Source organism: Streptomyces thermoviolaceus, from assembly GCF_045209695.1.
GTDB classification, from domain to species: Bacteria; Actinomycetota; Actinomycetes; order Streptomycetales; family Streptomycetaceae; genus Streptomyces; species Streptomyces thermoviolaceus.
Map to the genome: position 1 here is coordinate 2,206,308 of NZ_CP109280.1, position 56,832 is coordinate 2,263,139.

A 56,832-nucleotide genomic window follows, 5' to 3' on the forward strand; every position below is an offset into this window, starting at 1 on the left:
GGCGCCGATGCAGCCGCCGATGATCCCGAAGATCACACCGGTCCACGGGCCCCACTGGTAGCCGGCCCAGGCACCGAACCAGGTGCCCAGGATCATCATGCCTTCCAGGCCGATGTTGACCACACCGGCCCGCTCGGCCCACAGGCCGCCCAGGCCCGCCAGGCCGATGGGGACGGCCAGCCGGAGCGCGGTGGACACCTGCCCGGTGGAGGTGATCTCGTTCGCGCCGGTGATCAGGCGGACGACCGAGGTCAGGACCAGGACGCCCGCGATGATCAGCAGGAGCACCGGCAGGGAGAACCGGCGGCCGTTCCGGGCGGACGGCTTCGCCTGCGGCTTGGCGATGGTCGAGGTGGTCATCGGGCCGCCACCTCCTTCTTCTCGGAGTTGTTCTGGGCGGCGACCGCGGCGGCGAGTTCGGCGCCGACCCGCTTCTGCTGGCGGCGCAGGCCCCACTGCCGGACGGCCTCGTAGGAGATGACGACCGCGAAGACGATCAGGCCCTGCATGATGGTGGCGATCTCCTTCTCGTACGCCACCGGGGTGGCGTAGTCGAGCGCGGGAGAGGCCTTGTCGAGGAAGGCGATCAGCAGTGCGGCGAAGGCGATGCCGACCGGGTTGTTGCGGCCGAGCAGCGCGATGGTGATGCCGGTGAAGCCGAGACCGGTGGGGAAGCTCAGGCTGTAGGTGTGGGAGTCGCCGAGCAGCAGCGGCAGGCCGGACAGGCCCGCGACCGCGCCGGAGATCAGCATCGCGGTGAGCACCATCTTCTTGGCGTCGACACCGGAGGCCGCGGCGGCGGTCTCGGACTCGCCGGTGGCACGCAGGTCGAAGCCGAAGCGGGTGCGGTTGAGGACGATCCAGTAGACGATGCCCATGGCCACGGCGAGGAACACCAGGCCGTAGATCTCGCCGACGTCCGCGCCCAGGTCGATGCCGGGGAACCAGCCGGACTCGTGCATGGGGCCGGTCGTCATGTTGTTGCCGACCTGCACGCCCCACACGTCCTTGAGGGTCAGGTAGCCGATGAGGGCGGTGGCGATGGAGTTGAGCATGATCGTGGCGACGACCTCGCTCACGCCCCGGGTGACCTTCAGGACCCCCGCGATGCCGGACCAGAAGGCGCCGGTGAGCATGCCGACCAGCAGCAGCACGGGGATCTGCAGGAAGGACGGCAGGGCGAGGTGGGCGCCGACCGCGGCGGTGATCACCGCGGCGAGCCGGTACTGGCCGTCGACGCCGATGTTGAACAGGTTCATCCGGAAGCCGATGGCCACCGCCAGCGCCGCCAGGTAGTACATCGACGCCTGGTTGATGATCAGCACCTGGACGTCGGAATAGCCGGCCTGCTGGAGCATCAGCGTGTACGGCTCGATCGGGCTCTTGCCCGAGGCGATCAGCACGACCGAGGTCAGCACGATCGCCGCGACGAGGGCGATGACCGGGCCGGCCACCGCCAGGAGCACCCGCTCCTTGTCGAACTTCTTCATCGGGCCTCGCCCTCCGGGCCGGCGGTGTCGTCGGTGTCTGCGTGTTCCAGGTGGCCGGAGGCGGCACCCGTCATGGCCGAGCCCAGCTCCTCGGGGGTGATGGTGGCCGGGTCGGCGTCCGCGACCAGCCGGCCGTTGTAGATCACCCGCAGGGTGTCGGACAGGCCGATCAGCTCGTCGAGGTCGGCGGAGATCAGCAGCACGGCCAGGCCCTCGCGGCGGGCGGCGCGGATCTGGTCCCAGATCTGCGCCTGCGCGCCGACGTCCACACCGCGGGTGGGGTGGGCGGCGATGAGGAACTTCGGGTTGTGGCTCATCTCCCGGCCGACGATCAGCTTCTGCTGGTTGCCGCCGGACAGGGAGGCGGCGGTGACGTCGATGCCGGGGGTGCGGACGTCGTACTCCTCGACGATCCGGCGGGTGTCGGCCTGGGCGGCCTTGGGGTCGAGCCAGAAGCCCTTGGCGTTGGGGCGTTCGGTGACGTGCCCGAGGATGCGGTTCTCCCACAGCGGTGCTTCCAGCAGCAAACCGTGGCGGTGGCGGTCCTCGGGGATGTAGCCGACGCCGCTCTCGCGACGCTTGCGGGTGGGCCAGGCGGTGATCTCCTCGCCCTCCAGTGTGATGGTGCCGGAGTCGGCGGGCTTGAGGCCGATGAGCGCCTCGATCAGCTCCGTCTGGCCGTTGCCCTCGACGCCCGCGAGGCCCAGGACCTCGCCGGCGCGGATGGTGAAGCTGATGTCGTCCAGGACGGCACGGCCGCCCTCCGCCTCCAGCCGCAGCTTGTCGACGGTGAGCACGGGCCGGTCGGTGACGGTGGACTCGGCGGTCTCCGGGGTGGGCAGCTCGCTGCCGACCATCAGCTCGGCGAGCTGGCGCGGGGTGGTCTCGGAGGGCACGGCGGTGCCGACCGTGGTGCCGCGGCGTATGACGGTGATGTCGTCGGCGACCGCGAGGACCTCGCCGAGCTTGTGCGAGATGAAGATGACGGACAGGCCCTCGGACTTCAGCTCGCGCAGGTTGGCGAAGAGCGCGTCCACCTCCTGCGGGACGAGCACGGCGGTGGGCTCGTCGAGGATCAGGGTGCGGGCACCGCGGTAGAGGACCTTGAGGATCTCCACGCGCTGACGGTCGGCGACACCGAGGGTCTCCACCAGGGCGTCGGGGCGCACCCCGAGGCCGTACCGGCCGGAGATCTCCTCGATCTTCCTGCGGGCGGCGCCGCCGATGCCGTGCAGCTTCTCGCTGCCCAGCACGACGTTCTCCAGCACGGTCAGGTTGTCGGCCAGCATGAAGTGCTGGTGGACCATGCCGATGCCGCGCGCGATGGCGTCGGCGGGGCTGTTGAAGGCGACCTGCTCGCCGTCGATCGTGATGGTGCCCTCGTCCGGCTTCTGCATGCCGTAGAGGATCTTCATCAGGGTCGACTTGCCGGCGCCGTTCTCGCCGACGAGGGCATGGACGGTGCCCTTGCGGACCGTCAGATGGATGTCGTGGTTCGCCACGACACCGGGGAAACGTTTGGTGATGCCCGCGAGCTCCACCGCGGCGGTCGAGGAAGCGGTGGGCGGAGGGCTGCTGGACGCGTCGATGGCGCACTCTCCTTGAGAAAGGGGCCCGCAGCTCTACGCGCATAGCGCCCCTGCTGTACACACTGCCCGGGCCCCGGCCGGTGCTGTGTCACCGGCCGTCCGGTCCGAGCATTCTGCCGTGAACGGGGTGCGGGCCGCTGTGGTCACCCGCACCCCGTTTCCCGGCCGGGACGCTGCCCGGCAGCGTCCTTGGCGACCGTGTCTGCGACAGGCCGGGCCCGTCTCAGGAGGTCTTGACGGTGATGGTGCCGTTCTTGATGGCTTCCTCGGCCTTCTTCACCGCGTCCTGGATCTCGGCGTTGTTCTTGAAGACCGGGTTGGAGTCGGACAGGCTCACGCCGCCGGTGGCCAGGCTGGCCCGCACCTCACCGGTCTGCGGCGTGCCGTCCTTGACCGACTTGGCCAGGTTGTACACCGCGCCCGCGACGTCCTTCATCGCCGAGGTGAGGATGGCGTCCTTGTACTTGGCCAGCGCGGCCTGCTTGTACTGGTCGGAGTCGACACCGATGGCCCAGATCTTGTGCGTGGACGCCGCCTTGATGACGCCCTGGCCGGACAGGCCGGCCGCGGCGTAGATGACGTCGGCGCCGGCGTCGATCTGGCCGTTGGCCGCGTTCTCGCCCTTGTCGGGGCTGGAGAAGCCGCCCTCGGAGGCGGTCTCGGTCAGGTACTGCGACTTGACCGTGACGCCCTTCTTGGTGTCCTGGACACCCTGCTTGAAGCCGGCCTCGAACTTGTGGATGAGCGGTACGTCGACACCGCCGATGAAGCCGACCACGTTCGACTTGGTCGCCTTGGCCGCGGCCACACCGGCCAGGTAGGAGGCCTGCTCCTCGTGGAAGACCAGGTCGGCGACGTTGTTCGCCTTGACGGTCTCGTCGTCGACGATGCCGAAGGTGGTCTTCGGGTACTTGGCGGCGACCTCCTTGACGGCCGGCGCGTAGGCGAAGCCGACGCCGATCACCGGGTTGTACCCCTGCTTGGCGAGGGTCTCCAGACGCTGGACCTTGTCGGCGTCCGACTCCCCGTCCTGCGGCTCGACGGCGGTGGACTTGTAACCGAACTCCTTGTCGGCCTTCTCCATGCCGGCGGTGGCGGCGTCGTTGAAGGACTGGTCGCCCTTGCCGCCGACGTCGTAGGCGAGGGCCAGACCGAGGTTCTTGCCTCCGCCGGCGGACTCGCTGGACGAGCTGCCACAGGCGGAGACGGTGACGGCGAGGGCTGCGGTTGCCACACCTGCAACCGCGATACGGGACACCCGGCGCATGGAACGAGACTCCTTCGTGCAAGCGCCCGGACCAGGCGCTGGTTCCGCCGCAGCGTAACGCGCGTAGAACAGTCGGAAAACCCCTTCTGTCCCCTCCGTTATCGAGCTGTGGCCGCACCGTGCGCGACTCGCACGGACAGCGCCGGATCTCTTGCGGAGGGCGAGGTGTTGCCCGGCACGCAGCTGTGCCGAGAACCCCCGTGCGGCGAGGCGAGCCGAATCCTACTGGAGGCGGCGGACGACGGTGGCCGTTCCGGTACGGTCCGCTCGCCGCGGGCACGAGGCGCAGACGGCGACGCCGCCGGTCCGGCGAACGGCCCCGGTGCCGGGGCCGTTCTGGAAGCGCCGCAGTACCGCACGGACCGCGTCGCCGCACATCTGCGGTACCGCGCCGGATGCGGCGGGGTGCTCAGTGCGCCGGGTGCAGCAGGGCCGCCGCGGTGAACAGCTCCACGCCGACCCGGATCGCGGACTCGTCCGCGTCGAAGTCGCCCTGGTGCAGGTCGCGCAGGGTCCGCTCGCCGGGGGTGCGCACGCCCAGCCGGGCCATGGCGCCGGGCACGTGCTCCAGGTACCAGGAGAAGTCCTCGCCGCCGAGGCTCTGTTCGGTGCTCTCCACCGACTCCGGGCCGCGCCGGGCGGTCATGGCCTTGCGCAGCAGTTCGGTGACCTCCGGCCGGTTGACCACCGGCGGCACCCCGCGCACGTAGTTGATCTCCGACTTGGCCTTGTGCAGGTTGGCCACCTCGTCGATCGCGGCGACCACGATGTCGGGGGCCTGCCGCCAGGCGTCGATGTCCAGGCAGCGCACGGTGCCGGACAGTTCGGCGTGCTGGGGGATGACGTTCGGGGCGTGCCCGGACTCGATGCGTCCCCAGGTCACGGCGAGCCCGGCGCGGGTGTCGACCCGGCGGCCGACCAGTGCGGGCACATCGGTGACGACCCGCGCGGCCGCAGTGACCAGGTCGGTCGTCAGGTGCGGACGGGCGCTGTGCCCGCCGGGGCCGTCGAGGGTGACCTCCAGCCGGTCGCAGGCGGAGGTGATCGCGCCCTGCCGCAGCCCGATCATCCCGGCGTCCACGCGCGGGTCGCAGTGCACGGCGAGGATGCGGCTGACGCCCTCCAGCACACCCGCCTTGATCGCCTCGGTCGCCCCGCCGGGAAGCACCTCTTCGGCGGGCTGGAAGATCAGCCGGACGGGCCGCGGCAGCAGACCCTGCCGGTCCAGGTCGGCCAGGACCAGGCCGGCGCCGAGCACCACGGTGGTGTGCACGTCGTGGCCGCAGGCGTGGGCGCGGTCGGGCACGGTGGAGCGGTACGGGCACTCGGTCTTGGTGTCCGGGATGGGCAGCGCGTCGATGTCGGCGCGCAGCGCGAGGATGCCGGGGGTCACGGCGCCGGGGATCAGGTCGTCCGCGCCGGGCCCGGCGGGCCGACCGATGTCGTCGGTGTCCGCGGCGTCAGCGCCGATGTCGCAGACGAGGCCCGTCCCGGCCGGAAGCACCCGGGGAGCGAGGCCGGCCTTCTCCAGCCGCTCCTTGATCGCGGCGGTGGTGCGGAACTCCTGGTTGCCGAGCTCCGGATGCATGTGCAGGTCGCGGCGGAACGCGACGAGTTCGGCGAACAGCGCCTCGGGCAGGGTGCCGGGCAGCGTGGCTTCCGCGGGGACTTCGACCTCGGACTCTGGGGACATCAGGTGCTTCACCCTCTGGAGGGTATGCCGCCGGAACGGTCAACTGTCCCACGATCAACAAAAATTCAGCCCGTCAGGGGAAAGAAAAACCGGCCGCCGGCGCATGGACGTGGTCCGGGACGGGTACACATCGGCAACCGTCCCGCACTGCTTTCTTCACGGATACCACGCCCGGCGGGGGCCACGCCCCTCATGTCCGAGCTGTGGACACCACCACACGTACGTCTGACCAGCGAGTACCCCACAGGTGCCGAGGTCAGCCGGGCTGCGCCGTCCGGGCGAGGCGGTGCACCGCCCGTGCCGTGTCCGTCACCCCGGCCAGGAAGCGCCGGGCGGCCGGGGAGGCACCGGCGGTCAGCCAGGCGGGGTCGATGTCGCAGACGGCGACCCGGACACCGGTGCCGGCCAGGGCGAGCGGCAGGGTGTGCACGACCGTCGAGGGGAAGCTGAGCACCGTACGGCCGACCGGGCCGCGCCGGGCGATCAGTTCCAGCGGCAGGTCGGGCCGGACCACCTCCAGGCCGGTGGTGACCGCGACCCGGTGCAGCTTGTCCGCGCTCTCCCGGCGGTGGGCGAAGTAGCGGCGCGCCCCGTGCGCGGCGGCCAGGGCGCGGACCGCGCCGAGGTAGCGGTCCCGGTCGACCACGCCCGTCTCCACCAGGGAGGTGCCCACGAGGTCGGCGCCCGCGAGGACGCGGGGCGGGCCGAAGCGGGCGCGGGTCCAGGCGAGGCCGTTGCCGGTCACCGTCACCCCCTCGGGCACCTCGTCCAGCGGCATCGCGGAGAAGATCTCCACCCGGCGTTCCCGGGCACCGGTGCGGCCGGCGCCCGGGGTGAGCCGGCGGCGGGCGAGGGCCGAGACGGGAGCGAGCAGCGCCTCGCGCGGGCCGGGCCGGCCGCCCTTGCGGTGCCAGCGCACCAGCCGTTCCCCGCGGCTGAGCTGAGCGGCGAACTCCAGGGTGGCGGTGCCGTCGTCCACGACCACGAGGTCGGGCGCCCGGGTGAGGGCGAGCAGCAGGTGCACGTACCGGGAGAACGGATCGCCCACCACCACGCGCCGGGCCCGGCGCAGCCACCCGGCCAGGGCGCCCACGGTGCGCACCGGTGCCCCGGCGCCGCCGCGGGCCTCCTCCCAGCGGACCTCGTGTCCGTCCCGGCGGGCGAGCTCGGCCATGCGCCGCAGCTGGCCGCGGGTCATCGGGTCGGACGGGGACAGCACGACGACGGTGAGCGGCCCGTCCTGCAGCGGCCCCCGGGCGTGGACCCACTCCAGGACGTTGAGCAGCTGCACCGGGCTCTCGACGAAGGCGAGGGTGCGGGGGGTCATGACGGCGGCACCGCGGTCCGGGCTCACACCGCGACCGGCGCGCCGGCGACCGGCTCACCGGCCGCCGCGGCGCGCTCGGCCTCGGCGACGACACCGGCGACCCGGCGCAGCTTCTTCATCGGCGCCAGCTCGGAGTCGTAGACCCGCTTGACGCCGTCGCCGAGCGCGGTCTCGATGGTGCGGATGTCGCGGACCAGGCGGGCCAGGCCCTGCGGCTCGACGGAGGCCGCCTGGTCGGAGCCCCACATGGCGCGGTCGAGGGTGATGTGGCGTTCGACGAACACGGCACCGAGGGCGACGGCGGCGAGCGTGGTCTGCAGGCCGGTCTCGTGGCCGGAGTAGCCGATCGGGACGTTCGGGTACTCGTGCCGCAGGGTGTCGATCACCCGCAGGTTCAGTTCCTCCGCCTTGGCCGGGTAGGTGGAGGTGGCGTGGCACAGGACGATGTTCTCCGAGCCGAGGACCTCGACCGCGTGCCGGATCTGCTGCGGGGTGGACATGCCGGTGGACAGCACGACGGTGCGGCCGGTGGCGCGCAGGGTGCGCAGCAGCTCGTCGTCGGTGAGGGAGGCGGAGGCCACCTTGTGGGCGGGCACGTCGAACTTCTCCAGGAAGGCGACGGACTCGGTGTCCCACGGGGAGGCGAACCAGTCGATGCCCTTGTGCCGGCAGTAGGCGTCGATCTGCCGGTACTCGTCCTCGCCGAACTCCACCCGGTGCCGGTAGTCGAGGTACGTCATCCGGCCCCAGGGGGTGTCGCGTCGGACGTCCCACTGGTCGCGCGGGGTGCAGATCTCAGGGGTGCGCTTCTGGAACTTCACGGCGTCGCATCCGGCCTCGGCGGCCACGTCGATCAGCTTCAGAGCGGTGTCCAGGTCGCCGTTGTGGTTGATGCCGATCTCGGCGGTGATGTAGACGGGGCGACCGGGGCCGACCTCGCGGGTGCCGAGGGTGCGGATGCGGGGGTGGGTGGTCGTGACGGTCATGACGGCAGATGTCCTCACGTGAACAGGCAAGGAAGAGATGGGGGTCGGGTCAGAAGGAAGAGATGGGGGTCGGGTCAGGCGGGAGGATCAGGCGGGGAGGGCGTCGAGCCAGGGGCCGAGCAGCCAGCCGGCGATCTCCCGGACCGCGCCGGCGCCGCCGGGGCGGGTGGTGACCGCGCGGGCCGCGCCGCGCACCGCCTCGTGGGCGTCGGCGACCGCCACGGGCCAGCCGACGAGGGCGAAGCACGGCAGGTCGTTGACGTCGTTGCCGGCGTAGAGCACCCGCTCGGGCGCGACGCCCTGCTCCTCGCACCACTGCTTCAGCGCCTGGTCCTTGCGGTCCACGCCGTGCAGCACGGGGATGCGCAGTTTGCGCGCGCGGGCGGCGACGACCGGGTTCTGCTCCGTGGACAGGATCAGCAGCTTCAGGCCGGCGCGGCGCAGCGCGGCGACGCCCAGTCCGTCGCCGCGGTGGACGGCGACGAACTCGTGCCCCTCGGCGTCGATCAGCACCCGGTCGTCGGTCTGGGTGCCGTCGAAGTCGAGGACGACGGCGTCGACGTCGCCGGGGCCGGGCAGGGCGCCGGGCCGGCCGGCGTCGAGGAGGGGCGCCAGGGCGCGGGCGCGGGCCAGGTCGTGCGGGTCGTCGATCTCCAGCACCCGGGCCGGGTCGGTGCGCACCAGCTCGGTGCGGCCGAAGAAGCGGTGCCGGTGGCTGCGCAGGCCGTCGGCGTCCATGGCGTAGGCGGCGCCGGTCTCCAGCAGGTCCTCGGGGCGGTCCTGGCGGCGCGGGCGGTGGGTCTTGGCGTGGTTGACGCCGGTGCCGCCCGTCCGGGCGTCCGTCTCCCGCCACACGAAGCCGTGGAAGGGTGCGACGGTCAGGGCGGTGTCGGCGCCGTCGACGGCGACCGCGCGGGCCACCGCGTCGATGTCCTCGGGCAGCAGGAACGGGCTGGTGCACTGCACCAGCAGCACCACGTCGGCCCGGGTGCGGTGCCGCTCCTCGTGGTCGTCCAGGGCGTGCAGCACGGCCGCCTCGGACGTTGCGGTGTCGTCGGCCAGTGCGGCGGGCCGCAGCACCACCTCGGCGCCGGCCCGGCGGGCCGCGGCGGCGATGGCGGCGTCGTCGGTGGAGACCACCACGTCGGTCACCAGCCGGGCGGCCCGGCAGGCGCGCACGGCGCGCGCCACCAGCGGGACGCCGCCGACGGGGGCGAGGTTCTTGGCGGGCACGCCCTTGGAGCCGCCGCGGGCGGGTATCACCGCGAGCACGCGGCGGTCGCGGGCGCCGCGGCCCGCCGGGGTGTCGGTCATGGGTTCTGCTCCTCGGGCAGGGGTCTCGGTGCGGCTCACAGCTCCCCCAGCCGCCGCACGACGGGGGCGATGCGCTGGACGCCGTGCCGGTAGGCGCCGCGGGCCGCACGGCGCACGAGCTGCCGGGCCGGTCCGGGGGCGCGGTCGGCGGGCGGGGTGCCGGGCAGCAGGGCGCCGTCGGGGGCGAGGTGGTGGCGGGCGAGGATGCCGGGCAGATAGCCGGGGGCGGTGGCGAGGCTGTACCAGGGGGCGAGCGGCGGCAGCCCGCCGGGCGTGTCCAGCAGGGAGTCGACGCGGGCGCGGGCCGCCGCGAAGGCGGTGTCGCCGGAGCCGTCGGCGGCGACGCCCTGCCGGGCCGTCCACCGAGGGTCGGGCTCGGGCAGATGGCCGGCGTCGAGCTGGTCCCAGGAGGCCAGGCAGCCGGAGCCGGTGAAGTAGTGGTTGCCGAGCGCCTCGCGCACCCCGAGGTCGGTGAGGATCGCGGTGGGGATGTGGCGGTGCAGGGCCTCCAGGGCGGCGGTGGAGCTGACCGTGACCAGCAGGTCGGTGCCGTCCAGGACCTCGCCCATGGGTCCGTGCACCAGGTGCAGGTTGGGCGGCAGGTCGGTGGCGCGGGCGAGCTTCTGGTAGGGCAGCTCCTCCAGGTGCGTGGTGTGCTCGCCGACCCGGGAGCGCAGCTTGAGCAGCACCTGCCGGTCGGGGTGCAGCCGGGCGTGCCGGATCAGCCGGTCGAGGAGGTAGGCGCGGTCCGTGCGGGTGTCCGGCACGGACGGCTGGGCCGCGAAGACCACGGTGTACGGCCTGTTCCCGCCGCGCGCGGCCCAAGCCCCGCGGTAGGGGGTGCCGCCGAGGAAGGGCAGGGCCGCCTCGGTGACCGCGGACGCGTCCGCGCCCACGCCCTCGTACACGGCACGGAACCGTTCCGCGTCGTGGCGGGAGTTGGCGAGCACCAGGTCCGCCCCGTGGCGCAGCAGCAGTCCGTCGGCGAGCTTCTCGTACACCACGCCGACGTAGCCGGTGACGACGACGGGCCGCCGGGTGCGCGCCGGCCACACCTGCCGCAGGCCGTGCAGGACCGCCTGCACGCCGCCGCCGACGAGGGCGAGGACGAGGAGGTCGTACGGTTCGTCCCCCGCGGTGGTGGTGTCCATGACACGCAGGAACTCCACGGTGCTGACCTCGCGCAGCGCATCGGCGCGGACGCCGACCTCGGTGAGCTGGCGGGGGGTGGGGGTGGCGCGGCCCCGCAGCAGGTAGCCGTCGAGCCGGAGTCCGTCCCCAGCGAGGCGCCGCGCGGTCAGCGCGCCCCATTTCCACCGGGTGTCGGAGTCCGCGAGTACGGCCACGCGCCGGGTTTTGTTCGCACTAGCTGGCACGCCGACGACCGTAGGAAGGCATTTCCAGCTTCCGCCCAACCGGAACGCAACAGCCGGTGAACAGCACACCGCCGGAAACGGAACCGGCCCCGGGACGCAGGGCGGGGCAGCCCGGTTCACGGCATCGCCACGCGCCGTTCACCGCCGGTCGAGGTGCGGGTAAGGAGGCGGGCGGGGTCGGCGCCCTAACGTCACGCGCGTGGTCAAGCTCTCCGTGATCGTGCCGTTCTACGACGTGCAGCACTACGCGCCCGACACCCTGCGCAGCCTGCGGGCGAACGCGCGCGACGACATCGAATTCGTCCTCGTCGACGACTGTTCGCACGACGCGACGCCGGACCTTCTCGCACAGGCGGCGAAGGAGCTGCCGAACGCGGTGTACGTCCGGCACGAACGCAACGGCGGCCTGGCGACCGCCCGCAACACCGGGATCGACCGGGCCCGCGGCACGTATCTGACGTTCCTGGACGGCGACGACTGGCTGGCGCCCGGCCACTACCCGCGGCTGCTGGCCGCCGCCGAGGAGCTGGGCTGCGACTTCCTGCGCACCGACCATGTGCAGTGCACCGGGCGCACCCGCACGATCCACCGGGTCCCGCACGGCCGGCGCGGTGTGGTGCTCAGCCCCCGGGAGGCGATCCTGCCCGCGGACCGCTCCACCTCGGTGGACTACCCGTACGTCTGGGCGGGCATCTACCACCGCCGGCTGGTCGAGCGCGGCCTGCTGCACTTCACCGACGGGCTGCGCACCGCCGAGGACCGGCCGTGGATCTGGCGCCTGCACCGCGAGGCGGAGTCCTTCGCGGTGGTGGGTCTGCTCGGGGTGCACTACCGGCGCGGCGTGGCCTCCTCTCTCACCCAGATCGGTGATGTGCGCCAGCTGGACTTCCTGCGCGCCTTCGACCAGGTGATCGCCGAGACCGCGCAGGACGCGGAGGCCGAACGGCTGCTGCCGAAGGCGGTGCGCAGCTACTGCGCGATCATCGCGCACCATCTGGGCCGCATCGACCGGTACGAGCCGGCCGTGGCCCGCCGGCTGAAGTCGCTGAGCGCGGCGGCCCTGCGCCGGCTGCCGCAGCGGGTGCTGGACGAGGCGCTGGACGCCATGGACGTGCAGCGGGCCACGCGGCTGCGCCGGCTGCGCCGCCGTCCCCTCGTCGCGGAGGCCGCCGCATGACCACGCAGCTCTTCCTCGCCTCCACGCTGTACGGCACGGCCACGCTCGCCGCCGCCCTGGACTCCGGGTGCTTCTCCCCGGCCGGGCGCCGGATCCTGGTGGTGACCAACAACGCGGCGGTCCCGGAGACCACGCCGTCGCTGGACCGGCAGGCCGGCTTCGAACGGCTGCGGGACCGCTTCGACGAGGTGGTGTCCTGGAACGAGGCCATCGCCCCCTTCCACCCGGGCGGCTGGTCCCCGCGCCGCGACGACGTCCCGCTGTGGGAGCGGTATCTGCGGCTGCTGTGGCGCCTGGGGGACGACGACGTCGAGCTGGCCGTGGAGTCGATCCAGGTCGACCCCGCGCTCGGGTTCTGCCGGATCTTCCCCGACGCCCCGGTCACCGTCTACGCCGACGGGCTGATGAGCTACGGCCCGACCCGCACCCGGATCGACCCGCTGGTCGGCACCCGCATCGGCCGGCTGCTCCACCTGGACCTGGTGCCCGGGCTGCGGCCGGTGCTGCTCACCGAGTTCGGCGTCCCGGCCCGTACCGTGCCCGCGGACGCCTTCGTGAAGGTGCTCGGCGAGCTGGCCGGCGCGGCCACGGCGGTGCCCGAGGTGCCGGACGGTCCGGCGCTGCTGCTCGGCCAGTATCTGTCCGCGCTGGACATCTTCTCCCCCGAGGAGGAGGAAGAGCTGCACCTGCGGATGGTGCGGGGCGCGGTCGCGCTCGGGCACAGGACCGTCGTCTTCGCCCCGCACCCCTCGGCACCGCCCCGCTGGTCCCGGGCGCTGGAGCAGGAGGGCGAGCGGCTCGGCGTCACCGTGACGGTGCTCGGCGCCCCCGTCCTCGCCGAGGTGCTCTACCAGCGGCTGCGCCCGGCCCTGGTGGCAGGCTGCTTCTCCACCGGGCTGCTGACCGCCTCGCGGCTGTTCGGGCTGCCGGTCGCGCGCACCGGCACGGATCTGCTGCTGCGGCGCCTGGCACCGTACGAGAACAGCAACCGGGTCCCGGTGACGATCGTCGACGCGCTGCTGCCCGACCTGGCCGACCGGGAGGCGGTGCGGGAGCAGCGGCGCGGGACGGACGCCGAGGAGCTGGGCGAGCTGGTGCGCGCGGTGGCGTACGCGATGCAGCCGAAGATCCTGGCGGCGCTGCGTCCGCAGGCCGAGCGGTATCTCGCCGCGCACCGGGACGCCCGTACCCTGCGCTATTTCAGGCGGCGCCGGCTCACCTCGCTGGCTCTGCCCGGTGGGGTGCCGCCGCAGCTGGCGTTCGTCCCGCGCACCGCGGCCGTGCGGCGGGTGGCACGGCGGGCCCGGGCGCTGCGCCGGGGCAGGGGCCGCTGACCAGCCGGGGGCGGGCGCCGGGCCGGGTCGGGGCCGCTGACGGCACCGGTGGCGACTTCGGGCCGCGGACTCCCCGGCGGGCCCGCGGTGTTCACGTGGTGCGGGACCGTGCCTGTCGGGCCCGCGATGTTCAGGTGATCCCGGACGGTGCTCGCCGCGTCCGCCGGTTCACCTGATCCCGTACCGCGCCTCGATGCCGGCGATCACCAGCGCCAGCCCTTCCTCGAACTGCTGGTCGAAGTCGTCGAAGAGCAGCCGGCCGGCCGCCGCGGCGAGCGGATGGTCCGCCATGCGCCGGGCGCGTTCCTCGATGCCGTACCCCTCCCGGCGCTCGCCCGGCAGGGGGCGCACGCCCTGCTCCTCGGTGACGAAGCCGAGCGTGTACAGGGTCGCCGCACGGCCGGCGGCGACCGCCTGGTCGAGAGTGAACCCCGCGGCGGTGAGCAGGCGGAGGGTGTCCTCCAGCCCGGCGGCATGGTCGGTGCCGGTGAGCCGCGAGCCGCTGTACACCTTGGCGCCGTCGCGGTAGCCGAGCAGGGCGGAGCGCAGTCCGCGGCTGGTCTTCAGCAGGCGCTCCTGCCAGGTGTCGTCGGCATCCAGGCCGAGGCCCGCGACCATGCGCCGGTGCATCAGCGTGGCCATCTCGTCGAGCAGCGCCTGCTTGTCCTCGAAGTGCCAGTACAGCGCGGGTGCCTTCACCTCGAGTTCGCGGGCGATGGCGCGCAGCGTCAGGCCGTCCAGGCCGACCTCGTTCAGCAGCCGCAGTGCGGTCTCGGCGACCCGGGTGCGGTCCAGGGGCGGGCGTCGTTCGGTGCTCACCCTTGACACCTTAACAGCGTTAAGGGCACGCTTGCGGCCCGGGACTTAACAGCGTTAAGGGGGAGTGGGAGATGACGGACGTCCTGATCGTGGGGGCGGGGCCGACCGGGCTGACGCTGGGCATCGACCTGGCCCGGCGGGACGTGGACGCGCTGGTCGTCGAGCGGGCTGACGGGTTGCTCCCGGGCTCGCGCGGCAAGGGGCTCCAGCCGCGCACCCTGGAGGTCTTCGACGACCTCGGTGTGCTCGGCGCGATCCGCGCGCACGGCGGCCCCTACCCGGTACGGATGGTGTGGAAGAACGGCGAACGGATCGGCGAGCAGCCGATGTTCGACGCGCTGGAGCCGGACGAGGGGGTGCCGTACCGGGAGCCGTGGATGGTGCCGCAGTGGCGGACGCAGCAGATCCTGCGCGACCGGCTGGAGGAACTGGGCGGCCGGGTGGCGTTCGGACGCGAGGCGACGGGCCTGGACCAGGACGCGCAGGGTGTGACGGTGCATTTCGCCGACGGCGGCACCGTCCGCGCGCGGTACGTGGTCGCCGCGGACGGCGGACGCTCGACGGTACGGCGCGCACTGGGGGTGGAGATGGCCGGGGAGACGGTCGACCCGAACCCGTTCCTGGTGGCGGACGTCGGGGTGCGGGGCCTGGACCGGGACCACTGGCACGCCTTCCTCGCCGACGACGGCACGGGGCTGATGCTGTGCCCGCTGGCCGGCACGGACGACTTCCAGCTGGCGGCGCGGCTGCCGCAGGGCGAGGACCCGGAGCCGACGCTGGAGGGTGTACGGACGCTGGTCGCCGCCCGCACACCCCTCGACGCCTCGGCGGTGACCCGGCTGGGCTGGGCCTCCGCCTACCGGCCGCGGGCGGCCCTGGCCGACCGTTTCCGGGTGGGCCGGGTCCTCCTCGCGGGCGACGCCGCGCACATCCACTCCCCGGCCGGCGGACAGGGCCTGAACACCAGCGTCCAGGACGCCTACAACCTGGGCTGGAAGCTGGCCGCGGTGCTCCGGGACGGCGCGGACGAGGCGCTGCTGGACAGCTACGAGGAGGAGCGGCGCGCCAACGCCGCCGAGATGCTGGGCCTGACCACCAAGGTGCACCGGGGCGAGGTGCGGCGCGGCAAGGCGACGGTGCAGCTGGATCTCGGCTACCGCGGATCCTCGCTGAGCATGGAGACGCGCCGGGACCCGTCCGGAGTGCAAGCCGGCGACCGCGCCCCGGACGGAAGGGTGGACGGCGTCCGTCTCTTCGACGTCTTCCGCGGGCCGCACTTCACGCTGCTCGGCGGCCGGTCCCCGGTGGCCGGGGTGCGGTCCCTTCCCGCGGCTCCCGCGTCGTACGGCCCGGGGGTGTTCCTGATCCGCCCGGACGGGTACGTCGGCTGGGCGGGCGAGCGGGCGACGGCGGACGGGCTCGCGGCCTGTCTGGCGCGGTTCGGGCTGCGCTGACCGGCGCCCTGCACCGCCGGGGGCGGGTCGCTGCTCCGCACCGACGGGTGCGGACCGCCGTCCTGCACCGCCGGGTGCGGGCCGACGCCCGTCACCGTCCGCCGCCGGCCCGCGGGACGATCCGGCGGCGGGCGCTCGCCTTCCGGCTCAGACCCGGCTCAGAACACGTCGCTGGGCGTGTAGGTGCCCCACACCTCGCGCAGCGCGTTGCACACCTCGCCCACCGTGGCCCGGGCCCTGAGCGCCTCCTTCATCGGGTACAGGACGTTGTCCTGGCCCTCGGCCGCCTTCTTCAGTGCGGCGAGGGCCGTGTCCACCGCGCCCTGGTCGCGCTCGGCGCGCAGCTTCGCCAGCCGCTCGGCCTGCTGCACCTCGATCGCGGGGTCGACGCGCAGCGGCTCGTACGGCTCCTCCTCGTCCAGCTGGAAGCGGTTGACGCCGACCACCACCCGCTCGCCGGAGTCGGTCTCCTGGGCGATGCGGTAGGCGTTGCGCTCGATCTCGTCCTTCTGGAAGCCTCGCTCGATGGCCGCGACGGCGCCGCCGAGGTCCTCGACCTTCTGCATCAGCTCCAGCGCGGCCGCCTCCACCTCGTCGGTCATCTTCTCGATGACGTAGGAGCCGGCGAAGGGGTCCACGGTCGCGGTCACATCGGTCTCGTAGGCGAGGACCTGCTGGGTGCGCAGCGCCAGGCGGGCGCTCTTGTCGGTGGGCAGCGCGATCGCCTCGTCGAAGGCGTTGGTGTGCAGCGACTGGGTGCCGCCGAGCACCGCGGCCAGGCCCTGCACCGCCACCCGGACGAGGTTCACCTCCGGCTGCTGCGCGGTCAGCTGCACCCCGGCCGTCTGCGTGTGGAACCGCAGCATCATCGACTTGGGGTTCTTCGCGCCGAACTCCTCCTTCATCACCCGCGCCCAGATCCGGCGGGCGGCACGGAACTTGGCGACCTCCTCCAGGATGGTCGTGCGGGCCACGAAGAAGAAGGACAGGCGCGGGGCGAAGTCGTCCACGTCCATGCCGGCCGCGACCGCGGTGCGCACGTACTCGATGCCGTCGGCCAGGGTGAAGGCGATCTCCTGCGCGGGCGAGGCACCGGCCTCCGCCATGTGGTAGCCGGAGATCGAGATGGTGTTCCACTTGGGGATCTCGGCCCGGCAGTACTTGAAGATGTCCGCGATCAGCCGCAGCGACGGCTTGGGCGGGAAGATGTAGGTGCCGCGGGCGATGTACTCCTTGAGCACGTCGTTCTGGATCGTGCCGGTGAGCTTCTCCGCCGGGACGCCCTGCTCCTCCGCCACCAGCTGGTACAGCAGCAGCAACAGCGCGGCCGGGGCGTTGATCGTCATCGACGTGGACACCTTGTCCAGCGGGATGCCGTCGAACAGCACCCGCATGTCGTCGATCGAGTCGATCGCCACACCCACCTTGCCGACCTCGCCGTGCGCGATCGGGGCATCGGAGTCGTGGCCCATCTGGGTGGGAAGATCGAAGGCGACCGACAGGCCCATGGTGCCCGCCTCGATCAGCTGCTTGTAGCGGGCGTTGGACTCCGTGGCCGTGCCGAATCCCGCGTACTGGCGCATGGTCCAGGGGCGGCCGGTGTACATCGTCGGGTACACGCCCCGGGTGAACGGGTACGCCCCCGGCTCCCCCAGTTTCTCCGCCGGGTCCCATCCCTGGAGATGCTGCGGTCCGTAGACCGGCTCGATCGGCAGCCCGGACTCCGACTCGCGCGCCATGGTGTGTGCCTCCGCCTCGTTGATTGCTCGCCGACTGCTCGCCGGTGCGGCCGCCCTGGCACGGACTGTAGTGGCGGCCGTGCGGTCCGTGGAGTGCCCCACGCTGGGACCTTGCTCACAACAGCGGCCCCGTCCGTGCCCCGGACGGACCACATGCTCGTACCGCCCGCTGTCGCTTCCCACTGTGCCTCCTGGTTCACCGGCGGTCACGTGTGGGGAGACATGGCATGGACCACGCACCACGGGACGACTGCATCACGTTTCGACAGGCGAAGGCGGCGTGACGCGGCTCGGCGCCCGGGGACGGGCGCGCGCGGCACGGCACCGGGGAGACGGTTGGACGGAGCGCATGCGTAGCGGAGTCATGAGACGAACGAGTGCCGCCGTTGCGGCGGCCGTGGCACTGACGGCGGTCTACGGCTGCACGGTGCGGACGCCGGGCACGGACACCGGCGCGGACACCGACGGCCGCCCCCGCTCACCGGTGCACATCGAGATCCCGGCCACCCGGTCGCCCGACGGTCGCTCCCCCGCCGGACCGACCGGGCACACCACCGCACCGTCGAAGCGCCCGGCGGCCACGTCCTCCGCCCCGGCCACCTCGCCGGAACCCGCACCGCCCGCGCCGACCCTCTACCGGCGCGGCGACAGCGGAGTCGCCATCCGTGAACTCCAGGCCCGGTTGCGGCAGATCGGCTGGCTGCACGAAGGCCCGACCGGCACCTACGACGCCACGACCGAGCAGGCCGTCGCCGGTTTCCAGGGCAAGCGGGGGCTGCCGCGCACCGGACGCACCGACACCGTCACCTGGCAGCGGCTGCTGTCCATGACCCACCGGCCCGGGAAGTGGGAGCTGTATCTGATGGGCGGTCAGCCGGCCGGCGCGCCCGATGCGCGGTGCCTGACCGGACGGGTGCTGTGCATCGACAAGACCACCCGGACCCTGCGCTGGATGATCGACGGCCGGACGGTCTCGACGATGGCGGTGCGCTTCGGCACGGAGGCGGCACCGACCCGCGAGGGCGTGTTCCAGGTCTTCTGGAAGTCACGCGACCATGTCTCCACGCTCTACGACACGCCCATGCCGTACGCCATGTTCTTCAGCGGCGGCCAGGCCGTGCACTACTCCGCCGACTTCGCGGCCCGCGGCTACGCGGGCGGGTCGCACGGCTGTGTGAACGTCCGCGACAAGGCGGCGATCGCGCAGCTCTTCGATCAGGTCAAGGTCGGCGACAAGGTCGTCGTCCACTGGTGAAGCCCCGGCGAGGACGGGTGGACGACGGGCTGCCGACCGGCGGACACGAGGGCGAGGCGCGGGCGGGACCGGGGGAACATGTCCCGCCCGCGCCGGGCACGGGCTGCGGGTACGGGGGGAACCCAGGCGCCGTGCCGAGGCCGATGACCAGTCGGCCACTGAGTACTGCGCCCGGAGAGCCGGAAACGTTACGCCCCCGCGCGAGACGTCCCGGGGCGCCGCGGACGCATCGGCCCGGCGCGAGCGGACCGAGGGCAGGCCGGTCAGACGTTCATCGAGGCGCGGACGTCCTCGCCGGCGCTCTCGTCGCTCCCGTGACCGTGACCGTTCCCCCAGTGTGCGTACCGGGTGCCGCCCTGGGTGCCGTGGTCGTCGCCCGGGTCAGGGCCGTGGTGCCCCTGTCCGGGCCGGCCGTGCTCCCCCTCCCCGTCCCCGTCCTTGTCCTCGTCCTTGTCGTTCCGTCCGGTGCCGTTCTGCCCGTTCGGGTGGCCGCTGCCGGGGGCGAGACCGGGGCTGCCGTCCCCGCCGGGACCCTCCTGGCGGTCGGGACCGTCCTGACCGTCGCCCCGGCCGTCGTGGTCGTCCCGGCCGCCCGCACCGTTCTGGTCCTCGGGGTGGCTGCGGATCTGGCCGGTGAGGAGGGTTGGATGCGGCCGCCCCTCGATGGCCTTGCCGCCGTGCGCGCCCTTCTCGCCCGCGCCGTCCTCTCCCCACGGGCCGGGGGCGCCGACCGCGCCCCGGCCGGCCCTGTCGTCCGCGGTGTCCTCGTCGCCCCGGCCGGGTTCGCCGGGACGGTGGGAGGGCCCGGGCTCGGCGGCCCGGCCGTCGTGCTCCCCGCTCCGGGGCCCGGCGGTGGACTCGCCGCGCAGCGCGTCGCGGCCGACGGCGTCGGAGGAACCGGGCGCGGCTTCCTCGGTCGCCGGCAGCTCGCGCGCGATGTCCGGCGAAGCGGCAGCGGGCCCCTGCGGGGCGGGCCAGTCCGACACGGAGGCGGCGGGCGAGGGCCGGGCGTCGCCGAACGGGGTGGGCAGCACGGTGGTGGTCACCGCCGCCGCGCCGATCGCGCTCGCGGCCAGCGCGGCGGACAGTGCCAGCCGCACCGGGCGGCGCCGGACCGGGTGCCTCGGCCGGCCGCCCCGCTCGTGCGCCCGCGCGCCCGGTCGTCCGCCCAGCCGGAGCAGGCCCGCGTCGGCCGGCGGCAGCCCGGAACGCCGGGCGGGCAGGCCCCCGCCCAGGCCGGCTTCGGCGGTGCCCGCGGACCGCGCGGCGTCGGCGGCCTCCGCCCGGGCCTTGCGGAAGGCCGCCAGCGCGGCCGCCTCGCCGGGCAGTTCCTCGTCGGCGGGCGGCTCGGGGCACAGGCCGGCGGTCAGGGAGTCCAGCGCCCGGGCGAGCCGTTCGGCGCGGGCGGTGACGGCGGTGTCGGCGGTGCCCGGCGGCTCGCCGCGCAGCAGGCGCTCCGCCGTGTCGCGGTCCAGCCATCGGTACTGCTCGTCGGCCATCACATGTCCCTCTGCGTCCCGGAGCGCGGATGCGTCACAGCGGCGGACGTCACCGGAGGCCTCTTCGGTTGCCGCGGTGCCGGCAGCGCGTCGAGCCCGTCGGCGTACGCCGGATCGTCGGCGAGGAGTCGCGCGAGCCGTTTCAGACCGCGGTGCGCGGCGGTGCGGACGGCACCCGGCCGTTTGCCGAGCGTCTCGGCCGCGGTCTTCGCGTCCAGGCCCATCACCACGCGCAGCACGACGGCCTCGGCCTGGTCCTGGGGCAGGCGGGCGATCAGGGACAGGGTGTGGCCGGTGGTGAGGGACTCGATGGCCTCGCTCGCGGTGTCGGACTCGGCGGGCCGGCCGGTCAGTTCCGTCTCGTCGCCGCCGGTCACGGGGCGCCGGCCGCGCATGCGGATGTGGTCCAGGGCGCGGTTGCGGGCGATGCGCGCGGCCCAGCCGCGGAACCGGTCGGCGTCACCGCTGAACCGCCCCAGATCGCGCGCTATCTGCAGCCATGCCTCCGAGGCCACGTCCTCGGCGTCCGGGTCGCCGACCAGGGTGCGGACGTATCCCAGCAGTCGCGGATGCACGCTGCGGTACACGGTCCGGAACGCGGCCTCGTCCCCGTCCTGCGCCGCCCGTACCGCGGCGGTCAGCTCCGCGTCGTCCCCCTGCACCCGTGGTCCTCAGTAGATCGAGCACGATCGTCACCGGCGGCATCGCCGTCGCCGGATGCGGTGATCATGCATGGTCGCGCTTGACGCGAAAGGCACGTTACGACCTGAAACCGTCCGCCGTCCATGGCTGTACAACTTGCAACCAAAACGTTTCGGTGGTCGGCCGGGAACCGGGTGTGACACACCACGCATGCCCGGCGCTGTATCAAGTACGGGCCGCCGCGCGGCCCGCAGCACGCAACGGCCGGGGCCTCTCCTGTGGGGGGTGGCGGCCCCGGCCGTTGCCCTGCCGCCACGGGTCTCCCTCCCCCTGCCCGGCCATGCGGCCCGTGACGTGACGTGACGTGACGCCTGCCGACCACCCCCGTCCCGGCGACGCCCCGTCCGTGCGCCGGTAACGGCACGCTTCCTGCCTCGGTACTGCGCGTCGCGTGCGTCTGTACCGCACTGCGCGTCGCGTGCGTCTGTACTGCGCGACGTCGTGCGTCCGGTCTGCGAGCCGCGTGCGTCAGTGGTGCGGGACGCGCCGGCCCGCCAGTGCGTCCAGGCACAGCAGGCGCAGCGACCCGGTCCCGGTGAAGCAGCGCCGGGCCTCGTCGATCGGGTCCCACAGCAGTCCGTCCGGGGTGCGGATCCAGTGGTCGCCGCCGGAGGCCCACCACTCCGCACCGGACGCCCGGACGATCACCTCGCCGGCGTAGGCGCCGAAGCCCCGCAGCACACGGTCCACGGCGGCCTGCGGGGTGCCCTCGCGCCGGAGGTCCTCGATCATCCGGTCGACCCGCCACAGGCTCTGTGCCGAGTAGTCCAGGCGCAGCCGGGCGCCCTCGCGCATCGTCGCCACGACGTCCGCGGCCCACCGCACCGGCCGCGCCGCGGCATGCGGCCTGGTCCGCTGTCCCGTCATCGCTTCCTGTGTCGTCATGTCCGGGACAGCGACGTCCGGGGCCGCGGTGTCACGCCGGATCGGGCGGGTTTCCGCGACCCGCGCAACACCGGCGCAGCTTGCCCTCAGGACGCACACAACCTGCGCATACCGCGGCCCCGGTCCCGGGGCGGCGGGCCCGGGACCGGGGCCGGGGGCGGCGGTCCGCTCAGCCGAGCTTGTCGGCCAGCGCCGTGAAGTCCGTCCAGGACAGCGGGGGCTTGTCCGGGTCCCACAGCTTCTGGACGGTGGCCCGCAGCGGCATGCGGATGCCGGCGGCCACCTGCTGCTCGGTCTGCGCCCGGGGCAGGTCGCTCCAGACGGCGAAGCTGCCGCCGAGGATCTGGCTGTCGTAGCGGGCGGGAACGGCCTCGGTGCCGCGCAGCACCCGCGGGGTCCACTGCTCGTAGATGCGCTGCCCGGTCGGGTAGACGAAGGTCTGCGGCTGCCCGAGGACGTAGTAGAAGAACTCGTCGTTGTAGTTGAGCACCTTGCGGCCCTCGGCCAGGTACGCGTCCGGCTGCCGGGCGCCGATCTCCTTGCCGGTCCAGTAGGCGACCTCGATGTCCTCGTCCGGCCGCACGGAGGTGTCGCGGTAGAAGCCGTCGTTCCAGGCGCGGGGGGTACGCCCGTGGTCGCGGACGGTGGCGGCGCGGGCGTTCAGCCAGCCGGTGGCGAGGTCGGCGACGGTGCCGGAGGGCCCGTAGGCCTTCCGGGCGGCGGCCGCCAGCTGCGGGTAGGAGGCGGCGGGGTCGCGCACGGTCAGCGCCTGGTACTCGTCGCCGCCGAGGTGCCAGTAGGGGCCGGGGAAGAGGTCCGCGTATTCGCCGAGGAGATCGTCGACGATCTTCGCGGCCGCGGGCTGGGAGATGTCGAGGGCGCCCCGGGACGCCACGCCCTGCGCGTTGCGCAGCTGCAGATCGGGGTGGGCGGCGATGACCGCGCCCAGGTGGCCGGGCGAGTCGATCTCCGGCACGACGGTGATGTGCCGGGACGCGGCCAGGTCGACGATCCGTTTGACCTGGGCCTTGGTGAGGTGGTCCTGGGAGACGATCTCCGGGTGGGTGTCGGACTCGATGCGGAAGGCCTGGTCGTCGGAGAAGTGCAGGCCCAGCTCGTTGTACTTCAGGTCGCCCAGTTCGCGTATCCGGTCCTCGATCCAGCCGGCCGAGTACGGCTTGCGGGCGATGTCCAGCATGAAGCCGCGGCGCGGCTTGGCCGGCGCGTCGTTCACCACGCCCTCGGGGGCGGCGCCGGCGCCGCGCACCTCCTGCTTCAGGGTGCGGGTGCCGTAGAAGACGCCGGTGTCCGCGGGCCCGCTGATGGTGACCCGGCCGTCGCGGACGGTCATGGTGTACGACTCGGGGTTGCCCTTCTGGCCGCCGCCCAGCGTCAGGTGGACGTCCCCGGTGCGCACGTCGTCCGTGCGGCCGCCGTAGGACAGGCCCAGCTCTTCGGCGATCAGCTTGCCCTCGTCGGCCAGCGAGTCGTCGGAGACGACCACCCGTTCACCCTTGGCCGGCCGCCATCCCGGGCCGCGGGCGGCGGTGAAGTCCCGCACCGCGGGGATGGTGCGCGGGGCCTGGGAGAGCGGATAGGTCGTGGAGGGACTAGCCGGAGAAGCGGGCTGCGGTGCGCTGCGGTCCGTGCCCGGCGTGTCGCCGTCGCCACCGTAGGCCCACAGCCCCAGTCCGGTGCCGAGGCCGACCGTGGCGGCGAACACTCCGCCGACCAGGAGGTACCTGTGCCGCGGCCTGCTGCGCGCCGGAGCCCGGCGGTGCCTGTGCTGACTCACTCTGCCAACGTACGGCCTGTCCGGACAGCATGCGTCCACTGCACGTCCTCAAACTCTTCCGTACGGGTGAAATCTGCTCACCGACCGGACAGTTCCCGATCACGACCGATAGCGTGACGGTCACCCTCACGTTCCCCTGCCGTCGCACGGGACGCCGCCGTCGCGGCGCCCGCGATCCCGTACCGCCGAGGACCCACACTGCCCGCGCTGAATCCGCAGTGCCTGGAGCACTTCAACACCGCACCCGCCCCGCAGGCCCGCCGCACCCTGCTGACCTGCCTGCGCAGCCCCCACTGGGCCGGGCGGCTCGCGGCCCACCGTCCCTACCCTGACCTGCCCGCACTGCTGGCCGCGGCCGACGAGGCCACGTACGACCTGGACGAGCACGACCTCGCCCGCGCCCTGGCGGCCGAGCCGCCGCCGGCCCTGCCCGAGGGGGCGTACACGGCCGCCTCCACCGCGCTGAACGCGGCGTACGCCGCCTACGCGGACAAGTTCGGGCACCCCTTCGTCCTCTGCCTCGACGACGTCCCGCCCGGCGAGGTCCTGGACCGGCTCCTGGCCGCGGTCCGGTCACGATTGACGAACGATCCCGTGGAGGAGCGCACGGTCGCGGCGGAGGAGCTGCGCCGTCTGGCGCGCGGACGCCTCACCCACGCCCTGCAGGGGCGCGACCAGCCACGACGTGCCCGGATGCGCCCGGCGCCGCGGCGTGCGCGACCGGCATCCGCCCCCGCTGACCCGTCCGTGCACGTTTGAGTGCCTTCTCGATCACACCGGCAGGCCCCCCGCAATGCTCACGGCAACCCCTCGCTACCATGCTGGGGGCCGGTGGACCGTACCCGGCCGGGCCCGACCGACAACAAGCCGGCGCGGCCCTATACGTCCCCGCTCCCGGAGGGTTCTTCAGTGCCGGCTGGAACGCTGTACCGCGGCCGGGAAGGAATGTGGTCGTGGGTGGCTCACCGAGTCACCGGCGTGCTCATCTTCTTCTTCCTGTTCGTTCACGTGCTGGACACCGCGCTCGTCCGCGTGTCTCCCGAGGCCTACGACACCGTCGTGGCCACGTACAAGACGCCGATCGTCGCCTGCCTGGAGTACGGCCTCGTCGCCGCCATCCTGTTCCACGCACTCAACGGTCTGCGGGTCATCGCCGTCGACTTCTGGGCCAAGGGTGCCCGCTATCAGAAGCCGATGCTGTGGACCGTGGTCGTCGTCTGGATCGTGCTCATGCTGGGGGCGATCTACCCCGTCCTGGGCCACGCCGCTCGAGTCGTCTTCGGGAGCTGACGCGTATGTCCACCACTGAAACCTCTTCCGGTGTGAGCCCCGTCGAGGGCGCCGCCGTCTACACCGTCGACAACCCGGCGCCGGTCATCCAGCCCCCGCGCCAGCGCACCAAGAAGACCCCGAAGTCGACCCGGGGCAACTTCGAGATGTACGGCTGGCTGTTCATGCGGCTGTCCGGCGTCGTGCTGGTCGTCCTCGTCATCGGCCACCTGCTGATCCAGCTCGTGCTGGACGGTGGCGTCTCCAAGATCGGCTTCGCCTTCGTCGCCGGGCGCTGGGCCTCCCCGTGGTGGCAGGTCTGGGATCTGCTCATGCTGTGGCTGGCGATGCTGCACGGCTGCAACGGCCTGCGCACGGTCATCAACGACTACGCCGAGCGCGCGGGTACGCGGCTGTGGCTGAAGGCACTGCTCTACACCGCCACGGTGTGGACGATTCTGCTGGGCACGCTGGTGATCTTCACCTTCGACCCGAACATCCGCTAGGCCACGGGACCGAGGTAATCCCTGATGAAGATCCACAAGTACGACACCGTCATCGTCGGCGCCGGTGGCGCCGGTATGCGTGCCGCCATCGAGGCGACCAAGCGCAGCCGCACCGCGGTCCTGACCAAGCTCTACCCCACCCGGTCCCACACGGGCGCCGCGCAGGGCGGCATGGCCGCCGCGCTGGCCAACGTGGAGGAGGACAACTGGGAGTGGCACACCTTCGACACGGTCAAGGGCGGTGACTACCTGGTCGACCAGGACGCCGCGGAGATCCTGGCGAAGGAGGCCATCGACTCCGTCCTCGACCTGGAGAAGATGGGCCTGCCGTTCAACCGCACCCCGGACGGCCTGATCGACCAGCGCCGCTTCGGCGGTCACAGCCGCAACCACGGCGAGGCCCCGGTCCGCCGCTCCTGCTACGCGGCCGACCGCACCGGCCACATGATCCTCCAGACGCTGTACCAGAACTGCGTCAAGGAGGGCGTGGAGTTCTTCAACGAGTTCTACGTCCTCGACCAGCTGATCACCGAGGTCGACGGCGTCAAGCGGTCGGCCGGTGTCGTCGCCTACGAGCTGGCCACCGGCGAGATCCACGTCTTCCAGGCGAAGTCCGTGATCTACGCCTCCGGCGGCTGCGGCAAGTTCTTCAAGGTGACGTCCAACGCGCACACTCTGACCGGTGACGGCCAGGCCGCGGTGTTCCGGCGGGGCATCCCGCTGGAGGACATGGAGTTCTTCCAGTTCCACCCGACCGGCATCTGGCGCATGGGCATCCTGCTCACCGAGGGTGCCCGCGGTGAGGGCGGCATCCTGCGCAACAAGAACGGCGAGCGCTTCATGGAGAAGTACGCTCCCGTGATGAAGGACCTGGCCTCCCGTGACGTGGTCTCCCGCTCCATCTACACGGAGATCCGCGAGGGCCGCGGCTGCGGTCCCGACGGCGACCACGTCTACCTGGACCTGACCCACCTGCCGCCGGAGCAGCTGGACGCCAAGCTGCCGGACATCACCGAGTTCGCGCGGACCTACCTGGGCATCGAGCCGTACACCGACCCGATCCCGATCCAGCCGACCGCGCACTACGCGATGGGCGGCATCCCGACCAACGTGCAGGGCGAGGTCCTCGCCGACAACACCACGGTGGTCCCGGGCCTGTACGCGGCCGGCGAGGTCGCCTGCGTGTCCGTGCACGGCGCCAACCGCCTGGGCACCAACTCGCTGCTGGACATCAACGTCTTCGGCCGCCGCGCCGGTATCGCCGCCGCCGAGTACGCCAGCACGGCCGACTTCGTCGACCTGCCGGAGAACCCGGAGTCCTTCGTCGTCGAGCAGATCGAGCGGCTGCGGTCCTCCACCGGCAGCGAGCGGGTGGCGGAGCTGCGCCGCGAGCTGCAGGAGACCATGGACGCCAACGTGATGGTGTTCCGCACCGAGCAGACCATCAAGACGGCGGTCGAGAAGATCGGCGAGCTCAAGCAGCGCTACAAGAACGTGGCGATCCAGGACAAGGGCAAGCGGTTCAACACCGACCTGCTGGAGGCCATCGAGCTGGGCAACCTGCTGGACCTGGCCGAGGTCATGGCGGTCTCCGCCCTGGCCCGCAAGGAGTCCCGCGGCGGTCACTACCGCGAGGACTACCCCAACCGCGACGACGTCAACTTCATGCGCCACACCATGGCGTACCGCGAGGTCGGCGCCGACGGAACCGAATCCATCCGTCTCGACTACAAGCCGGTCGTCCAGACCCGCTACCAGCCGATGGAGCGTAAGTACTGATGGCAACCCCTGTTCTGGACAAGGCGGACGCGGCCGGCAAGCCCGAGCCGGGTTTCGCGGACTCCCCCTACATCACCGTCACCTTCCGCATCCGCCGGTTCAACCCGGAGGTCTCGGCCGAGGCGACCTGGCAGGACTTCCAGCTGGAGATCGACCCGAAGGAGCGCGTCCTCGACGGTCTGCACAAGATCAAGTGGGACCACGACGGCACGCTGACCTTCCGTCGGTCCTGCGCGCACGGCATCTGCGGCTCGGACGCCATGCGGATCAACGGCCGCAACCGGCTGGCCTGCAAGACGCTGATCAAGGACATCAACCCGGAGAAGCCGATCACGATCGAGCCCATCAAGGGCCTGACGGTCCTGAAGGACCTGGTCGTGGACATGGAGCCGTTCTTCCAGGCGTACCGGGACGTGATGCCCTTCCTGATCACGAAGGACACCAACGAGCCCACGCGGGAGCGGCGGCAGTCGCCCGAGGACCGGGCGCGCTTCGACGACACCACGAAGTGCATCCTGTGCGCGGCCTGCACCTCCTCCTGCCCGGTGTTCTGGAACGACGGCCAGTACTTCGGCCCGGCCGCGATCGTCAACGCGCACCGCTTCATCTTCGACAGCCGTGACGACGCGGGCGAGCAGCGCCTGGAGATCCTCAACGACAAGGACGGCGTCTGGCGCTGCCGCACCACCTTCAACTGCACCGACGCCTGCCCGCGCGGCATCGAGGTCACCAAGGCGATCGCGGAGGTCAAGCGCGCCCTGATCACGCGCCGCTTCTGACCTTCGCACCACCGAGGGCATGTCTGTGTCGCCCCGTCGGCCCTGTGCGGCCGGCGGGGCGACGTGCTGCCGGGCGCGGGCGCGGCGCTCGGGTGGCAGCCGGCCCGCGCCTGCCGTCCGGCGGCCCGGGCACGCCTTAATCTGATGACATGTCAGACAGCGAGTCGTACGAGCTGCTCGGGTTCGACCATGTGCTGCTGCCCGTGGGCGACCTCGGCGAGGCGGTGGAGTTCTACGAGCGGGCCGGGTTCACCGTGGCGACCCGGCTGGACGAGGCGGGCATCGCGGTGCTCCGGGTCGGCGCCGAGGCTCCGGGCATCCTGCTGCGGCACGAGGAGGCCCTGGGCCGGCGCACCCCGCCGTGGCCCTCGCCGCGCGTCTGGCTGGAGGTCCCGGACGCGCGCACCGCGGCCCGGGAGTTGACCGCGGCCGGGATCGCGCTGCTGGACGAGCCGTGGGCGATGGTGACCGGCTGGGTGGTGGAGATCGCCGACCCCTGGGGCAACGTCCTCGGCTTCACCGACTACACCAAACGCCGGGAACTGGGGCGCGTGGGCTGAGCGGGGGCGGTCCGCCGGGTCCCGCGGGGCACGGATCCTCCCGGCCGGGTGATCAGATCCAGCCGAGTTTCCACAGCCGGAACACGCCGGTGCCGTCGTTGACGTACTGGCCGCCGCCGACGTCCTCGGTGGTGACGACGTACTCCTTCTGCTGCCACAACGGGATCAGCGGCACGTCGTCGGCCACCTGCTGCTGCAGGTCGCGGAAGTCCTTCGTGACCCGGCTGCGGTCGGCGTAGCGCCGGCTGTCCGTGACGAGGTCGTCGACGTCCTTGCTGCTGTAGCCGGTGTTCATGCTGCTGCCGGTGCCGACGAGCGGGGCGCCGAAGGTGTCCGGGTCCGGGTAGTCGGCGACCCAGCCCACCGCGTACGCGTCGAGCTTGCCGGCCGCGTACTGCTTCTGGAAGGCGGTCCACTCGTAGCCCTTGACGTCGACCTCGAACAGGCCGCTCGCCTCCAGCTGGCGTTTGATCTCCGCGGCCTCCTCGGCACCGGAGCCGCGGCCGATGGCGTAGCCGTAGGTGAAGTGCACGGGGATCTGCACCCCGGCCTCGGTCAGCAGCGCGCGGGCCTTCTTCACGCTCGGCTCGGGATAGGTGTCGAAGAAGGACGTGGTGTGCCCGGTGATGCCCGCCGGGACCAGGGAGTACAGGGCGTCCACGGTGCCGTCGTAGACGGAGGCGGCCAGCTGCTCGCGGTTGATCAGCCAGGCCATGGCACGGCGGACGCGGACGTCGTGCAGCGGGGAGGAGGACCGGGTGTTGAGGTACAGGTTGCGGACCTCGGAGCTGTCGGACTCCGACACCCGCTGGTCGGGGTCGCTGGGGTTGAGCCCGGCGAGGACGGCGGGGGTGAGCGTACGGGTGGCGACGTCGATCTGCCGGTTCTTCCAGGCGGCGTCCAGGGCCTTGCCGTCGGGGTAGTAGTGCAGCTCGACGGGGTTGCCGGTGCGGCTGACCGCGCCCTTGTAGGAGGGGTTGGGCTGCAGTGCGGCGACCTCGTCCTTGACGTACCGGGTCAGCCGGTACGGGCCGGTGCCGTCGGCCTGGTCGCCGGTGCGCAGCGTGTCGGACGGATACAGGGAGCGGTCGACGATGGAGCCGGCTCCGGTGGCGACCTTGAAGGGGAACGTGGCGTCCGGCTCGGACAGGTGGAAGGTGACGGTCATGCCGTCGGCGTCCACCGACTTCAGGGTGGAGAACAGCGGGGCGGGGCCGACATCGGCGTTGATCTTCTTGACCCGGTCGAAGGAGTACTTGACGTCCTCGGCGGTCATCGTCCGCCCGCTCGGGAACGTCAGGCCCGGGCGCAGCTCGCAACGGTAGGTGCGCAGCCCGCCGCCGACGAACGTACAGTGCCTGGCCGCGTCCGGCACCGGCGCGGCGCCGTCCGGCTCGAAGGTGAGCAGGGACTGGAACACATTGCTGTACAGGGCCCATGAGCCGGCGTCGTAGGAGCCTGCCGGGTCGAGCGAGGTGACGGCGTCGGTCGTGCCGACGGTGATGGCCTTCACCTCGCCGTCCTTGTCCGGCAGCAGCGTCCAGGCCCCCACGCCCGCGATCACCAGGACCAGCAGGGCCAACAGAATCCGTATGCGAACCGCTCGCATCGGTGATGCCTCCCCAGGTCCCGTCGCGGGACCACCGTGCATGTGCCACGCCTCACAGGCGCGCCGACACCTAATCACAGCTCGTCGGCCGGGGGAAGAGCGGTCTGGATGAGATGAGAAGACGTTATGAAGAAGTGTTGTCACCTCGTTTCACAGGAAATCCCCAGCATGCACGGACGGCGGGGGCTGGGGATCGCTCCTGTGGTCGGTCGGTGACGGCGGCGCGGACGCCGCGCACGGGTGTGCGGCCCAACGTCCGGGCGGTTCGTGAGATCCCGTGCGGTTCGTGCGGACCGGACGTGCGTGCGGTCCTTCGGGCCCGTGCGGTCCGCGCGAGCGAAAGCGCCGTGACGCCGATGGCCGGATCGCTATGACGTCCGGCGCAGGGCGCGCAGGCCACGCAACCCGATCACACCGATCACCGTCCCCAATACGAAGGAGACGACGGCCAGCGCCAGATGGACCCAGAAGTACGCGGTCGGGTGCCCGTCGTCGAAGGCGAGTCCGCTGCCGTCCTTGACGAGATTCTTGACGAAAGTGACCCAGATGACCCAGCTCCACACCCCGAAGGCGAGCAGGAACCAGGAGACGGGGCGACTGAGCTTCATACCTCCAGTATCGCTGTCGGGCGGCCGGAGCCGGGTGCGGGGGGCGGCCCGGCGGCGGGGGCGCGCCGGTGACGGGGACCTGGGCGCCGTGCCGGCGGGAGCGCCCGATACGTTTCCGACCGTGCGCGCACCCGAGACGTTGCTGCGGCGATCCCTTGCGGTCGCTTCCGCCTCCCTGCTGTCCCTCTCCCTGTCCATGACCGTGGGCACCTCCGTCGCGGCGGCGGCGCCGGCGGTGAAGGCGAGCCCCTCGGCCACTCCCCCGGCCCGTATGTCGGTCGTGGGCGGCGAGCGTCTGGGCCGTCCCGGCACCCAGGTCGAGCTGGCGGACGGTGTGCCGGTCCTGCCCGAGGACCTCACCGCGCGGTCCTGGATCGTGGCCGACGCCGAGTCCGGGCAGGTACTCGCCGCGCACAACGCCCACTGGCAGCTGGCCCCGGCGAGCACCCTGAAGATGCTGTTCGCCGACACCCTGCTGCCGAAGTTCCCCCGGACCGAGAAGCACACCGTCGACCCCGCCGACCTGGCCGGTGTGGGCGAGGGCTCCAGCCTGGTCGGCATCAAGGAGCACGAGACCTACACCGTCCACGACCTGTGGCTGGGGGTCTTCCTGCGCTCGGGCAACGACGCCGTGCACGTCCTGGCCGCCATGAACCACGGGGTGAAGCAGACCGTCGCCGACATGAACGCGCACGCCCGGGAGCTGCAGGCGCTGGACACCCATGTGGTCTCCCCGGACGGCTACGACGCCCCGGGGCAGGTGTCCTCGGCGTACGACCTGACCCTCTTCGCCCGCTCCGGGCTGCAGAAGAAGGACTTCCGCGAGTACTGCTCCACCGTGCGGGCCTCCTTCCCCGGCGAGACCAAGAAGGACAAGAACGGGAAGACCACCCGGGGGTCCTTCGAGATCCAGAACACCAACCGGCTGCTGAGCGGCGACTACGACCTTCCGGTGTACAAGGGCATCGCCGGGGTGAAGAACGGCAACACCACCCAGGCGGGCGCCACCTTCACCGGGGTGGCCGAACGCGACGGGCATGTGCTGCTGGTGACGGTGATGCACCCGGGGAGCACGGAGCACAACGCCGTCTACCGGGAGGCCGCCCGGCTGCTGGACTGGGGGTTCAAGGCCGACGGCAAGGTGCGGCCGGTGGGCGAGCTGGTGCCGCCGAAGAGCGTCGCGGCGGCCGGTGCCACGGCCTCGCCCGGCCAGGCGGGCGGCGCGCAGGGCGGCGGTTCCTCGGCGAGCCCGGTGGCGGGCGCGTCCGCGGCGAGCGGCTCCGACGGCATGGGCGTCGCCCTGGGCGTCGCCGGCGGTGCGGTGGTGGTCCTGGGGGCCACGGCCTACCTGGTCAACCGCCGCTGGCCGCTGCCGGACCTGGTGCGCCGCCGTTCCCGTTCCTAGGCCGGGTCCGGCCGGGCGCGGCCTTCCCGTCGTCGCCGTCGTCGTCCGCGCCCCGGCCGGGTGTGTCCTCCCCGCCGTCCCCGTCCCGGCCGGGTGTCGCCGTCCAGGCGGCGCAGTACAGCACCAGCTTGGCGGTGAAGTTCATCCACAGCAGCAGGGCGATGGGGACCCCGAAGGCGCCGTACATGCTCTTCGCCGCCACGCCCTGGATGTAGCCGCTGAGCAGCACCTTCAGCAGTTCGAAGCCGATCGCGCCGAGCAGTGCCGCCACCAGCAGCCGGCGGCGCGGCGGATGCACGGCGGGCAGCAGGGTGAGCACGTAGCACAGCACCAGGAAGTCGGCGGCGACGGCGACCGCGAAGGCGACGATCCGCAGCACCAGGCTGCCGGCGCCGTGCTCCGCCAGTCCGGCCTGGCGGGCGATCCAGCCCACGGCGGCCGAGGCGACCGTGGACACCAGCAGCGTGACGACCACCGCGCCGCCCAGACCGAGCAGGACGCCGGCGTCCCGGACGCGGCGCACGACCGGGTTCTCCTCCCGGTCCGGGCACTGCCACACCGCGCGCAGGCAGTCCCGCATCTGTCCCACCCAGTTCACGCCGGTCAGCAGCAGGAACACGCCCGCGATGACGCCGACGGTGCCGGCGTTGTCCGCGAGCGCGCCGATGTGCAGCTGGCTGCCCAGCCCCGGGAACTGCTCGGTGATCTTCGTCTCCAGGGTGCGCTGCTGCCGGGCGCTGAGCGTGGCGGCACCGACCGCGGCGGCCAGGGTGAGCAGCGGGAACAGCGCGATGAAGCTGATGAAGGTCATGGCGGCGGCCAGCCGCGACCATTTCACCCGGTCCAGACGCTCGTACGACCGCCAGGCGTGGGTGCGCATCGCCCGCGCCACCCACGGACCCACCACGGGGAGCTTCTTCAGCCAGTCCATGACCGGAACTGTGCCCGCTCGGCGCCGACACCAACACCGCGTTTCTACGCCGAGGCGGCCATAACGGGGCGATACAGTCATCCGGCGTGAAGGATGCCCTCGGTTTCTCCTCGCTCCTGCGTTCCTTCGGCCCCTCGGGCCTGCCCCGCACGCTGCTGGTGCTCGGCGGCACCTCCCCCGTCGCCCTGGCCGTGGCGCGCCGGCTCGTCGCCCGGCGCACCCGCACCGTGTGGCTGGCGGGCCGGCCCTCGCCCGCGCTCGACGAGGCCGCCGCGCATCTGCGCAGCCTCGGGGCCGAGGTGCGCACCGTCGCCTTCGACGCGCTCGACGTGCTGCACCACGAGGAGATCCTGGGCAAGGTCTTCGCCGAGGGGGACGTCGACATGGTGCTGCTCGCCTTCGGCGTCCTGGGCGACCAGGCGTACGACGAACGGGAGCCGCTGAACGCGGTGCAGGTCGCGCAGACCAACTACACCGGGGCGGTCTCGGCCGCGCTGGTGGCCGCGCGGGAGCTGCAGAACCAGGAGCACGGCTCGCTGGTCGTGATGTCCTCGGTGGCCGCGGAGCGGGCCCGGCGCACCGACTTCATCTTCGGCTCCAGCAAGGCGGGACTGGACACCTTCACCCAGGGCCTGGGCGACGCCCTGTTCGGCACCGGGGTGCACGTCATGATCGTCCGCCCGCACTTCGTGCGCTCGCCCTCGACCGCCGGCCGGCCCGTGCCGCCGCTGTCGAGCACCCCGGAGGAGGTCGCCGTCGCGGTGGAGCTGGGGCTGCGGCGGCGGTCGGAGATCGTGTGGGTTCCCGGTGTGGCGCGCCTGGCGGCGACGGTGCTGCGGCATCTGCCGCGTGCGGTGTACCGGCGGCTGCCGCTGTAGGGCGCGCGGCGGGACGACCGGCTCAGCGGGCGGGCAGGGTGCCTCGATCGACGGGGGACGCCTGGGGCGGGACCACCGCGCTGCCGCCGAAGGCGAACTCGCGCAGCCGGCGCCACACCCCGTCGTCCCCCTGCTGGTGCAGGGCGAACCCGGTGACCGGCCACTCGGCCCGGTAGCCCGCCAGTTCCTCCTGGGCGCGGTCCATCGCCGCCTCGTCGATGCCGTGCGCGACCGTGACGTGCGGGTGGTAGGGGAACTGGAGTTCGCGTGCCACGGGTCCCTCCGGGTCGCGCACCCGCTGCTGGAGCCACATGCACGCCTCGGCGCCCTCCACCACCCGGACGAAGACCACCGGGGACAGCGGCCGGAAGGTGTCGGTGCCCGACAGTCGCATGGTGAAGGGCCGCCCGGCCGCGGCCACCTCGGTCAGGTGCGCCTCGACGGCCGGCAGGTCGGCGGTGTCGATCTCGGTCGGCGGCAGCAGGGTGACATGCGTGGGGATGCCGTGAGCTGCGGCGTCGCCGAAGCCCGCGCGCCGCTCCTGGAGCAGGCTGCCGTGCGGCTCCGGGACCGCGATCGACACCCCGATCGTTACGGTCCCCACGTCGTCTCCTGTCGTCGTGCCGGTGCTGTGTGGCCGTGCCGGCGGTCGTCGCTGCCGCCGCTTCCTTCTCCCGGGTCCCGGCCCTCTCCCCGGGGCGCACCCGGCCGTCGCGCTCGCGTGCCAGCCGTTTCGCCCGGGCCGTCCGGTTATGCCGTGCGGATAACGACTGTACGACCGCGAGCGCGCCCTGGGCAGGCGCCGGCCACGTGATGTGCGGCGCTCCGCCCGGGACGGCTGGGCGCGGTGGTGCGCTCGTTCAGTGCTTGGCGGGCAGGAAACCCACCCGGTCGTAGGCCTGGGCGAGGGTCTCTGCGGCGACCGCGCGGGCCTTCTCCGCGCCCTTGGCCAGGATCGCGTCGAGCGTCTCGGTGTCGTCCAGGTACTGCTGGGTCTTCTCGCGGAACGGCGTCACGAACTCGACCATGATCTCGGCCAGGTCGGTCTTCAGGGCGCCGTAGCCCTTGCCGGCGTACTGCTCCTCCAGCTCGCCGATGGTCCGGCCGGTGAGCGTGGAGTAGATGCTGAGCAGGTTGCTGACGCCGGGCTTGGCCTCGGGGTCGAAGCGGATGACGGTGTCGGTGTCGGTGACCGCGCTCTTGACCTTCTTGGCCGTGGTCTTCGGCTCGTCGAGGAGGTTGATGAGGCCCTTCGGCGTGGACGCCGACTTGCTCATCTTGACCGACGGGTCCTGCAGGTCGTAGATCTTCGCCGTCTCCTTGAGGATGTACGGCCGGGGCACGGTGAAGGTCTCGCCGAAGCGGCCGTTGAAGCGCTCGGCGAGGTCGCGGGTCAGCTCGATGTGCTGGCGCTGGTCCTCACCGACCGGCACCTCGTGCGCCTGGTACAGCAGGATGTCGGCGACCTGCAGGATCGGGTAGGTGAACAGGCCGACCGAGGCCCGCTCGGCACCCTGCTTGGCGGCCTTGTCCTTGAACTGGGTCATCCGGGAGGCCTCGCCGAAGCCGGTGAGGCAGTTCATGACCCAGGCCAGCTGGGCGTGCTCGGGGACGTGGCTCTGGACGAAGAGCGTGCAGCGCTCCGGGTCCAGTCCGGCGGCCAGCAGCTGGGCGGCGGCGAGCCGGGTGTTGGCGCGCAGCTCCTTCGGGTCCTGCGGGACCGTGATCGCGTGCAGGTCGACGACCATGTAGAAGGCGTCGTGCGTCTCCTGCAGGGCCACCCACTGACGGACGGCGCCGAGGTAGTTGCCGAGGTGGAACGAGCCGGCGGTGGGCTGGATCCCGGAGAGCACCCGGGACCGGCCCTGCGGAGCGGTGTCATTGCCGAGGTGGGCGACGGGGCGATCGTTGGCCATGCACACCATTCTCTCAGGTGCGCACCCCTGCTCCGGAACGGGCCGGGAGCAGCCGGTGAACGGCGGCCGGGAGCCGGCGCGGGGTGCGCCGAGCGGTGCGCCGTGAGCAGCGTGCGCGCCGGGGGCGGCCTTGGGGGCGGGTGCGCCGGGCGATGTCGCGGGGGCGGGTGCGCGTGAAGGTGCGCGGGCGTGCGCTGTCGTGAGGAGGCCCGTGCGCCATGGGGCGGCCCGCCGCTCGGACGGGCCGCCCCACGAGGCGTGACAGGACGGGACCGGCCGGGTGCCCCGCGCCGGGTCAGCCGAGGTCGATCTCCGGGTACAGCGGGAAGCCCGCCACCAGGTCGGCGGCGCGGCGGGAGACCTCGTCGGCGATCTTCGGATCGAGGACGTGGGCGGCCTTGGAGGGGGCGCCGGACTTGGTGGTGCCGGGCTCGGTGGCCGTCAGCACCCGGTCGATCAGGGCCGCGATCTCGTCCATCTCGGCGGTGCCCAGGCCCCGGGTGGTCAGGGCGGGCGTGCCGATGCGGATGCCGGAGGTGTACCAGGCGCCATTGGGGTCGGCGGGGATGGCGTTGCGGTTGGTGACGATGCCGGACTCCAGCAGGGCGGCCTCGGCCTGGCGGCCGGTGAGGCCGTAGGAGCCGGCGACGTCGATCAGGTTGAGGTGGTTGTCGGTGCCGCCGGTCACCAGGGTGGCGCCGCGCCGCAGCAGGCCCTCGGCGAGGGCGCGGGAGTTGTCCACGATGCGCTGCGCGTAGTCCTGGAAGGCGGGCTGCCGGGCCTCGGCGAGGGCGACGGCCTTGGCGGCCATGACGTGCGGCAGCGGGCCGCCGAGCACCATCGGGCAGCCCCGGTCGACCTGGTCCTTGAGGCTGTCGTCGCACAGCACCATGCCGCCGCGCGGGCCGCGCAGCGACTTGTGGGTGGTGGTGGTGACGATCTGGGCGTGCGGGACCGGGTCGAAGTCGCCGGTGAGGACCTTGCCGGCGACCAGGCCGGCGAAGTGGGCCATGTCGACCATGAGCGTGGCGCCGACCTCGTCGGCGATCTCCCGCATGATCCGGAAGTTCACCAGCCGGGGGTAGGCGGAGTACCCGGCGACGATGATCAGCGGCTTGAACTCGCGGGCCTGGACACGCAGCGCCTCGTAGTCGAGCAGTCCGGTGGCCGGGTCGGTGCCGTAGGAGCGCTGGTCGAACATCTTGCCGGAGATGTTCGGCCGGAAGCCGTGGGTGAGGTGGCCGCCGGCGTCCAGGGACATGCCGAGCATGCGCTGGTTGCCGAAGGCCTGCCGCAGCTCGGCCCAGTCGGCCTCGGTCAGGTCGTTGACCTGGCGGGCGCCGGCCTTCTGCAGGAACGGCGCCTCGACGCGGTCGGCGAGCACGGCCCAGAAGGCGACGAGGTTGGCGTCGATGCCGGAGTGCGGCTGGACGTAGGCGTGGCGGGCACCGAACAGCTCGCGGGCGTGCTCGGCGGCGATCGACTCGACGGTGTCGACGTTGCGGCAGCCGGCGTAGAAGCGGCGGCCGACGGTGCCCTCGGCGTACTTGTCGCTGAGCCAGTTGCCCATCGCCAGCAGGGTGGCCGGGGAGGCGTAGTTCTCGGAGGCGATCAGCTTGAGCATCTCGCGCTGGTCGGCCACCTCCTGGCCGATCGCGTCGGCGACCCGCGGCTCGACCGCGCGGATCACGTCCAGGGCGGCGCGGAAGGCGGTGGACTCGTGGGACAGGGGCGCAGACATCTGGAAGGGAACCTCCGGGCGTGGCGTTCGGCGTTCACGGTACGGCCCAGGCGCACGGCACTTCTTCCCGTCGGAGCCGCTCCCCGATGGTCTCTCCCATCCCTCGGACCCATGGTCCAGCGCGCCAGTCACGGCCCTGGCCGTCAGCCTACCCGGCGCTCGGGCCGGGCACGCCGCGACGTCCACCATGCGGGCGGGCGGTGCTGCGGCGCTGAGGCCCCGCTCGGGGCGCCCGTCGCGCGGCGGGCGCCCCGAGGCGGGTCACAGGGCGCATGAGCCGTGGCCGGTCACAGGATGACGTGCGGCAGGAAGCGGGCGTACTCGTCGGTGACCAGGCCGGCCGACTCGCGCAGGCCGAGGCCGGCGGCCTCGTCCCCGACCACCCAGGCGCCGAGGACGACATGGTTGCCGTCGAAGGCGGGCAGCGGGGCGAGGGCCTGGTAGCAGCACGGCTCCTCGCGCACCGCGGGCGCCGAGCCGGGCCGGTGCACGGTCACCCCGGCACCCTCCCGGCCGAGCAGCGGCTTGGCCGCCCAGCCGGTGGTGTCCGCCAGCTCACGCGGGCCGTCGAGGTAGGCGGGGAGCAGATTGGGGTGGCCGGGGAAGAGTTCCCAGAGGATCGCCAGCAGGGCCTTGTTGCTCAGCAGCATCTTCCAGGCGGGCTCGATCCACAGGGTCGAGCCGGTGCCGCCGCCGTTGTCGAGGGTGTCCAGGACGTGGCCGGAGAACCGGTCGGTGGTCATCCACTCCCACGGGTACAGCTTGAAGATGCTGCGGATGAACCGCAGGCCGGTGTCGACGAACCGGCCGGAGAGCGGGTCCCAGCCGATCTGCTCCATCGCCAGCCAGTCGGTGGCGAGGCCCGCCTGTTCGGCGGTCTCCTTCAGATAGGCGACCGTCATCAGGTCCTCGCCGAGCTCGTCGGCGGCGGAGTGCGCGAAGTGCAGCAGGCTGCCCGGCGGCAGCAGTCCGGCCTGCCGGCGCCAGGCGTCGACGAGGCGTTCGTGCAGCGAGTTCCACTGGTCGGCGCCGGGGAACCGTTCCTCCATCCAGAACCACTGGGGCGAGGCGGCCTCCACCAGGGAGGTGGGGGTGTCGGCGTTGTACTCCAGCAGTTTCGCCGGGCCGGTGCCGTCGTAGCGCAGGTCGAACCGGCCGTAGACGGACGGCAGTTCGGCCCGCCGGTGCCAGGCCTCGGCGACCGCGCGGGCCACGCGCGGGTCGGTGATGCCGAGGTCGGCGAACCGCCCGGCGGTGACGATGTGGTCGGCCGCGGCCAGACACATGCGGTGCAGTTCCTCGACGGTCTCCTCCAGCGCCTCCACCTCGTCGAGGCCGAAGACGTAGTAGGCGCTCTCGTCCCAGTAGGGGCGCAGCGAGCCGTCGGGGTGGCGGGTGAGCGGATAGATCAGTCCCTGGGCCTCGACGATCCGCTGCCAGCCGGGCCGGGGTTCGATGGTGCGGCGCTCCACGGGCTCAGCCGCCGGAGGAGCCGTGGCCGCCGCCGAAACCGCCGCGGTCGACACCGCCGTAGCCGCCGCCGTACTTGCTCCCGCCGCTCGTCGACCCGCTGGACGAGCCCCCGGAACCGGAGCCCGTGCCCGAGGTCTTGCCGGGCTTGGTGAAGGAGCCGCCCGACACCCAGCCGTTGCGCTTCTTGCCGCCGTAGTACCAACTGGCGCGCACGGAGGGGTCGCTGGTCTTGCAGTACGTGTCGGAGACGAGCTTGTAGCCGCTGCCGTAGCGGTAGCTGTCCCTGTCGACGCAGCGCCTGTCCGGAGCGGAGGAGCAGGCGGTGAGCGCCGTCGCGAGCAGTCCCACGCTGCCCAGGACGACGGTGCCCGACCGAAGCCGTCGCCGTGCGTCTGCCATGTCCGTCTCTCCCCGTTGTCGTCGGCCGTACGACGGCCGCCTCGTCGGCCACAGGGTGGCCGGTTTCCGACGGCCAGCCTAGAGAGCGGAACGGACATGTGTACGAGCAACCCCGATTTCGCCTTTCTCCGGGGGCCCTTGATGCCCGGGAACGAACGGGCCCGCATGGTGACGGTCCGTCAGGGCAGCACCCGGCACAGTGCGTCCAGGGCCGCCGCCCAGGCGTGGTCCGGCGGGGTGCCGTAGCCGACGACCAGGGCGTCCACCGGCGGCACGGCGGCCCGCTCGTGGCGGAAGCGGGACAGGCCGCAGACGGACAGGCCCTGCCGGGCCGCCGCCCGGAGCACCGCCTGTTCCGTGCCGGGCGGCAGCCGCAGCACGGCGTGCAGTCCGGCCGCGATGCCGGTGGCCTCCACCCCGGGGGCACGGTCGGCGAGCGCCGCGACCAGGGCGTCGCGGCGGCGCCGGTAGCGCAGCCGACAGGCGCGCACATGACGGTCGTAGGCGCCGCTGGTGAGGAACTCCGCCAGGGTGAGCTGGTCCAGCACTCCGCAGGTGTCGTGACCGCCCTTGACGGCGGCGGCCTCCTTCACGAGAGAGGGCGGCAGCACCATCCAGGCCAGCCGCAGGCCAGGCGCCAGGGCCTTGCTGGCGGTGCCGAGATAGACCACGTGGTCGGGGTCCAGGCCCTGCAGGGCGCCGACCGGCTGGCGGTCGTAGCGGAACTCGCCGTCGTAGTCGTCCTCCAGGACCAGACCACCGGTGCGCCGCGCCCAGTCGGTCACGGCGGCGCGCCGCTCGGGGTGCAGCGGCAGTCCCGTCGGGAACTGGTGGGCCGGGGTGAGCAGCACCGCGGCGGCGTCCGGCATGCGGGTGGTGTCGGTGCCCCGGTCGTCCAGGGGCAGCGGGCAGGTCTCGAGGCCCGCCTCGGTCAGCAGGGCGCGGTGCTCGGGCAGGCCGTAGGACTCGACGGCGACCGTGGCCGCCCCGCGCGCCCGCAGCAGCTGGGCGAGGATCCGCAGACCGTGCGCGAAACCGGAGCAGATCACGACGCAATCCGGGTCGGTGCGCACCCCGCGCACCCGGGCCAGATGGCCGGCCAGCGCGGCACGCAGCTCCGGACGGCCACGGGGGTCGCCGTAGCCGAGGACGTCGTGCGGGGCGACGGCCAGGGCGCGCCGGGCGGCCTTGAGCCACTCGGCGCGGGGGAAGGAGGCGAGCTCCGGCGTGCCGGGCGTGAGGTCGTGCAGGGGGCGCGGACGCGGGTGGGGTGCGCGGGGCGGGGTGCGCGGCGCGGGCGGCACGGCCCGGTCGGCGACCCGGGTGCCCGATCCCTGGCGGGCGGTGAGCCAGCCCTCGGCGACCAGGTCGGCGTAGGCGTCGGCGACCGTGTTGCGGGCGATGCCCAGGTCGGCGGCGAGGGCGCGGGAGGACGGCAGCCGGGTGCCGGGCGCAAGACGGCCGGTGCGGACCGCCTCGCGCAGCGCGTCGGTCAGGCCGCGGCGCACGCCCGGTCCGGTCGTCTCCACGTGCAGGTCCAGCCCCGAAGTGGCCCACGTTTCCGCCATGGAAATGGACCATACTCCTGGGCTGCTCCGCTCCTAGGGTCGAGACCATGAGCAACACCGATGACGCTGTCGCGTACGCCGCCGAGCAGCCCCAGCGGCTGGACATGGCCGCACTCGCACCCGACGTCTACAAGGCGATGGTCCGGCTGGACACCGCCGCCCGGCAGGGCCTCGACCCGAAGCTGTACGAACTCGTCAAGATCCGCGCCTCGCAGATCAACCACTGCGCCTTCTGCCTGGACATGCACACCAAGGACGCGCTCGCGGCCGGCGAGAGCGTGGAGCGGATCGTGCAGCTCAGCGCGTGGGAGGAGTCGCGGCACTTCTACACCGAGAAGGAGCTGGCGGCGATCGAGCTGACCGAGGCGGTCACCGTCCTGACCGACGGCTTCGTACCGGACGAGGTGTACGACAAGGCCGCCGAGCACTTCGAGGAGAAGGAGCTGGCCCAGCTGATCGCCGCGATCACGGTGATCAACGCCTGGAACCGGTTCGGCGTGACCTGCCGCTTGACCCCCGGCCACTACCAGCCGGGGCAGCACGCGTGAACCGGGCACGCTGTGCCGGACGCGGAGGGGGCCCGGTCCCGGGCCAGGTCCTTCCCGCGGCCGGCGCGGCGGCACCGTCCCGACGCCACCGCAGGAACCGGACGTCCACGAACCGCACGCCGGAGAACCGGACGTCCCACCGGAGAGGCACAAGGCACCGATCATGAGCACCGTCGAGGACTTCGCGCGCTGCACCTGGGGCGCGCGCCCGGCGATCCGCTGATCCTGCCCGGACCGTGGGACGCGGCCAGCGCGCGGGCCTGTGTGGCGGCCGGGTTCCCGGCCCTGGCCACACCCAGCGCGGGCGTGTCCGCCGCGCTCGGCCACGACGACGGCTCCACCCCCGCCGACGAGATGTTCGCGGCCGTGGCCCGGATCGCCCGGGCGGTGGACGTGCCGGTGTCGGCCGACGTCGAGGACGGCTACGGCCTGGCCCCCGACGAGCTGGTGGAACGGCTGCTGGAGGCCGGCGTGGTCGGCTGCAACCTGGAGGACTCCCGTGCCGGGGTGCTCAAGGACCCGCAGGGGCAGGCCGCCTACCTGGCCGAGGTCCGCGCGGCCGCCGGCGACCGGCTGTTCCTCAACGCCCGGGTGGACGTCTTCCTCCACGGCGACGGCGACCCGGCGCACGCCGTCGAGCGGGCCGCCCTGTACGTGGCGGCCGGCGCCGACTGCGTGTACCCGATCCTCGCCCCGGCCGACACGCTGCCGGTGCTGCGGGCCGGGATCGCGGGACCGCTGAACGCCCTGGGCCGCCTGGACGGCACCGGCCCCTCCCCCGCCGAGCTGGGCGCACTGGGCGCCACCCGGATCACCTTCGGCCCGGGACTGTGGCAGCGCGCCGACCGGGCGGTGCGGGGGATCGTGGCGGAGCTGGTGCCGTAGGGGTGGTGCCCTGGCGGCCGTCACTCGGGCGGCACAGGGGCGACCGGGAGCTGTTCCTCGTGCAGCCAGGTGAAGGTGCGGTCCGGTTCGAGGCGGGCCTCTCCCCAGTGGATGAGATGGATGCCCCTCTCCGCGTCGGCCGTGAAGAACACGCAGACGAGTCTGGTGGAGGCGCCCAGCTCCTCGAACGCCTCGTGCAGTCCGAGGTACTCCCCGGTCGCCAGGTCGGCGTCGACCTCGAACAGCTGCTCCCGCCCCTGCGGCCCGTGCGCCCGGAGCAGCCGTCGCCGGGTCGGGGACGCGTCGGCGGGCAACCGAGCGCCGGCCAAGGGGCGCGGCTCGTCCGCGTATTTGTAAGGGAAGAGCACGTGCCCGTTGATGACGGCGTACTCGTAACCGCGGACGTCCCGCACGGGTTCGCCCAGTTCCCGTGCCGCATCCGCCAGCCCCTCACGGACCGCCTCGGCCAGGGCGGCACCGTAGGGGCTCCGCTTCTTCAGTCCCGCGGCCAGATGCGCCGCACGGGCTTTCGCGTGCGCCGTCGCCAGGCAGCGCGGAACCGCGGCGACGAGCGCGGCGGCATGCCGCCCGAACCGCTCGACCGCCCAGTCGGACGGCCCTGCCGGACCACCACCTGACACAGACATGCAGCGCCCCTCCGCCCGGTCACTCGGCCCTCACCTGTGTGACACGCGGACGAACACGGCACAAGGGAGCGATCCGGCCACCGGGAGATCACCGGCGGCGCGCTCGGCGCCGCCGCAACCGGACACCGGCCGGCGACCGGGTCCGCCGCACGGAGCCGGCGCGCTCACTGCATACGTCGGCCCCGGCCCGTGCACCGTTTCTCGGAGGCGCTCAGGGCAGCCACTCCTTCCACACCGAGCGATGACCCTCCACCCACTTCTTCGCCGCCTCGGCCGGGGTGAGTTTCTGGTCGGCGATCATCAGCGCGACCTCGTTCTGGTCCTCGGTGGTCCACCGGAACTTCTTCAGGAAGGCGGCCGCGTCCCCGCCCGACGCCGCGAAGCGGGCGTTGAGGTACTTCTGCAGCGGGGTGTACGGGTAGGAGCAGGCGACCTTCACCGGATCGGCGTCGCAACCCTCCGTGTAGGGCGGCAGTTTCACCTCCGTCATCGGGACCTTCTCGAACAGCCACTGCGGCGCGTACCAGTACGTCAGGAACGGCTTCTTCTCCTTGGCGAACTGCTTGATCTGCGCGATCTGCGCCGCCTCCGACCCGGCGAACACCACCTGGTAGTTCAGCCCGAGGTTCTTCACCAGCGCCTTGTCGTTGGTGACGTAGGAGGGGGAGCCGTCCATCAGCTGGCCCTTGCCGCCGCTCTCCGCGGTGCGGAAGAGGGAGGCGTAGGAGTTCAGGTTGCGCCAGTCGGTGATGTCGGGGTGCTGCTTCGCCAGATACGTCGGCACGAACCAGCCGATGTGCCCGGTCACCCCGAGGTCGCCGCCGCGGACGATGGTCTTCTTGTCGTCCACGTACCGCTTCTCCTGGTCGGGGTGGCCCCAGTCCTCCAGGATGGCGTCGACCCGGCCCTGGCTGAGCGCGTCCCAGGCGGGGACCTCGTCGACCTGCTCGGTGTCCACGCGGTAGCCGAGTTCGTGCTCCAGCAGGTACTGGGCGACGGCCACGTTGGCCTGGGCGCCCACCCAGGACTGCACGGACAGGGTCACGGTCCGCGCGCCCTTCACGGCGGCGAACGGCGAGGTCTGCTTGGTCATGTCGGCGGCGCCGCAGCCGGTCAGCAGCGTGCACAGGGCCGCCGCGCCGGCGATCAGCGCCCTTCTGCGGGTGGTCCTCATCTCACGCTCCCTTCGTCGCGCGCCGTGCGGTCGGCTGGGTGACCCGGTCGAGCATCAGGCCGAGGCAGACGATGGCCACGCCCGCGATCAGGCCCGTCGCCAGGTCGCCCTGGGCGAGGCCGTAGACGACCTGGTAGCCGAGGGCGCCGCTGCCGACCAGGCCGCCGATGATGACGACGGCGAGCACCAGGACCACGCCCTGGTTGACGGCGAGCAGCAGGGCGGGGCGGGCCAGCGGAAGCTGCACCTGGCGCAGCTGCTGGCCGCTGGTGGCGCCGAGCGAGCGGGCCGACTCCAGGGCGGCCGGGTCGACCTGGCGCAGCCCCTGCGCGGTGATCCGGACGACCGCGGGCAGGGCGTAGACGACGGCCGCGGCGACGGCCGGGGCACGGCCCACCCCGAACAGGGCGACGACCGGGATGAGGTACACGAACTGCGGCATCGTCTGGAACACGTCCAGCACCGGGCGCAGCACCCTTGCGAACCGGTCGCTGCGGGCGGCGGCGATGCCGGCGGCCAGGCCCAGTACGAGGGTGACGGCGACGGCCGCGAGCACCTGGGAGAGGGTGTCCAGCGAGGGCTGCCACACACCGAGCACCCCGATCACGGCCATGGCGCCGGTGGCGGTGAGCGCGGTGCGCCAGGTGCCGATCAGCCAGGCCGGGGCGGCCACGATCAGCAGTACCGACCACCACGGCAGCCACAGCAGTGCCGAGCGCACCGGGTCCAGCACCCAGGTGGTGAAGTGCCCGGCCCAGTCGGCGGTGCCGCCGATGTAGGGCACCCCGGAGTACAGGTGGCCGGTCATCCAGTCCACGGCCCGGTTGACCGGCTCGGCGATGCTCACCGTCCAGCCGGTGGGCCAGTCGGGACCGCCGGCCAGGCGTGCGGCCAGAGCGGCCACGACGACGGCGGCGAGGGCCGCGGCGGGCCGCAGCCAGAGGCGGCCGCCCTCGCGCTGCTGCCCGATCCGGTCACCGGCGGCACCGGTCACCCGGTCCAGGACCACGGCCAGCAGCACGATCGGGATGCCGGCCGCCAGGGCGGCGCCCACGTCGACGGAGGCGAGGGCCTGGTAGACGCGGTCGCCGAGACCGCCGGCGCCGATCACCGAGGCGATCACGGCCATGGACAGCGCCATCATGATCGCCTGGTTGAGGCCGAGGAGGAGTTCCTTGCGGGCCAGCGGGATGCGCGCGGTGAGCAGCCGCTGGCGGGCGGTGGCGCCCAGCGACTCGACCGCCTCCAGCACCTCCGGGTCGGCGCCGCGCAGGCCCAGCGCGGTCAGGCGGGCCATGGGCGGGGCGGCGTAGACGACGGTGGCGAGGACGGCGGCGGGCACGCCGATGCCGAAGACCAGCACCACCGGCAGCAGATAGGCGAACGCCGGCAGGATCTGCATGGTGTCCAGCACGGGCCGCAGGGCGCGGTCCATCCGGTCGGACAGCCCGGCGGCCAGGCCCAGCAGGGCGCCCACGGCGACCGACGCGAGTACGGCGACCACCATCAGGGCCAGGGTCTGCATGGTCGGCACCCACATGCCGAGCGCCCCGCAGGCGAGCAGCGCCACCGCCGTGCCGGCGGCGAGCCGGGCGCCGGCCACGCACCAGGCGACGGCGGCGGCCAGCGCGGTGACGCCCGCCCAGCCCGCGGCGAGCAGGAACAGGTAGACGGCGCGCACGCAGACGATGACGGCGTTGCTGAGATGGCCGAGGACGTACAGGAACAGCGGGTGGCTGTCCCGGTTGTCGATGATCCAGTCGCTGACCCGGGTCAGCGGCGCGGTGACGTCGACGGTCAGCGCATGCGGCCAGGCGCCGCCGCCCCAGCGGGCCTCGGCGAGCGGGGCGAGGACGGCGGTGAGCAGCGCGAGGACCGCCAGTTTGCGGACGGCGGGGCGTTTCAGCAGGCCGGGGACGGTGCGCGGCGCCGGTGCGGTGACGGTGGCCATCAGGCGGCCTCCGGGTCCTTGCCGGCCGGGGCGGTTCCCGCGACCACGCGCAGCAGTGCCTCGGAGTCCACGACGCCGATGCACCGGCCCTGGTCCATGACGCGGGCCGGGGTGCCCGCGCGGGCGACCGCCTCGATCGCCTCGGCGACCGTGGCGTGCGCGGCGACGGCCGGCCCGCTGCCCGCCTGCTCGGCGGTGGCGGGACGCATCGCCGAACGCACCGTCATCACCTGCTCGCGGGGCACGTCGCGGACGAACGCACGGACGTAGTCGTCGGCCGGGGAGCCGACGATCTCCTCGGGGGTGCCGAGCTGCACCACGCGGCCGTCGCGCATCAGCGCGATGCGGTCGCCGAGCCGGAGGGCCTCCTGCAGGTCGTGGGTGATGAAGACCATGGTGCGGCCCTCCTCCTGGTGCAGCCGGATCACCTCCTCCTGCATGTCGCGGCGTATCAGCGGGTCGAGGGCGCTGAACGGCTCGTCGAACAGCAGCACTTCGGGGTCGGCGGCCAGCGCGCGGGCGAGGCCGACGCGCTGGCGCTGACCGCCGGAGAGCTGGCCGGGCCGGCGGTGCTCCATGCCGCTCAGCCCGACCTTGGCGACCATCTCGGCGGCGCGGGCCCGGCGTTCGGCCCGGCCCACGCCCTGGATCTGCAGTCCGTAGGCCACGTTGTCCAGCACGGTGCGGTGCGGCAGCAGACCGAAGTGCTGGAAGACCATCGCGGCCCGGTGCCGGCGCAGCGCGCGCAGTTTCGCCTTGTCCATGGCGCGTACGTCCTCGCCGTCGATGGCGACGGTGCCGGCCGTGGGCTCGATCAGCCGGGTCAGGCACCGCACCAGGGTGGACTTGCCGGAGCCGGACAGGCCCATGACGACGAAGACCTCGCCCTTGCGGACCTCGAAACCGACGTCGCGGACGGCGGCCGTGCAGCCGGTGCGGGCGCGCAGCTCGGCGGGGCTCAGCGCACGCAACTCCGGGTCCGCGGGCACGCGTTCCGCCTTGGGGCCGAACACCTTCCACAGGCCGTCGACCAGGAAGACCGGCGGGGCGGTGCCCTCGCCGGGCGGTTTGCGGGCGGGCGCGGTCAGCGTCATCAGGCGTCCCCCGCGATCAGATCGGACGCCTTCTCGCCCACCATCAGCACGCCGATCATCGGGTTGACGGCGGGCATGGTCGGGAAGACGGAGGCGTCGGCGACGCGGATGCCCTCCAGGCCGCGGATGCGCAGCTCGGGGTCGACCACGGCCAGCTCGTCGTCGGCGGCGCCCATGCGGCAGGTGCCCGCCGGGTGGTACACGGTGTGGGCGACCTTGCGGGCGTACTCGCTCAGCTCCTCGTCCCCGGTGACCTCCGGTCCGGGGCACACCTCGCGCTTGAGCCAGCCGGCCAGCGGCTCGGTCCGGGCGATCCGACGGGCGATGCGGATGCCGTCGACGAGGGTGCGGGCGTCGTAGTCGTCCTCGTCGGTGAAGTAGCGGAAGTCCAGCGCGGGCTTGACGGACGGGTCGGCGCTGGTGAGGTACAGCCGGCCCTTGCTCTTGGGCTTGGGGATGTTCGGGGTCATCGACACGCCGAACTCGGGTCGCTGGTAGCCCAGTCGCTCCGGGTTGTCGGTGAACGGGATCTGGTAGAAGTGGAACATCAGGTCCGGTCCGGCGTGCTCCGGGTCGCGGCGCACGAACAGGCCGGCGTCGGAGTCCATCGCGGAGTTGTCCGGGATCGGGCCGTTCGTCTCCCACACGATCACCGACTCGGGGTGGTCGAGGAGGTTCTCACCGACACCGGGCAGGTCGTGCACGACCGGTATGCCGAGCCGCTCCAGGTCCTCGCGCGGGCCGATCCCGGAGTGCAGCAGCAGCCGCGGCGAGTCGACGGCGCCCGCGCACAGCACCACTTCACGGCGGGCCTTGACCAGCAGCTCCTCGCCGTCCTTGGTGCGCACGTGCACGCCCTCGGCGCGCGTGCCGTTCAGCTGAAGCCGGTACGCCCAGGTCTCCAGCATCAGCGTCAGGTTGGCCCGCTCGTCCATGATCGGGTGCAGGTAGGCCACCGAGGCGCTGGACCGCTTGTTGTTCTCCGGGTGGTAGGCGAGGTCGAAGAAGCCGACGCCCTCGTCGAACGGCTTCTTGTTGAAGCCCTCGACGCGGGGCACGCCGAGCGCGGCCTGCGCGGCGTCGACGAAGTCCCGGGCGATGGCGTTGCGGTCCTTCTCGTCGACCGGGACGATGTTGTTCTTCAGCCGGGCGTAGTAGGCCTCCATCGGCACCGCGCCCCAGCCCGTGGCACCGTTCGCCTCCCACTCGTCGAAGTCGGACGGCAGCGGCTTGAAGGCGATCAGGGTGTTGTGGGAGGAGCAGCCCCCGAGGACCCGGGCGCGGCTGTGCCGGATGTGGGAGTTGCCGCGCGGCTGCTCGGTGGTGGGGTAGTCGTAGTCGAGTTCGCCGCCGAGCAGGCCCATCCAGCGGCGCAGGGTGAGCACGTCGTCGCGGCCGACGTCGCTGGGGCCGCCCTCGATGACGGCCACGGTGACGTCAGGGTTCTCGGTGAGGCGGGAGGCGATGACACAGCCGGCCGTTCCGCCGCCGATGACAACGTAGTCGTAGACGTGGGCAGTGGACTCGGGCATGGGGGTACTACTCCAGGGGTTGTGGGGGTGCAGAGGTCTCACGGGGTCCCGCGGAGGTGGTGCCCGCGGGGCGCGGAGGAGGAAACCGTTCAGCCGGCGAACCAGCGCACCGGCTTCGGCGCGAGGTTCTGGTAGACGTGCTTGGTCTCGCGGTATTCGGCGAGCCCGGCCGGTCCGAGTTCGCGGCCCACGCCGCTCTTGCCGAAACCGCCCCATTCCGCCTGCGGCAGGTAGGGATGGAAGTCGTTGATCCACACGGTGCCGTGACGCAGCCGGCCGGCCACCCGCCGGGCCTTGCCGGGGTCGGAGGTCCACACGCCGCCGGCCAGGCCGTACTCGGTGTCGTTCGCCAGGAACACCGCCTCGTCCTCGGTGCGGAAGGTCTCCACGGTCAGCACCGGGCCGAAGACCTCCTCGCGGACCACCGTCATCTCCCGCCGGCAGCCGTCGAGCACGGTCGGCTCGTAGAAGTACCCCGAGGTCAGACCCTCGGGCCGCTTGCCGCCGGTGCGCAGCACCGCACCCTCCCGCAGCGCGGAGGCGACATACGCCTCGACCTTCGCCCGGTGCTGCTCGGAGACCAGCGGGCCGCACTCGACGCCCGGCTCGGTGCCGCGGCCCAGGCGGATGCGCTGCGCCCGGCGGACCAGTTCGGCGACGAACCGCTCGCGGACGGACTCCTCGACGATGAGCCGGGCGCCCGCCGAGCAGACCTGGCCGCTGTGCAGGAACGCCGCGTTGAGGGCCTGGTCGACGGCGGTGTCGAAGCCCTCGTCGGTGGCGCAGGCGTCGGCGAAGACGACATTGGGGTTCTTGCCGCCGAGTTCCAGCGCGACCTTCTTCACGGTGGGGGCGGCGGCCTGTGCCACCTTGGTGCCGCTGGCCAGACCGCCGGTGAAGGAGACCAGGTCGACGCCGGGGTGCTCGGCGAGCCGGGCGCCGACCGTGAGGCCGGGGCCGGTGACGATGTTGGCGACCCCGGCGGGCAGACCGGCCTCGATCAGCAGCCGGACCAGGGCGACGGTGGTCAGCGGGGTGATCTCGCTGGGCTTGACCACGAAGGTGTTGCCCGCGGCGAGCGCCGGGGCGATCTTCCAGCTGGCCTGCAGCAGCGGATAGTTCCACGGCGTGATCAGCGCGCACACGCCGACCGGCTCGTGGACGACGACGCTGTGCACGTCGGGGGACCCGGCGTCCACGACCCGGCCGGGCGCCTCGGCGGCGACCAGGTCGGCGAAGTAGCAGAAGGCGTCGGCGACGCAGTCGACGTCGATCCGGCCCTCCTGCAGGGTCTTGCCGGTGTCCCGGCTCTCCAGCAGGGCGATGTCCTCCCGGTCCCGCTCCAGGAGGCCGGCCACGCGGCGCAGCAGGGCGGCGCGCTCGGCGACCGGGGTGCGCGGCCAGGCGCCCGCACCGCCGTCAAAGGCGCGCCGGGCCGCCTCCACCGCCAGGTCCGCGTCCCGCTCGTCGCCCTCGGCGACCACGGCGAACGGTGTCGCGTCCGCGGGGTCGAGGATGTCGCGGGTGGCACCGGAGAGCGCCTCCCGCCACTCCCCGCCCACGTGGATGGTGCTGTGCGCGGTGTGTGCCGTGCTGTCCGCCATGATCGGTACTGCCTTCCGTTTCTGCGTGCTCGCCCCGGGTGACCGGAACGTCACCTTCAGGGGCCGTCAGCGCCTGCCCGTGGCGGCAGCAGGCATGCACATCCGGCAGGGAATTGTGACTCGGGTCACGGATGTTCGGCGTACGACAGGAGGAACCGGACACGGTCCGCACGGCCGGGCCGGCGGCTCAGTCCGACGGCACCGGGCACTCGCTGCCGGGGGGACAGAACCACTCCAGGGCCGTGGTGAGGTTCCGCAGCGCGTCGGCGCCGCCGTCGCTGTCGGGGCCGTAGGAGGTGATCGAGTAGATCAGGCCGTCCACGGACACGAAGCGCTCGTCGTAGACGTGCCAGGTACCGATGTCGGGCTCGCCTTTGAGGGAGTCGGCGGTGTACTCCAGCCGGGTGCCGCTGACACCGGCGTCGTCCACGTGCTCCAGGGACAGCTGGTGGAACCCGCGCGGCTTGGGCACTTCGGACAGATAGAGCCTGAAGGATTCGTCGGGCGTGCGTTCCTCGACCTGGTACACCATGATCCGCCGGTCGCCGGCGGCGCTGCGGTAGTGGACGATGTCCATGCCGTACTGCGCGGGGGTCGTGGAGCGGTGCCAGCCCTCGGGCACGGCGATCCGGAAGCCCTCGTCGTCGTCGAGAACGGTGTAGCCGTACGGCGGCTCCGCGACCGTCGGGGACGGGGAGTCGACGTCCGTCCCGGGGTCCTCCGGGGGCGGCGGAAACGTCGGTGAGGAGAGCGTGGACGAGTCGGTGGGCTCCGGGTTCTTGCCGTCGTCGTCGGTGCCCAGCGACACCGTCAGGCCGACGGCGAGCCCGACCGCGGCCGTCGCCCCGGCCACCGCCCACAGCGCACGCGGACGGCGTCCGCCGGGGCGCGGCTCCCGCGGCGCGGTCCCCCGGTCGTCCCGGGTGCCGTCCTCCCAGCGCTGGGCGTCCTCGTTCCAGTACCGCCCGCCCCCGTTCGTCACACTGTCCTCCCTCCCCCGTGCAGCGGACCGGATGTCACAGCCCGAGCAGGCCGGCCACGGCGCCGGCCGACGTCAGCAGGCTCAGCACCGACTGCGCGTCGGTGAGCAGCTCCCGCAGCCGCTGCCGCCTGCTCTCGCCGGCGGTCCCGGTGCGGGTGATCTCGTTCTCGGTGTCCGCCAGGGCCTCGTCCAGCTCCCGGATCTCCTCGGAGCTGCGCAGCCGGGCCAGATCGGCCCGCAGTTCCCGGACCGCCTGGAGCAGTTCCCGCTCCGCGTCGTGTGTCGGGGGCGCGTGGTGGTGGCTCTCGGCGTGCGCGTGGCTGCCGATGGCGAAGGTGCTGCCCGAGACGTCGCCGATGCGGACGTTCGGCTCATCCGCCGTGCTCATCGCTGCCGGATCCCTTCTCCTTCTTCAGTGCGGTGTTCGGCCGGTGGCCACCGGTGGTCGAGGACGTGTCCTGCGAGGGAGCGCCCGCGCCGGAGGCCGCACGGGCGTGCGTGCCGATCGCGAAGGTGCTGTCCTCGACGCTGTCGATGTGCACTCCGCCGTTGCTGATGTTGACGACCTTCTGGACGAACTCGCCGGTCTCGTAGCCGTGTTCGCTCAGGGCGGTGCGGACGCCGTGCGCGATGCGGTCCTGGATGCTGCGCAGGTACCGGTCGACGTCCATCTGCTGGAACAGCGAGCCCGTGCCGGCCGAGCCCAGCTCCCGCACGGACAGGACGGGGCCGTCGGGAAGGGCGTCGCGGTGTTCGCCGGTGAGCAGCTGCCAGCCGTGCCAGACGGCCCGGAACAGCACGGCCACGGACCGGATCGTGGCCCCGGGCACCTGTCCCACCATCCAGGTCGCCTTGGCGAGCAGGCTGGAGGTGCGCAGCTGGTAGGCGATCCGGTCGGCGTCCCGGAAGTCCTCCCGCACCGGCATCAGCACATGCGGGACCACCTCCAGCATCAGCATCCGCCCCTGGGTGTGGATGCGCACGTAGACGGTGACGACCAGGTTCTCCTCCCAGCCGCCGACCCGCACCCGGAGGAAGTGCCGCCGTCGCTCGGCGCCTTCCTCCACCGCGCGGTCCCGGTGGTGCGCGAACGCGTCGTAGGGGGCGTCCTCCCGGCGGGGCAGGCCCTCCGCGGGCAGGAAGACGCACTCGTCGATCTCCAGCCAGCGCAGCCGGTCGCGGACCAGATGGCCCGCGTACTCCGGCGGCAGGCGCAGGCTCTCCAGCAGCGGGCGGACGGTGTCCAGCACGATGCGGTTGCTCAGCGGACGGGGCGTGCGCCCCTCGGCGGGACGCATCTCGACGGCCAGCACCCAGGTGTCGTAGGCCCGGCCGGACCCGCAGAAGGGCCGGCTCTCGCGGTACAGGATCAGCGGCGCGTGCTGTTCCTGCCGGATGCGCTGCTTCAGCCGCTTCAAGCGCGGGCTCACTGCCCGCTCCGCCGGGTCCGAGGCGATGTCCGCGAAGCGGTCCGGGGACAGTTCGGCGTTCAGGGCACGGGCGAACTGGCCGCGCTGGCGCCCCGCGCACACGGCGATGGCGGCGAACAGAGCGAGCGGGATCAGAACCAGCAGGAGGAGAAGCAAGGCCTCGGCGTCACCGGACTTTGCGGCGATGAGCACGACCATGACCGGCACGACGATCAGCAGGGCGGCGAACGTCATCCGCCCCACCCAGTGGGCGGCCCGCGCGGTCGCCTTGCGCACGGTGGACACCTGGGGATCGTCACTGTGCAGGGCGTCGGCGAAGGCCAGCAGCAAACTGGGGACCAGCAAGAAGGCCATCAGGCCACTGGTGAGCACGCATCCGACGATCCACAGCCCCACGACGGCCGCGCTCCAGTACACCCCGGCCCGGCGTGCGCGCAGCGCGTGGGCCAGGACGCGGGCGGCGTCGAAGCCGAGGGACGGCGCCACGATCCGCTGTTCGTGCAGGTACAGCTCCTCGATCACCCGGTCCCGGTAGTCCGGGTCGAGGTAGACACCCGCACACAGCAGGCGGGTGGCCTCGCTGGCCTGCGGAGGGACGGGCGAGGGACCACCCGAAGACGCCGGTTGCGACTGGTGCGGCACGGACACGGTGTCCACGCGACTCCCCCGAGGTGCGAACGGCCGCCACAGCGGCAGAACTGACGGACCATCACCTTAGAGCACAGAGGAATGGCCGGGGAAGCCGTTTGTCAAGAGTGTGACCACGTGAGGGCAGCCACAGCTCCGGACCGTACGAGGCCGCCCAGGATGCTCGGGTCCCGCCCGGGGGAGCCGAGCAGGTCCCGCAGGTGCCTCACGCCCGCTGCGTCGGGCGCGTCCCTTCCGGCCGCTCGCCCAGCAGCTCCCGCACGACCCCCCGCAGCCACGCGTGGGCGGGGTCGGCGTCGTGGCGCGGGTGCCAGGCCAGGCCCATCTCCAGCGGGGGCAGCGGCAGCGCACGTCGAAGGCGACCAGGCCCAGCGAGGTCGCCAGGGGCAGCGTCCACGAGGTGAGCAGGCCGACCAGGTCGGTGTCCCGGATGACGAAGAGGGAGGCGGGGAACGTGCCGACCGTCCCCACCACCCGTCGGCTCAGACCGAGGTCGGCGAGCGCGGCGTCGACGGGGCCGTGCAGCCTGCCGCGACGGGAGACGATCAGGTGGTCGGCCTCGGAGGCGAACCGCTCGGCATGGGCCCGGCCCTGCGTACGGTCGCGCTGCTGGTCCTGGCGGCGACGGTCTGGGTGGTCGCCGGATTCACCGACCGGCGAGCACCCCGCGTGGTCGCGTCCTGCGGCGACCACGCACGGGTGCGGTCGGGCCGCTGATGTGCTCCGTCGTCCCCTGGAATCCCCTGTGCCGTACGCGTTCACGAGGAGTCGTGGCATGCCAGTCGCCCTGCCCGCCCCGGTTCTCGACCACGGCCGGGGCAGCAGATGCGGCAGGTGCTCGTGCGGGAGGCCGGCTGGGCGTGGCTGTCCGTGCCGTCCAGGCTCTTCTGGGCGCCGGGCCGGCGCGGCACGGCCGGAACGGGCCAGGCATGAGGGCCGCTTCACGACGGCGACGCCGGAACAGGCCACGGGCCCCGGACCGCCCGGAGGCGGAACGGGGCCCGTGCGGGCTCGTGACACGCCCGTGCGGGACGCACCGGTGAGCAGGGCTCAGATCAGGCCGAGGCCGCGGACCGCGTCCCGCTCGTCCTGCAGCTCCTTGACGGAGGCGTCGATACGGGCGCGGGAGAACTCGTTGATCTCCAGGCCCTGGACGATCTCGTACTTGCCGTCCTTGCAGGTGACGGGGAAGGAGGAGATCAGGCCCTCCGGCACACCGTAGGAGCCGTCGGACGGAACGGCCATGGAGGTCCAGTCGCCCTCGGCGGTGCCGTTGACCCAGGTGTGGATGTGGTCGATGGCGGCGTTGGCGGCGGAGGCGGCCGAGGAGGCGCCGCGGGCCTCGATGATGGCGGCGCCACGCTTGGCGACGGTCGGGATGAAGTCCTCCTCCAGCCACTTCTGGTCGTTCACGACCTCGGCGGCGTTCTTGCCGGCGATGGTGGCGTGGAAGATGTCCGGGTACTGGGTGGCGGAGTGGTTGCCCCAGATGGTCAGGCGCTTGATGTCGGAAACGCTGCTGCCGGTCTTCTTCGCGAGCTGGGTCAGCGCGCGGTTGTGGTCCAGGCGGGTCATCGCGGTGAAGCGCTCGGCCGGGACGTCCGGCGCGGCGGCCTGCGCGATGAGCGCGTTGGTGTTGGCCGGGTTGCCGACGACCAGGACCTTGATGTCGTCCGCGGCGTGGTCGTTGATGGCCTTGCCCTGCGGCTTGAAGATGCCGCCGTTGGCCTCCAGCAGGTCACCGCGCTCCATGCCCTTGGTGCGCGGACGGGCGCCGACGAGCAGGGCGACGTTGGCGCCGTCGAAGGCCACGTTCGGGTCGTCGGTGATGTCGATGCCCTGCAGCAGCGGGAACGCGCAGTCGTCCAGCTCCATCGCCGTGCCCTCGGCGGCCTTCAGCGCCGGGGTGATCTCCAGCAGGCGCAGCTTGACCGGCACGTCCGCGCCGAGCAGCTGGCCGGAGGCGATGCGGAAGAGCAGGGCGTAACCGATCTGGCCGGCCGCGCCGGTCACGGTGACGTTCACGGGAGTGCGGGTCATGGCGTTCTCCGTATGACAGCTGGCGGTGGGGGCGTCCCTGCCCCGGGTGCAGGATCCCGCGCGTCCGGTTGGGCGACCGTACGCCCGCCGCGATGATCGATCATGCGTGCGGATGATCGATCTCTTGGCGTCAAGAGAGATCCAGCGGTCAGGCTATCGCGCATCCCGCATCCCGGACGGCCGGGAGGCTGTGGCCCGCCCCACAGAGTGACCGGCCGACAGGCAGGCGGCGTACCGGGCGGCCGCCGCGCGGGAGGGAGTGCGCGGCGGCCGCCGGGGGTCCCGGAAGACAGGACTCCCGTGGGGGGGTACCGGTGCGCCTTCCCCCCACGGGCCCGCCCCATGCCTGTCACATCACCTCTTCTTTCTCTTCGTCTACGGCGGTCTTGTGACGGTGCGGCACCTGTTCGGGCACACGGGGCGCCCCGGCACGGACGCGGACGTCCGCACCCGGGCGGGCGAGCCTGCCGGCGCGCGGATACGGGGTGCGCGGGTCCGGGGTGCCCGCGCACGGCCGTCACCTGGTGCAGCCGGTGCGTCCGGACGCCAGGGTCACGCAGGCCGTGGCCTGGCCGGCGTCGGTCACCGCCACCATCGGTGTGTAGGCGATGGTGTCGCCGGCCTCTGCGACCGTGTCGCTCTCCTTGCGTGCGCCGACCACGACCTGCACCTGATCGCCCTGTGCGGCCTGGGTGATGCGGCCCCAGGCGGCGCCGCAGGTCTCGCTGTAGCGCACCTCGACCACGGTCTCGCCCACGGTGGCGCTCCGTGCCGTGGTCACCAGTTCGCCGCTGCACCCCATGGCCTCCGCGTCCTTGCCGGTGCAGCCGGTCCCGGCGCATTTCACGCCGGGCGGCAGGTCCGGGTCGGCGGCGGCGGCCGGCGACGACGGCCTCGACGTGCCCTGGCTGCCGCGGTCGTTCTCGCCGGCGGTGGCGGTGAAGACGGCCCCGACGACCGCGAGCGCGCCGGCCATGCCGGCCAGGAACATCGTCACCTGCCGCTTGCGGGAGGTCTCCGCGCCGCCATCCCCCGTCTCGCCCGCCGGGCGCGGCGGCCGCGGCACCTCGCTCCCGCGGGCGGGCTCGTCCGCCCGCACTCCGTCCACCCCGGCTCCGTCCGGCCGTGCGTCGTCGGGCCGTGCGCGGTCGGGTCGTTGACCGTCGGGCCGTGCG

The 56,832-nt window shown here is 72.7% G+C and carries 50 protein-coding genes and 1 pseudogene (2 of these 51 running past the window's edge); 15 read left to right on the top strand and 36 right to left on the bottom strand.

Annotation, left to right across the window (positions count from 1 at the left end):
- The 9 genes from OG899_RS09565 to OG899_RS09605 form a co-directional block, all read right to left on the bottom strand.
- On the bottom strand, positions 1–360 hold the start of the coding sequence (locus tag OG899_RS09565; protein WP_125496829.1) for an ABC transporter permease. 903 nt of this gene lie to the left of the window's left edge; 360 of the gene's 1,263 nt are visible here — the first part of the coding sequence; it begins with the start codon at positions 358–360; the stop codon falls past the left edge of the window.
- Positions 357–1,490, bottom strand: a complete 1,134-nt coding sequence (locus tag OG899_RS09570) for an ABC transporter permease (protein ID WP_406310988.1) — start codon at positions 1,488–1,490, stop codon at positions 357–359. The genes OG899_RS09565 and OG899_RS09570 overlap by 4 nt, the downstream gene beginning before the upstream one ends.
- A complete protein-coding gene (locus tag OG899_RS09575; protein WP_125496827.1) occupies positions 1,487–3,079 on the bottom strand; it encodes an ABC transporter ATP-binding protein in 1,593 nt (530 codons plus the stop codon). The genes OG899_RS09570 and OG899_RS09575 overlap by 4 nt, the downstream gene beginning before the upstream one ends.
- Before the next feature lie 223 nt (positions 3,080–3,302).
- Positions 3,303–4,346 carry a BMP family protein gene (locus OG899_RS09580; RefSeq protein WP_125496826.1) on the bottom strand — a complete coding sequence of 348 codons (1,044 nt, stop codon included), beginning with the start codon at positions 4,344–4,346 and terminating at the stop codon, positions 3,303–3,305.
- A gap of 409 nt (positions 4,347–4,755) precedes the next feature.
- The gene (locus OG899_RS09585; RefSeq protein ID WP_168131414.1) at positions 4,756–6,039 is read right to left on the bottom strand and encodes an amidohydrolase; all 1,284 of its coding nucleotides are present in this window, start codon (positions 6,037–6,039) and stop codon (positions 4,756–4,758) included.
- Between the two features lie 256 nt (positions 6,040–6,295).
- Complete coding sequence (locus tag OG899_RS09590) at positions 6,296–7,366, bottom strand: hypothetical protein (RefSeq protein WP_125496824.1); 1,071 nt, start codon at positions 7,364–7,366, stop codon at positions 6,296–6,298.
- Between the two features lie 23 nt (positions 7,367–7,389).
- Positions 7,390–8,352: an N-acetylneuraminate synthase family protein gene (locus tag OG899_RS09595; RefSeq protein ID WP_125496823.1), complete on the bottom strand. Its 963-nt coding sequence runs from the start codon at positions 8,350–8,352 to the stop codon at positions 7,390–7,392.
- A gap of 87 nt (positions 8,353–8,439) precedes the next feature.
- The gene (locus OG899_RS09600; protein ID WP_406310989.1) at positions 8,440–9,666 is read right to left on the bottom strand and encodes a cytidylyltransferase domain-containing protein; all 1,227 of its coding nucleotides are present in this window, start codon (positions 9,664–9,666) and stop codon (positions 8,440–8,442) included.
- A 35-nt stretch (positions 9,667–9,701) separates the two neighbouring features.
- The gene (locus OG899_RS09605; RefSeq protein ID WP_125496821.1) at positions 9,702–11,042 is read right to left on the bottom strand and encodes a DUF6716 putative glycosyltransferase; all 1,341 of its coding nucleotides are present in this window, start codon (positions 11,040–11,042) and stop codon (positions 9,702–9,704) included.
- Between the two features lie 199 nt (positions 11,043–11,241).
- Here OG899_RS09605 and OG899_RS09610 point away from each other — a divergent pair, with 199 nt between their 5' ends.
- Complete coding sequence (locus OG899_RS09610; RefSeq protein ID WP_406310990.1) at positions 11,242–12,219, top strand: glycosyltransferase family 2 protein; 978 nt, start codon at positions 11,242–11,244, stop codon at positions 12,217–12,219.
- Positions 12,216–13,553: an alpha-2,8-polysialyltransferase family protein gene (locus OG899_RS09615; protein ID WP_168131412.1), complete on the top strand. Its 1,338-nt coding sequence runs from the start codon at positions 12,216–12,218 to the stop codon at positions 13,551–13,553. Before OG899_RS09610 ends, OG899_RS09615 begins: the two co-directional genes overlap by 4 nt.
- A gap of 168 nt (positions 13,554–13,721) precedes the next feature.
- On the opposite strand, the gene OG899_RS09620 is transcribed toward OG899_RS09615, so the two are convergent.
- A complete protein-coding gene (locus OG899_RS09620; protein ID WP_125496818.1) occupies positions 13,722–14,372 on the bottom strand; it encodes a TetR/AcrR family transcriptional regulator C-terminal domain-containing protein in 651 nt (216 codons plus the stop codon).
- A gap of 71 nt (positions 14,373–14,443) precedes the next feature.
- Between OG899_RS09620 and OG899_RS09625 the strand changes: the two genes are divergently transcribed.
- The gene (locus OG899_RS09625) at positions 14,444–15,826 is read left to right on the top strand and encodes an FAD-dependent monooxygenase (RefSeq protein WP_125496817.1); all 1,383 of its coding nucleotides are present in this window, start codon (positions 14,444–14,446) and stop codon (positions 15,824–15,826) included.
- A 158-nt stretch (positions 15,827–15,984) separates the two neighbouring features.
- Here OG899_RS09625 and OG899_RS09630 read toward each other — a convergent pair whose 3' ends face one another.
- Positions 15,985–17,565, bottom strand: a complete 1,581-nt coding sequence (locus OG899_RS09630; RefSeq protein WP_125496816.1) for a methylmalonyl-CoA mutase — start codon at positions 17,563–17,565, stop codon at positions 15,985–15,987.
- Positions 17,566–17,929: 364 nt separating this feature from the next.
- Between OG899_RS09630 and OG899_RS09635 the strand changes: the two genes are divergently transcribed.
- Positions 17,930–18,820: a L,D-transpeptidase family protein gene (locus OG899_RS09635; RefSeq protein ID WP_168131411.1), complete on the top strand. Its 891-nt coding sequence runs from the start codon at positions 17,930–17,932 to the stop codon at positions 18,818–18,820.
- Between the two features lie 263 nt (positions 18,821–19,083).
- Here the strand turns inward: OG899_RS09635 and OG899_RS09640 are convergent, their stop codons facing one another.
- The 4 genes from OG899_RS09640 to OG899_RS09655 all read right to left on the bottom strand — a co-directional run bounded on the left by OG899_RS09640 (position 19,084) and on the right by OG899_RS09655 (position 23,701).
- Positions 19,084–20,319 carry an extensin gene (locus OG899_RS09640; RefSeq protein ID WP_406310991.1) on the bottom strand — a complete coding sequence of 412 codons (1,236 nt, stop codon included), beginning with the start codon at positions 20,317–20,319 and terminating at the stop codon, positions 19,084–19,086.
- Positions 20,319–20,981 carry an RNA polymerase sigma factor gene (locus OG899_RS09645; protein WP_125496813.1) on the bottom strand — a complete coding sequence of 221 codons (663 nt, stop codon included), beginning with the start codon at positions 20,979–20,981 and terminating at the stop codon, positions 20,319–20,321. Before OG899_RS09645 ends, OG899_RS09640 begins: the two co-directional genes overlap by 1 nt.
- A 508-nt stretch (positions 20,982–21,489) precedes the next feature.
- On the bottom strand, positions 21,490–21,906 hold the full coding sequence (locus tag OG899_RS09650; protein ID WP_125496812.1) for a hypothetical protein: 417 nt from the start codon (positions 21,904–21,906) through the stop codon (positions 21,490–21,492).
- 169 nt (positions 21,907–22,075) lie between these two features.
- The gene (locus OG899_RS09655) at positions 22,076–23,701 is read right to left on the bottom strand and encodes a glycoside hydrolase family 20 protein (RefSeq protein ID WP_189428014.1); all 1,626 of its coding nucleotides are present in this window, start codon (positions 23,699–23,701) and stop codon (positions 22,076–22,078) included.
- A gap of 174 nt (positions 23,702–23,875) precedes the next feature.
- Here OG899_RS09655 and OG899_RS09660 point away from each other — a divergent pair, with 174 nt between their 5' ends.
- From OG899_RS09660 to OG899_RS09685, 6 genes are all read left to right on the top strand, one after another.
- Positions 23,876–24,460: a 2-oxo-4-hydroxy-4-carboxy-5-ureidoimidazoline decarboxylase gene (locus OG899_RS09660; RefSeq protein WP_399415789.1), complete on the top strand. Its 585-nt coding sequence runs from the start codon at positions 23,876–23,878 to the stop codon at positions 24,458–24,460.
- 150 nt (positions 24,461–24,610) lie between these two features.
- Positions 24,611–24,991, top strand: a complete 381-nt coding sequence (sdhC, locus tag OG899_RS09665) for a succinate dehydrogenase, cytochrome b556 subunit (protein ID WP_125496810.1) — start codon at positions 24,611–24,613, stop codon at positions 24,989–24,991.
- 5 nt (positions 24,992–24,996) lie between these two features.
- Complete coding sequence (locus tag OG899_RS09670) at positions 24,997–25,476, top strand: succinate dehydrogenase hydrophobic membrane anchor subunit (RefSeq protein ID WP_125496809.1); 480 nt, start codon at positions 24,997–24,999, stop codon at positions 25,474–25,476.
- A gap of 24 nt (positions 25,477–25,500) precedes the next feature.
- Positions 25,501–27,255, top strand: a complete 1,755-nt coding sequence (gene sdhA / locus OG899_RS09675) for a succinate dehydrogenase flavoprotein subunit (protein WP_125496808.1) — start codon at positions 25,501–25,503, stop codon at positions 27,253–27,255.
- Positions 27,255–28,034: a succinate dehydrogenase iron-sulfur subunit gene (locus tag OG899_RS09680; protein WP_125496807.1), complete on the top strand. Its 780-nt coding sequence runs from the start codon at positions 27,255–27,257 to the stop codon at positions 28,032–28,034. Before sdhA ends, OG899_RS09680 begins: the two co-directional genes overlap by 1 nt.
- Before the next feature lie 149 nt (positions 28,035–28,183).
- Entirely contained in the window at positions 28,184–28,594 is a 411-nt protein-coding gene (locus tag OG899_RS09685; RefSeq protein ID WP_125496806.1) for a VOC family protein, read from the top strand.
- A 52-nt stretch (positions 28,595–28,646) separates the two neighbouring features.
- Here OG899_RS09685 and OG899_RS09690 read toward each other — a convergent pair whose 3' ends face one another.
- Together OG899_RS09690 and OG899_RS09695 are read right to left on the bottom strand one after the other, a co-directional pair.
- On the bottom strand, positions 28,647–30,203 hold the full coding sequence (locus tag OG899_RS09690) for an ABC transporter substrate-binding protein (RefSeq protein ID WP_125496805.1): 1,557 nt from the start codon (positions 30,201–30,203) through the stop codon (positions 28,647–28,649).
- 368 nt (positions 30,204–30,571) lie between these two features.
- Positions 30,572–30,811 (bottom strand): SCO4848 family membrane protein, encoded by a 240-nt coding sequence (locus OG899_RS09695; RefSeq protein ID WP_125496804.1) that lies wholly within the window; start codon positions 30,809–30,811, stop codon positions 30,572–30,574.
- 121 nt (positions 30,812–30,932) lie between these two features.
- Between OG899_RS09695 and OG899_RS09700 the strand changes: the two genes are divergently transcribed.
- Positions 30,933–32,216: a D-alanyl-D-alanine carboxypeptidase family protein gene (locus OG899_RS09700; protein ID WP_308427053.1), complete on the top strand. Its 1,284-nt coding sequence runs from the start codon at positions 30,933–30,935 to the stop codon at positions 32,214–32,216.
- On the opposite strand, the gene OG899_RS09705 is transcribed toward OG899_RS09700, so the two are convergent.
- On the bottom strand, positions 32,164–33,147 hold the full coding sequence (locus OG899_RS09705; RefSeq protein WP_168131410.1) for a YihY/virulence factor BrkB family protein: 984 nt from the start codon (positions 33,145–33,147) through the stop codon (positions 32,164–32,166). The two genes, OG899_RS09700 and OG899_RS09705, sit on opposite strands and share 53 nt — an antisense overlap.
- 86 nt (positions 33,148–33,233) lie before the next feature.
- Here OG899_RS09705 and OG899_RS09710 point away from each other — a divergent pair, with 86 nt between their 5' ends.
- Positions 33,234–34,025: an SDR family NAD(P)-dependent oxidoreductase gene (locus OG899_RS09710; protein ID WP_229814078.1), complete on the top strand. Its 792-nt coding sequence runs from the start codon at positions 33,234–33,236 to the stop codon at positions 34,023–34,025.
- A 22-nt stretch (positions 34,026–34,047) separates the two neighbouring features.
- Here OG899_RS09710 and OG899_RS09715 read toward each other — a convergent pair whose 3' ends face one another.
- From OG899_RS09715 to OG899_RS09740, 6 genes are all read right to left on the bottom strand, one after another.
- Positions 34,048–34,629 (bottom strand): 2'-5' RNA ligase family protein, encoded by a 582-nt coding sequence (locus OG899_RS09715; RefSeq protein WP_125496801.1) that lies wholly within the window; start codon positions 34,627–34,629, stop codon positions 34,048–34,050.
- Positions 34,630–34,885: 256 nt separating this feature from the next.
- Entirely contained in the window at positions 34,886–35,941 is a 1,056-nt protein-coding gene (trpS, locus tag OG899_RS09720) for a tryptophan--tRNA ligase (RefSeq protein WP_206345332.1), read from the bottom strand.
- Between the two features lie 295 nt (positions 35,942–36,236).
- A complete protein-coding gene (locus OG899_RS09725; RefSeq protein ID WP_125496800.1) occupies positions 36,237–37,682 on the bottom strand; it encodes a glycine hydroxymethyltransferase in 1,446 nt (481 codons plus the stop codon).
- A 287-nt stretch (positions 37,683–37,969) separates the two neighbouring features.
- Positions 37,970–39,154 carry a glutathionylspermidine synthase family protein gene (locus OG899_RS09730; protein ID WP_125496799.1) on the bottom strand — a complete coding sequence of 395 codons (1,185 nt, stop codon included), beginning with the start codon at positions 39,152–39,154 and terminating at the stop codon, positions 37,970–37,972.
- A gap of 4 nt (positions 39,155–39,158) precedes the next feature.
- Entirely contained in the window at positions 39,159–39,554 is a 396-nt protein-coding gene (locus tag OG899_RS09735; protein ID WP_125496798.1) for a hypothetical protein, read from the bottom strand.
- Between the two features lie 179 nt (positions 39,555–39,733).
- Positions 39,734–41,122, bottom strand: a complete 1,389-nt coding sequence (locus OG899_RS09740; protein WP_125496797.1) for a PLP-dependent aminotransferase family protein — start codon at positions 41,120–41,122, stop codon at positions 39,734–39,736.
- A 47-nt stretch (positions 41,123–41,169) separates the two neighbouring features.
- Here OG899_RS09740 and OG899_RS09745 point away from each other — a divergent pair, with 47 nt between their 5' ends.
- Both OG899_RS09745 and OG899_RS09750 read left to right on the top strand, forming a co-directional pair.
- Complete coding sequence (locus OG899_RS09745; protein ID WP_189343456.1) at positions 41,170–41,670, top strand: carboxymuconolactone decarboxylase family protein; 501 nt, start codon at positions 41,170–41,172, stop codon at positions 41,668–41,670.
- 189 nt (positions 41,671–41,859) lie between these two features.
- Positions 41,860–42,555 carry an isocitrate lyase/phosphoenolpyruvate mutase family protein gene (locus OG899_RS09750; RefSeq protein ID WP_189428022.1) on the top strand — a complete coding sequence of 232 codons (696 nt, stop codon included), beginning with the start codon at positions 41,860–41,862 and terminating at the stop codon, positions 42,553–42,555.
- Between the two features lie 20 nt (positions 42,556–42,575).
- Here the strand turns inward: OG899_RS09750 and OG899_RS09755 are convergent, their stop codons facing one another.
- The 10 genes and pseudogenes from OG899_RS09755 to OG899_RS09800 form a co-directional block, all read right to left on the bottom strand.
- Entirely contained in the window at positions 42,576–43,202 is a 627-nt protein-coding gene (locus tag OG899_RS09755) for a hypothetical protein (RefSeq protein ID WP_125496794.1), read from the bottom strand.
- Positions 43,203–43,413: 211 nt separating this feature from the next.
- Positions 43,414–44,376, bottom strand: coding sequence for a glycine betaine ABC transporter substrate-binding protein (locus tag OG899_RS09760; protein WP_406310992.1), 963 nt, complete (start codon positions 44,374–44,376; stop codon positions 43,414–43,416).
- 1 nt (position 44,377) lies between these two features.
- A complete protein-coding gene (locus OG899_RS09765; protein WP_168131407.1) occupies positions 44,378–46,327 on the bottom strand; it encodes a proline/glycine betaine ABC transporter permease in 1,950 nt (649 codons plus the stop codon).
- Positions 46,327–47,421 (bottom strand): glycine betaine/L-proline ABC transporter ATP-binding protein, encoded by a 1,095-nt coding sequence (locus OG899_RS09770; RefSeq protein WP_125496791.1) that lies wholly within the window; start codon positions 47,419–47,421, stop codon positions 46,327–46,329. Before OG899_RS09770 ends, OG899_RS09765 begins: the two co-directional genes overlap by 1 nt.
- Entirely contained in the window at positions 47,421–48,953 is a 1,533-nt protein-coding gene (locus OG899_RS09775) for a GMC family oxidoreductase (protein WP_125496790.1), read from the bottom strand. Before OG899_RS09775 ends, OG899_RS09770 begins: the two co-directional genes overlap by 1 nt.
- Before the next feature lie 89 nt (positions 48,954–49,042).
- Positions 49,043–50,557, bottom strand: coding sequence for an aldehyde dehydrogenase family protein (locus OG899_RS09780; RefSeq protein WP_125496789.1), 1,515 nt, complete (start codon positions 50,555–50,557; stop codon positions 49,043–49,045).
- A gap of 187 nt (positions 50,558–50,744) precedes the next feature.
- Complete coding sequence (locus OG899_RS09785; protein WP_260604053.1) at positions 50,745–51,539, bottom strand: hypothetical protein; 795 nt, start codon at positions 51,537–51,539, stop codon at positions 50,745–50,747.
- 34 nt (positions 51,540–51,573) lie between these two features.
- Positions 51,574–51,927: a hypothetical protein gene (locus OG899_RS09790; protein ID WP_125496788.1), complete on the bottom strand. Its 354-nt coding sequence runs from the start codon at positions 51,925–51,927 to the stop codon at positions 51,574–51,576.
- Positions 51,911–53,626 (bottom strand): hypothetical protein, encoded by a 1,716-nt coding sequence (locus tag OG899_RS09795; RefSeq protein ID WP_406310993.1) that lies wholly within the window; start codon positions 53,624–53,626, stop codon positions 51,911–51,913. Before OG899_RS09795 ends, OG899_RS09790 begins: the two co-directional genes overlap by 17 nt.
- Positions 53,627–53,822: 196 nt before the next feature.
- A pseudogene (locus tag OG899_RS09800) lies at positions 53,823–54,211 on the bottom strand (LysR substrate-binding domain-containing protein); the annotation flags it as partial.
- Between OG899_RS09800 and OG899_RS09805 the strand changes: the two are divergent.
- Entirely contained in the window at positions 54,167–54,334 is a 168-nt protein-coding gene (locus tag OG899_RS09805; protein WP_168131366.1) for a hypothetical protein, read from the top strand. The pseudogene OG899_RS09800 and the gene OG899_RS09805 sit on opposite strands and share 45 nt — an antisense overlap.
- A gap of 333 nt (positions 54,335–54,667) precedes the next feature.
- Here OG899_RS09805 and OG899_RS09810 read toward each other — a convergent pair whose 3' ends face one another.
- Together OG899_RS09810 and OG899_RS09815 are read right to left on the bottom strand one after the other, a co-directional pair.
- Positions 54,668–55,657 carry a malate dehydrogenase gene (locus OG899_RS09810; protein ID WP_125496786.1) on the bottom strand — a complete coding sequence of 330 codons (990 nt, stop codon included), beginning with the start codon at positions 55,655–55,657 and terminating at the stop codon, positions 54,668–54,670.
- A gap of 517 nt (positions 55,658–56,174) precedes the next feature.
- Positions 56,175–56,832, bottom strand: the 3' portion of a protein-coding gene (locus OG899_RS09815; RefSeq protein ID WP_125496785.1) for an XRE family transcriptional regulator. Its footprint extends 641 nt past the window's final position; 658 of the gene's 1,299 nt are visible here — the last part of the coding sequence; its start codon lies off the right edge, out of view; the stop codon is at positions 56,175–56,177.

What these genes read in the sequence shown, in the direction of transcription:
- OG899_RS09725 (WP_125496800.1), bottom strand. Translation starts at nt 37,682, where the DNA reads ATGTCTGCGCCCCTGTCCCACGAGTCCACCGCCTTCCGCGCCGCCCTG.
- sdhA (WP_125496808.1), top strand. Translation starts at nt 25,501, where the DNA reads ATGAAGATCCACAAGTACGACACCGTCATCGTCGGCGCCGGTGGCGCC.
- OG899_RS09740 (WP_125496797.1), bottom strand. Translation starts at nt 41,122, where the DNA reads ATGGCGGAAACGTGGGCCACTTCGGGGCTGGACCTGCACGTGGAGACG.
- OG899_RS09780 (WP_125496789.1), bottom strand. Translation starts at nt 50,557, where the DNA reads ATGGCGGACAGCACGGCACACACCGCGCACAGCACCATCCACGTGGGC.
- OG899_RS09615 (WP_168131412.1), top strand. Translation starts at nt 12,216, where the DNA reads ATGACCACGCAGCTCTTCCTCGCCTCCACGCTGTACGGCACGGCCACG.
- OG899_RS09680 (WP_125496807.1), top strand. Translation starts at nt 27,255, where the DNA reads ATGGCAACCCCTGTTCTGGACAAGGCGGACGCGGCCGGCAAGCCCGAG.
- OG899_RS09790 (WP_125496788.1), bottom strand. Translation starts at nt 51,927, where the DNA reads ATGAGCACGGCGGATGAGCCGAACGTCCGCATCGGCGACGTCTCGGGC.
- OG899_RS09705 (WP_168131410.1), bottom strand. Translation starts at nt 33,147, where the DNA reads ATGGACTGGCTGAAGAAGCTCCCCGTGGTGGGTCCGTGGGTGGCGCGG.
- OG899_RS09770 (WP_125496791.1), bottom strand. Translation starts at nt 47,421, where the DNA reads ATGACGCTGACCGCGCCCGCCCGCAAACCGCCCGGCGAGGGCACCGCC.
- OG899_RS09760 (WP_406310992.1), bottom strand. Translation starts at nt 44,376, where the DNA reads ATGAGGACCACCCGCAGAAGGGCGCTGATCGCCGGCGCGGCGGCCCTG.
- OG899_RS09630 (WP_125496816.1), bottom strand. Translation starts at nt 17,565, where the DNA reads ATGGCGCGCGAGTCGGAGTCCGGGCTGCCGATCGAGCCGGTCTACGGA.
- OG899_RS09585 (WP_168131414.1), bottom strand. Translation starts at nt 6,039, where the DNA reads ATGTCCCCAGAGTCCGAGGTCGAAGTCCCCGCGGAAGCCACGCTGCCC.
- OG899_RS09625 (WP_125496817.1), top strand. Translation starts at nt 14,444, where the DNA reads ATGACGGACGTCCTGATCGTGGGGGCGGGGCCGACCGGGCTGACGCTG.
- OG899_RS09695 (WP_125496804.1), bottom strand. Translation starts at nt 30,811, where the DNA reads ATGAAGCTCAGTCGCCCCGTCTCCTGGTTCCTGCTCGCCTTCGGGGTG.
- OG899_RS09650 (WP_125496812.1), bottom strand. Translation starts at nt 21,906, where the DNA reads ATGACGACACAGGAAGCGATGACGGGACAGCGGACCAGGCCGCATGCC.
- OG899_RS09775 (WP_125496790.1), bottom strand. Translation starts at nt 48,953, where the DNA reads ATGCCCGAGTCCACTGCCCACGTCTACGACTACGTTGTCATCGGCGGC.
- OG899_RS09765 (WP_168131407.1), bottom strand. Translation starts at nt 46,327, where the DNA reads ATGGCCACCGTCACCGCACCGGCGCCGCGCACCGTCCCCGGCCTGCTG.
- OG899_RS09755 (WP_125496794.1), bottom strand. Translation starts at nt 43,202, where the DNA reads ATGTCTGTGTCAGGTGGTGGTCCGGCAGGGCCGTCCGACTGGGCGGTC.
- OG899_RS09600 (WP_406310989.1), bottom strand. Translation starts at nt 9,666, where the DNA reads ATGACCGACACCCCGGCGGGCCGCGGCGCCCGCGACCGCCGCGTGCTC.
- OG899_RS09810 (WP_125496786.1), bottom strand. Translation starts at nt 55,657, where the DNA reads ATGACCCGCACTCCCGTGAACGTCACCGTGACCGGCGCGGCCGGCCAG.
- OG899_RS09735 (WP_125496798.1), bottom strand. Translation starts at nt 39,554, where the DNA reads ATGGCAGACGCACGGCGACGGCTTCGGTCGGGCACCGTCGTCCTGGGC.
- OG899_RS09690 (WP_125496805.1), bottom strand. Translation starts at nt 30,203, where the DNA reads ATGCGAGCGGTTCGCATACGGATTCTGTTGGCCCTGCTGGTCCTGGTG.
- OG899_RS09570 (WP_406310988.1), bottom strand. Translation starts at nt 1,490, where the DNA reads ATGAAGAAGTTCGACAAGGAGCGGGTGCTCCTGGCGGTGGCCGGCCCG.
- trpS (WP_206345332.1), bottom strand. Translation starts at nt 35,941, where the DNA reads ATGGCCAACGATCGCCCCGTCGCCCACCTCGGCAATGACACCGCTCCG.
- OG899_RS09580 (WP_125496826.1), bottom strand. Translation starts at nt 4,346, where the DNA reads ATGCGCCGGGTGTCCCGTATCGCGGTTGCAGGTGTGGCAACCGCAGCC.
- OG899_RS09595 (WP_125496823.1), bottom strand. Translation starts at nt 8,352, where the DNA reads ATGACCGTCACGACCACCCACCCCCGCATCCGCACCCTCGGCACCCGC.
- OG899_RS09670 (WP_125496809.1), top strand. Translation starts at nt 24,997, where the DNA reads ATGTCCACCACTGAAACCTCTTCCGGTGTGAGCCCCGTCGAGGGCGCC.
- OG899_RS09590 (WP_125496824.1), bottom strand. Translation starts at nt 7,366, where the DNA reads ATGACCCCCCGCACCCTCGCCTTCGTCGAGAGCCCGGTGCAGCTGCTC.
- OG899_RS09685 (WP_125496806.1), top strand. Translation starts at nt 28,184, where the DNA reads ATGTCAGACAGCGAGTCGTACGAGCTGCTCGGGTTCGACCATGTGCTG.
- OG899_RS09635 (WP_168131411.1), top strand. Translation starts at nt 17,930, where the DNA reads ATGAGACGAACGAGTGCCGCCGTTGCGGCGGCCGTGGCACTGACGGCG.
- OG899_RS09745 (WP_189343456.1), top strand. Translation starts at nt 41,170, where the DNA reads ATGAGCAACACCGATGACGCTGTCGCGTACGCCGCCGAGCAGCCCCAG.
- OG899_RS09640 (WP_406310991.1), bottom strand. Translation starts at nt 20,319, where the DNA reads ATGGCCGACGAGCAGTACCGATGGCTGGACCGCGACACGGCGGAGCGC.